At 72.4% G+C, this 56587-nt stretch carries 53 protein-coding genes (2 of these 53 cut by a window edge); 18 read left to right on the plus strand and 35 right to left on the minus strand.

Annotated elements, in window-relative coordinates; genetic code table 11:
- The 6 genes from N538_RS0103940 to N538_RS0103965 all read right to left on the minus strand — a co-directional run.
- A protein-coding gene (locus N538_RS0103940) for a sensor histidine kinase (RefSeq protein ID WP_028636216.1) crosses the window boundary here: on the minus strand, positions 1-444 show its 5' portion. It extends 1299 nt beyond the left edge of the window; the window shows 444 of its 1743 coding nt (coding positions 1-444); its start codon is at positions 442-444; its stop codon lies off the left edge, out of view.
- Positions 445-520: 76 nt separating this feature from the next.
- Entirely contained in the window at positions 521-1549 is a 1029-nt protein-coding gene (gene ilvC, locus N538_RS0103945) for a ketol-acid reductoisomerase (RefSeq protein WP_028636217.1), read from the minus strand.
- Positions 1550-1612: 63 nt separating this feature from the next.
- Entirely contained in the window at positions 1613-2167 is a 555-nt protein-coding gene (gene ilvN, locus N538_RS0103950; protein WP_028636218.1) for an acetolactate synthase small subunit, read from the minus strand.
- On the minus strand, positions 2164-3918 hold the full coding sequence (locus N538_RS0103955; RefSeq protein WP_028636219.1) for an acetolactate synthase large subunit: 1755 nt from the start codon (positions 3916-3918) through the stop codon (positions 2164-2166). Before N538_RS0103955 ends, ilvN begins: the two co-directional genes overlap by 4 nt.
- Before the next feature lie 221 nt (positions 3919-4139).
- Entirely contained in the window at positions 4140-4820 is a 681-nt protein-coding gene (locus N538_RS0103960; protein ID WP_036569314.1) for a 4a-hydroxytetrahydrobiopterin dehydratase, read from the minus strand.
- Positions 4817-5233 carry a VOC family protein gene (locus N538_RS0103965; RefSeq protein ID WP_028636221.1) on the minus strand — a complete coding sequence of 139 codons (417 nt, stop codon included), beginning with the start codon at positions 5231-5233 and terminating at the stop codon, positions 4817-4819. Before N538_RS0103965 ends, N538_RS0103960 begins: the two co-directional genes overlap by 4 nt.
- Positions 5234-5299: 66 nt before the next feature.
- Here N538_RS0103965 and N538_RS0103970 point away from each other — a divergent pair, with 66 nt between their 5' ends.
- Together N538_RS0103970 and N538_RS0103975 are read left to right on the plus strand one after the other, a co-directional pair.
- The gene (locus N538_RS0103970; protein ID WP_028636222.1) at positions 5300-5647 is read left to right on the plus strand and encodes a UBP-type zinc finger domain-containing protein; all 348 of its coding nucleotides are present in this window, start codon (positions 5300-5302) and stop codon (positions 5645-5647) included.
- Positions 5648-5730: 83 nt separating this feature from the next.
- Positions 5731-6309, plus strand: coding sequence for a type VI secretion system tube protein Hcp (locus tag N538_RS0103975; protein ID WP_028636223.1), 579 nt, complete (start codon positions 5731-5733; stop codon positions 6307-6309).
- Between the two features lie 36 nt (positions 6310-6345).
- Here N538_RS0103975 and N538_RS0103980 read toward each other — a convergent pair whose 3' ends face one another.
- Entirely contained in the window at positions 6346-8301 is a 1956-nt protein-coding gene (locus N538_RS0103980; protein ID WP_028636224.1) for an amino acid transporter, read from the minus strand.
- Positions 8302-8463: 162 nt separating this feature from the next.
- Between N538_RS0103980 and N538_RS0103985 the strand changes: the two genes are divergently transcribed.
- The 3 genes from N538_RS0103985 (at position 8464) to N538_RS0103995 (ending at position 10605) form a co-directional block, all read left to right on the plus strand.
- Positions 8464-8787, plus strand: a complete 324-nt coding sequence (locus N538_RS0103985) for a hypothetical protein (RefSeq protein ID WP_155991951.1) — start codon at positions 8464-8466, stop codon at positions 8785-8787.
- A 74-nt stretch (positions 8788-8861) separates the two neighbouring features.
- Complete coding sequence (locus N538_RS0103990) at positions 8862-9926, plus strand: sensor histidine kinase (protein ID WP_051548698.1); 1065 nt, start codon at positions 8862-8864, stop codon at positions 9924-9926.
- Between the two features lie 4 nt (positions 9927-9930).
- Entirely contained in the window at positions 9931-10605 is a 675-nt protein-coding gene (locus N538_RS0103995; protein ID WP_028636227.1) for a response regulator, read from the plus strand.
- 18 nt (positions 10606-10623) lie between these two features.
- Here N538_RS0103995 and N538_RS0104000 read toward each other — a convergent pair whose 3' ends face one another.
- The 3 genes from N538_RS0104000 to xylB are packed head-to-tail and all read right to left on the minus strand — an operon-like array spanning position 10624 to position 14237.
- Positions 10624-11649: a S66 family peptidase gene (locus N538_RS0104000; RefSeq protein ID WP_028636228.1), complete on the minus strand. Its 1026-nt coding sequence runs from the start codon at positions 11647-11649 to the stop codon at positions 10624-10626.
- Positions 11650-11652: 3 nt separating this feature from the next.
- Positions 11653-12843: a kynureninase gene (locus tag N538_RS23755; RefSeq protein ID WP_036569317.1), complete on the minus strand. Its 1191-nt coding sequence runs from the start codon at positions 12841-12843 to the stop codon at positions 11653-11655.
- Positions 12840-14237, minus strand: a complete 1398-nt coding sequence (gene xylB / locus N538_RS0104010) for a xylulokinase (protein ID WP_028636229.1) — start codon at positions 14235-14237, stop codon at positions 12840-12842. Before xylB ends, N538_RS23755 begins: the two co-directional genes overlap by 4 nt.
- 25 nt (positions 14238-14262) lie before the next feature.
- Between xylB and N538_RS0104015 the strand changes: the two genes are divergently transcribed.
- Positions 14263-15144 (plus strand): aldose-1-epimerase, encoded by an 882-nt coding sequence (locus tag N538_RS0104015; protein WP_036569319.1) that lies wholly within the window; start codon positions 14263-14265, stop codon positions 15142-15144.
- Here the strand turns inward: N538_RS0104015 and N538_RS23760 are convergent.
- Both N538_RS23760 and ilvD read right to left on the minus strand, forming a co-directional pair.
- A complete protein-coding gene (locus N538_RS23760) occupies positions 15131-16141 on the minus strand; it encodes a hypothetical protein (protein WP_051548701.1) in 1011 nt (336 codons plus the stop codon). The two genes, N538_RS0104015 and N538_RS23760, sit on opposite strands and share 14 nt — an antisense overlap.
- A gap of 16 nt (positions 16142-16157) precedes the next feature.
- Positions 16158-17840: a dihydroxy-acid dehydratase gene (gene ilvD, locus N538_RS0104025; protein ID WP_036569464.1), complete on the minus strand. Its 1683-nt coding sequence runs from the start codon at positions 17838-17840 to the stop codon at positions 16158-16160.
- A gap of 107 nt (positions 17841-17947) precedes the next feature.
- On the opposite strand from ilvD, the gene N538_RS0104030 reads away from it, so the two are divergent.
- The 4 genes from N538_RS0104030 (at position 17948) to N538_RS23770 (ending at position 24080) form a co-directional block, all read left to right on the plus strand.
- A complete protein-coding gene (locus N538_RS0104030) occupies positions 17948-18658 on the plus strand; it encodes an HAD family hydrolase (protein WP_028636232.1) in 711 nt (236 codons plus the stop codon).
- Positions 18655-21231 (plus strand): glycoside hydrolase family 65 protein, encoded by a 2577-nt coding sequence (locus tag N538_RS23765; protein WP_051548703.1) that lies wholly within the window; start codon positions 18655-18657, stop codon positions 21229-21231. Before N538_RS0104030 ends, N538_RS23765 begins: the two co-directional genes overlap by 4 nt.
- A gap of 70 nt (positions 21232-21301) precedes the next feature.
- Positions 21302-22972, plus strand: a complete 1671-nt coding sequence (locus N538_RS0104040) for an APC family permease (RefSeq protein WP_028636233.1) — start codon at positions 21302-21304, stop codon at positions 22970-22972.
- A 145-nt stretch (positions 22973-23117) separates the two neighbouring features.
- The gene (locus tag N538_RS23770) at positions 23118-24080 is read left to right on the plus strand and encodes an aldo/keto reductase (RefSeq protein ID WP_081790266.1); all 963 of its coding nucleotides are present in this window, start codon (positions 23118-23120) and stop codon (positions 24078-24080) included.
- Between the two features lie 221 nt (positions 24081-24301).
- On the opposite strand, the gene N538_RS0104050 is transcribed toward N538_RS23770, so the two are convergent.
- The 3 genes from N538_RS0104050 to N538_RS0104060 all read right to left on the minus strand — a co-directional run bounded on the left by N538_RS0104050 (position 24302) and on the right by N538_RS0104060 (position 28557).
- On the minus strand, positions 24302-25546 hold the full coding sequence (locus N538_RS0104050) for a ScyD/ScyE family protein (RefSeq protein WP_155991953.1): 1245 nt from the start codon (positions 25544-25546) through the stop codon (positions 24302-24304).
- A gap of 325 nt (positions 25547-25871) precedes the next feature.
- Positions 25872-27035, minus strand: a complete 1164-nt coding sequence (locus N538_RS27180) for an HNH endonuclease signature motif containing protein (protein ID WP_081790267.1) — start codon at positions 27033-27035, stop codon at positions 25872-25874.
- 433 nt (positions 27036-27468) lie between these two features.
- Positions 27469-28557 (minus strand): WD40/YVTN/BNR-like repeat-containing protein, encoded by a 1089-nt coding sequence (locus N538_RS0104060; RefSeq protein WP_028636235.1) that lies wholly within the window; start codon positions 28555-28557, stop codon positions 27469-27471.
- Positions 28558-28603: 46 nt separating this feature from the next.
- Between N538_RS0104060 and N538_RS0104065 the strand changes: the two genes are divergently transcribed.
- Positions 28604-29479 (plus strand): EamA family transporter, encoded by an 876-nt coding sequence (locus N538_RS0104065; RefSeq protein ID WP_028636236.1) that lies wholly within the window; start codon positions 28604-28606, stop codon positions 29477-29479.
- Positions 29480-29487: 8 nt separating this feature from the next.
- Here N538_RS0104065 and N538_RS0104070 read toward each other — a convergent pair whose 3' ends face one another.
- A complete protein-coding gene (locus N538_RS0104070) occupies positions 29488-30183 on the minus strand; it encodes a hypothetical protein (RefSeq protein WP_028636237.1) in 696 nt (231 codons plus the stop codon).
- A 142-nt stretch (positions 30184-30325) separates the two neighbouring features.
- On the opposite strand from N538_RS0104070, the gene N538_RS0104075 reads away from it, so the two are divergent.
- The 3 genes from N538_RS0104075 to N538_RS0104085 all read left to right on the plus strand — a co-directional run bounded on the left by N538_RS0104075 (position 30326) and on the right by N538_RS0104085 (position 32690).
- Entirely contained in the window at positions 30326-30520 is a 195-nt protein-coding gene (locus N538_RS0104075) for a hypothetical protein (RefSeq protein ID WP_155991954.1), read from the plus strand.
- A gap of 90 nt (positions 30521-30610) precedes the next feature.
- On the plus strand, positions 30611-31525 hold the full coding sequence (locus N538_RS0104080) for an alpha/beta fold hydrolase (protein WP_028636239.1): 915 nt from the start codon (positions 30611-30613) through the stop codon (positions 31523-31525).
- Between the two features lies 1 nt (position 31526).
- A complete protein-coding gene (locus N538_RS0104085; protein ID WP_028636240.1) occupies positions 31527-32690 on the plus strand; it encodes a PQQ-dependent sugar dehydrogenase in 1164 nt (387 codons plus the stop codon).
- Here N538_RS0104085 and N538_RS0104090 read toward each other — a convergent pair.
- The 8 genes from N538_RS0104090 to gatC all read right to left on the minus strand — a co-directional run bounded on the left by N538_RS0104090 (position 32677) and on the right by gatC (position 41718).
- Positions 32677-33480 (minus strand): ECF transporter S component, encoded by an 804-nt coding sequence (locus N538_RS0104090; protein WP_028636241.1) that lies wholly within the window; start codon positions 33478-33480, stop codon positions 32677-32679. The two genes, N538_RS0104085 and N538_RS0104090, sit on opposite strands and share 14 nt — an antisense overlap.
- Positions 33477-35051 carry an ABC transporter ATP-binding protein gene (locus N538_RS0104095; protein ID WP_028636242.1) on the minus strand — a complete coding sequence of 525 codons (1575 nt, stop codon included), beginning with the start codon at positions 35049-35051 and terminating at the stop codon, positions 33477-33479. The genes N538_RS0104090 and N538_RS0104095 overlap by 4 nt, the downstream gene beginning before the upstream one ends.
- Complete coding sequence (locus N538_RS0104100) at positions 35048-36148, minus strand: energy-coupling factor transporter transmembrane component T (RefSeq protein WP_028636243.1); 1101 nt, start codon at positions 36146-36148, stop codon at positions 35048-35050. Before N538_RS0104100 ends, N538_RS0104095 begins: the two co-directional genes overlap by 4 nt.
- Positions 36145-37023: a hypothetical protein gene (locus N538_RS0104105; protein WP_028636244.1), complete on the minus strand. Its 879-nt coding sequence runs from the start codon at positions 37021-37023 to the stop codon at positions 36145-36147. Before N538_RS0104105 ends, N538_RS0104100 begins: the two co-directional genes overlap by 4 nt.
- 8 nt (positions 37024-37031) lie before the next feature.
- A complete protein-coding gene (locus N538_RS0104110) occupies positions 37032-38066 on the minus strand; it encodes a prenyltransferase/squalene oxidase repeat-containing protein (RefSeq protein WP_028636245.1) in 1035 nt (344 codons plus the stop codon).
- 294 nt (positions 38067-38360) lie between these two features.
- Positions 38361-39854, minus strand: coding sequence for an Asp-tRNA(Asn)/Glu-tRNA(Gln) amidotransferase subunit GatB (gene gatB / locus N538_RS0104115; protein WP_028636246.1), 1494 nt, complete (start codon positions 39852-39854; stop codon positions 38361-38363).
- A gap of 2 nt (positions 39855-39856) precedes the next feature.
- The gene (gatA, locus tag N538_RS0104120) at positions 39857-41377 is read right to left on the minus strand and encodes an Asp-tRNA(Asn)/Glu-tRNA(Gln) amidotransferase subunit GatA (RefSeq protein WP_028636247.1); all 1521 of its coding nucleotides are present in this window, start codon (positions 41375-41377) and stop codon (positions 39857-39859) included.
- On the minus strand, positions 41374-41718 hold the full coding sequence (gene gatC, locus N538_RS0104125) for an Asp-tRNA(Asn)/Glu-tRNA(Gln) amidotransferase subunit GatC (protein ID WP_051548706.1): 345 nt from the start codon (positions 41716-41718) through the stop codon (positions 41374-41376). Before gatC ends, gatA begins: the two co-directional genes overlap by 4 nt.
- Positions 41719-41803: 85 nt before the next feature.
- Between gatC and N538_RS0104130 the strand changes: the two genes are divergently transcribed.
- Both N538_RS0104130 and N538_RS0104135 read left to right on the plus strand, forming a co-directional pair.
- Positions 41804-42325, plus strand: a complete 522-nt coding sequence (locus N538_RS0104130; RefSeq protein ID WP_028636249.1) for a SigE family RNA polymerase sigma factor — start codon at positions 41804-41806, stop codon at positions 42323-42325.
- Positions 42318-43439 (plus strand): hypothetical protein, encoded by a 1122-nt coding sequence (locus N538_RS0104135; protein ID WP_028636250.1) that lies wholly within the window; start codon positions 42318-42320, stop codon positions 43437-43439. The genes N538_RS0104130 and N538_RS0104135 overlap by 8 nt, the downstream gene beginning before the upstream one ends.
- A gap of 14 nt (positions 43440-43453) precedes the next feature.
- Here the strand turns inward: N538_RS0104135 and ligA are convergent, their stop codons facing one another.
- Positions 43454-45520, minus strand: coding sequence for an NAD-dependent DNA ligase LigA (gene ligA / locus N538_RS0104140; protein ID WP_028636251.1), 2067 nt, complete (start codon positions 45518-45520; stop codon positions 43454-43456).
- A gap of 203 nt (positions 45521-45723) precedes the next feature.
- On the opposite strand from ligA, the gene N538_RS0104145 reads away from it, so the two are divergent.
- Together N538_RS0104145 and N538_RS0104150 are read left to right on the plus strand one after the other, a co-directional pair.
- Positions 45724-46317, plus strand: a complete 594-nt coding sequence (locus N538_RS0104145; protein WP_028636252.1) for a TetR/AcrR family transcriptional regulator — start codon at positions 45724-45726, stop codon at positions 46315-46317.
- 22 nt (positions 46318-46339) lie between these two features.
- The gene (locus N538_RS0104150; protein ID WP_028636253.1) at positions 46340-47911 is read left to right on the plus strand and encodes an MFS transporter; all 1572 of its coding nucleotides are present in this window, start codon (positions 46340-46342) and stop codon (positions 47909-47911) included.
- Between the two features lie 62 nt (positions 47912-47973).
- Here N538_RS0104150 and N538_RS0104155 read toward each other — a convergent pair whose 3' ends face one another.
- The 10 genes from N538_RS0104155 to N538_RS0104200 all read right to left on the minus strand — a co-directional run.
- The gene (locus N538_RS0104155) at positions 47974-48510 is read right to left on the minus strand and encodes a type 1 glutamine amidotransferase domain-containing protein (RefSeq protein WP_028636254.1); all 537 of its coding nucleotides are present in this window, start codon (positions 48508-48510) and stop codon (positions 47974-47976) included.
- 53 nt (positions 48511-48563) lie between these two features.
- On the minus strand, positions 48564-49565 hold the full coding sequence (locus N538_RS0104160) for a methionine synthase (RefSeq protein WP_028636255.1): 1002 nt from the start codon (positions 49563-49565) through the stop codon (positions 48564-48566).
- The gene (gene mnmA / locus N538_RS0104165) at positions 49562-50641 is read right to left on the minus strand and encodes a tRNA 2-thiouridine(34) synthase MnmA (protein WP_028636256.1); all 1080 of its coding nucleotides are present in this window, start codon (positions 50639-50641) and stop codon (positions 49562-49564) included. The genes N538_RS0104160 and mnmA overlap by 4 nt, the downstream gene beginning before the upstream one ends.
- Positions 50638-51825: a cysteine desulfurase family protein gene (locus N538_RS0104170; RefSeq protein ID WP_028636257.1), complete on the minus strand. Its 1188-nt coding sequence runs from the start codon at positions 51823-51825 to the stop codon at positions 50638-50640. Before N538_RS0104170 ends, mnmA begins: the two co-directional genes overlap by 4 nt.
- 35 nt (positions 51826-51860) lie before the next feature.
- On the minus strand, positions 51861-52826 hold the full coding sequence (locus N538_RS0104175; protein WP_028636258.1) for an endonuclease/exonuclease/phosphatase family protein: 966 nt from the start codon (positions 52824-52826) through the stop codon (positions 51861-51863).
- Between the two features lie 39 nt (positions 52827-52865).
- Positions 52866-53981: a glutamate 5-kinase gene (proB, locus tag N538_RS0104180; RefSeq protein ID WP_028636259.1), complete on the minus strand. Its 1116-nt coding sequence runs from the start codon at positions 53979-53981 to the stop codon at positions 52866-52868.
- Complete coding sequence (gene obgE / locus N538_RS0104185; RefSeq protein WP_028636260.1) at positions 53978-55525, minus strand: GTPase ObgE; 1548 nt, start codon at positions 55523-55525, stop codon at positions 53978-53980. Before obgE ends, proB begins: the two co-directional genes overlap by 4 nt.
- Positions 55526-55618: 93 nt before the next feature.
- On the minus strand, positions 55619-55873 hold the full coding sequence (gene rpmA / locus N538_RS0104190) for a 50S ribosomal protein L27 (protein ID WP_028636261.1): 255 nt from the start codon (positions 55871-55873) through the stop codon (positions 55619-55621).
- Between the two features lie 40 nt (positions 55874-55913).
- Positions 55914-56222 (minus strand): 50S ribosomal protein L21, encoded by a 309-nt coding sequence (rplU, locus tag N538_RS0104195; RefSeq protein WP_028636262.1) that lies wholly within the window; start codon positions 56220-56222, stop codon positions 55914-55916.
- A gap of 136 nt (positions 56223-56358) precedes the next feature.
- Positions 56359-56587, minus strand: the final stretch of a protein-coding gene (locus N538_RS0104200; protein WP_028636263.1) for a helix-turn-helix domain-containing protein. 758 nt of this gene lie beyond the right edge of the window; only the last 229 of its 987 coding nucleotides appear in the window; the start codon falls outside the window, past its right edge; the stop codon is at positions 56359-56361.

Genomic DNA, 56587 nt, shown 5'->3' on the forward strand with positions numbered 1-56587 from the left:
GCGGTCGTCGGGGCGGCGGCCGGAGACCGGTCGGTCGACGGACAGGAGGCCGACGGGGCGGCCGCCGTCGTCGGTGAGGAGCGCCAGCAGCGCGTCCTCGATGTGCCACGCGTCCGGCGTGCCGGAGGACTCCTGCTCGATCAGGACCCAGTGACCCTCCAGCTCGCCGTGGGTCCCGGCCGGGATGAAGCGCAGCCGCGGCCCCCACTCGACGGCAGCCGGCAGGACGGAGTCGAGCACCGAGATCGGGTCGGACTCCTCGAGATACTCGCGGTACTGCTCGGGACCCGTGTAGGCGACGGTGACCAGGCGCTCGTCGAGGACCACCGAGAGGACCGCGACCTCGAAGCCGACCATCTCCGCCACGGACTCGACCATCAGCTGCAGGACGGCACGCGCGGACGAGTCCGACCAGCCCCCGTGATCGGTCGGTCCGGGCTCCACCTGCGCAACCTAGCGATTCCCGGACGCCCGCGCCCCGGAAACGCCGAGTCAGGTCCAGCACAGGTGGAGGCAGGCGTCAGCGGGTGGCGGTGCCCTCGGTGTAGTCCGAGTCGTGCGACTTCACCCAGGCCATCAGCTTGCGCAGCTCGCGCCCGGTCTGCTCGATCGGGTGCTGCTCGCCCTTCTTGCGCAGCTCGTTGAACTCCGGCGACCCGTTGTCCATGTCGGTGATGAAGCGCTCGGCGAACGAGCCGTTCCTGATGTCCGCGAGGACCGCCTCCATGTTCGCCTTCACCTCAGGGGTGATCACGCGCGGTCCGGAGACGTAGTCGCCGAACTCCGCGGTGTCCGAGACCGACCAGCGCTGCTTGGCGATGCCGCCCTCGTACATCAGGTCGACGATCAGCTTGAGCTCGTGGAGGCACTCGAAGTAGGCGACCTCGGGCTGGTAGCCGGCCTCGGTGAGGACCTCGAAGCCGTACATGACCAGCTGCGACGCGCCACCGCAGAGCACGGCCTGCTCACCGAACAGGTCGGTCTCGGTCTCCTCGGTGAAGGTGGTCCTGATGCCGCCGGCGCGGAGCCCGCCGATCGCCTTGGCGTAGGACAGCGCGAGGTCCCAGGCCTTGCCCGACTCGTCCTTCTCGACGGCGACGAGCACCGGGACGCCGCGACCGTCGACGTACTCACGCCGGACCAGGTGGCCGGGACCCTTCGGCGCGACCATGAACACGTCCACGCCGGCCGGCGGCGTGATGTAGCCGAAGCGGATGTTGAAGCCGTGGCCGAAGACCAGGGTGTCGCCCGGGGTGAGGGACGGCTCGATCTCCTCGGCGTACAGCTTCCGCTGGTGCTGGTCGGGCGCGAGGATCACGATGACGTCGGCCTCCTCGGCCGCCTCCGCGGGCGTCACGACCCGGAGGCCCTCCGCCTCCGCCTTCGCGCGGCTCTTCGATCCCGGCTGCAGGCCGACGCGGACGTCGACGCCCGAGTCGCGCAGCGACAGCGCGTGGGCGTGGCCCTGGCTGCCGTATCCGATGACCGCCACGTTCTTGCCCTGGATCAGGGACAGGTCGGCGTCGTCGTCGTAGAACATCTCAGCCACGGGGGCTTCTCCTTCTGGTTGGGACTTCAGTACGTCGTCAGCCCCGCTGCGGGCGGGACGGGCTCAGCTTGCCGCCGGCGGAGCCGGCACGGTGACCGGACGCAGGTTGCGCTCGGAGATGGAACGGGAGCCGCGGCCGATCGCGACCATGCCGGACTGCACGAGCTCGCGGATGCCGAAGGGCTCCAGCACGCGCAGCAGGTCTGCGAGCTTGTCGGCGTTGCCCACGGCCTGGATGGTCACGGCGTCGGGTGCGATGTCGACCACCTTGGCGCGGAACAGCTGCACGGCGTCGAGCACGCTGCCGCGAGTGTCGACGTCGGCCTTCACCTTGACCAGCAGCAGCTCACGGTTGACCGAGGCGGGGCCGTCGAGCTCGACGATCTTGATCACCTCGACCAGCTTGTTCAGCTGCTTGGTGACCTGCTCGAGCGGCGAGTCCTCGACGTTCACGACGATCGTCATCCGCGAGACCTCGGGGTGCTCCGTCGGACCCACGGCCAGGGAGTCGATGTTGAAGCCGCGGCGGCTGAACAGGCCCGCGATCCGGGCCAGCACGCCGGGCTTGTTCTCGACCAGCACCGAGAGCGTGTGCCGGGTGTTGATGGGCGTCGTCACGGGCGGAGCTCCAGGTCTGCGTCGTCGTCGAACTTCGGGGCCAGGTCGCGGGCGTACTTGATGTCGTCGTTGCTGGTGCCGGCGGCGACCATCGGCCACACCATCGCGTCGCGGTGCACGCGGAAGTCCACCACCACCGGGACGTCGTTGATCTCCATCGCCTTGGTGATGGTGGCGTCCACGTCCTCCGGGCTCTCACACGCGAGGCCCACGCAGCCGTAGGCGTCGGCGAGCTTGACGAAGTCCGGGATCCGCTTCGAGTGCAGGTCGGTGTTGGAGTACCGCTCGTTGTAGAACAGCGTCTGCCACTGGCGGACCATGCCGAGCGACTCGTTGTTGATGATCGCGACCTTGATCGGGATGTCGTTGATCGCGCAGGTGGCGAGCTCCTGGTTGGTCATCTGGAAGCAGCCGTCCCCGTCGATCGCCCACACCGTGGCGTCGGGGCGGCCGACCTTCGCGCCCATCGCCGCCGGGACGGCGTAGCCCATGGTGCCGAGGCCACCGGAGTTGATCCAGGTGTTCGGGTGCTCGTAGCCGACGAAGTGGGCCGCCCACATCTGGTGCTGGCCGACGCCCGCGGCGTACACCGCCTCGGGGCCGACGATCGCCCCGAGTCGCTCGAGGACGTACTGCGGTGCGAGCTCGCCCTTCGGCGCGTCGTACCCGAGCGGGTACTTCTTCTTCACCCCCGCCAGGAACTCCACCCACGCCTCGTAGTCGCCGGTGTGCCCGGCGTCCGCCTCGGCCTTGAGCGCCACGACGAGGTCGCTGATCACCTCGCGGCAGTCGCCGACGATCGGGACGTCGACGACGCGGTTCTTCCCGATCTCCGCGGGGTCGATGTCGGCATGGATGACACGGGCGTTCGGCGCGAACGTGTCGAGGTTGCCGGTCACGCGGTCGTCGAAGCGCGCGCCGAGGCTGATGATCAGGTCGCTGCGCTGCAGGCCCGCCACCGCGGCCACGGTGCCGTGCATGCCGGGCATGCCGAGGTGCTGCGGGTGGCTGTCGGGGAAGGCGCCGCGCGCCATCAGCGTGGTCACCACCGGCATGCCGGTCAGCTCCGCGAGCACCCTGAGCTCGCGCGCCGCGCCGGCGCGGATGCAGCCGCCGCCGACGTACAGGACCGGCCGACGGGACTCCAGGATGAGCTTCGCCGCCTCCCGGATCTGCTTCGAGTGCGGCCTGGTCACCGGGCGGTAGCCGGGCAGGTTCAGCTCGGTCGGCCAGTCGAAGGTCGTCGCCGCCTGGAGCGCGGACTTGGCCACGTCGACGAGCACCGGGCCGGGGCGTCCGGTCGAGGCGATGTAGAACGCCTCCGCGATGGTGCGCGGGATCTCGGCCGGGTCGGTGACCAGGAAGTTGTGCTTGGTGATCGGCATCGTGATGCCGCGGATGTCGGCCTCCTGGAACGCGTCCGTGCCGATCGACGCGGCGCCGACCTGGCCGGTCACCGCCACGATCGGGACCGAGTCCATGTGTGCGTCCGCGAGCGGCGTGACGAGGTTGGTGGCGCCGGGGCCGCTGGTTGCCATGCACACCCCGACCCGGCCCGTGGCGGCGGCGTACCCCTGCGCGGCGTGGCCCGCGCCCTGCTCGTGACGGACCAGGATGTGCCGGATCGAGGAGTCCATCAGCGGGTCGTACGCCGGGAGGATGGCGCCACCCGGGATCCCGAAGATGTCGGTGGTCCCGGCTGCTTCCAGCGACCTGATCAGGCTCTGCGCGCCCGTCATGTGCTCGCTCATCACTGTGTCCTGTCTCGTCCGTGCCTGCCCAACAAAAAACCCCTCGGCCCTGGTGGGCGGCGAGGGGTGACGTGCGCGCTGAGTCGGTGTCCGGTCAGCTCACACGTCGCGTGCGTACAAGAATGTCCTGGGGCATGACGCCACCGTAGCCGCCCGGGCCTCCCGCCCGCATCCGAGTGTGGCAGGCGTCCCACCATCCGGGACGGCGGTCTCAGTCCGTGTCAGTCGAACGAGCCGGGTTCGCGCCCGTCGGCCGTGCAGACGCAGACCTTGTTGCCGTGGACGTCCGCGAGCACCCAGAACGCCGGAGCGTGCTCGTCGGTGACCAGCGTGCCGCCGGCGGCGACGGCCGCCTCGACCCGCTCCTCGGCGACGTCGCGGGGCACCACGATGTCGAGGTGGAAGCGCTGCTGGACCTCACCCGTGGCATCCGGAGCCTCCTGGAACCACAGCGCGTTGTTGCGGCCGGCCGGGTCCTCGACCTGGTGGTAGGGCTCGTCGTCGTACCCGAGGACCGTCGCCCAGAACGGCTTGACCACGTCGCCATCCGGGACGTCGAGGGCGAGCTCGAGCGTCGAGACCTCCCGCGGCGCCGCCTCGACGCCGAGCTCGGCGGCGATGTCGGAGATCCGGCGGGCCAGGGCGATGTCGCGGCTGGTGACCCCGTGCACGTCGTGGCTGTGCAGGTCGACGTCGACCTGGGGGTAGGTGAGCACCACGTCGGGGTGGTGGTTCGCCTCCTCGGCAGCCTCGGTGATGCGCGTGACCAGCTCGAGCCCCTTCACGAAGCTGCCGGTCCGGAAGCGGGCGTGCAGCTTCATGAGGAAGAACCGCCAGTCGGCGAGGTCCTCGGCCTGCACCTGGGGGTAGCGGAGCACCTGCTTCGGGTCCGGCTGGGTCATGGCAGTACCACCTGTCCGATCGGTCCGGGGTTGAAGGCGACCTCCCAGCGGTACCCGTCCGGGTCGCCGAAGTAGCCGGTGTAGCCGCCCCACTCGCGATCGACCGCGGCGTGGACCGGCTCCGCGCCGGCCGCCCGTGCGGTCTCGAGCGCGGCGTCCACGTCCTCGCGGGTGGGGACGTTGTGCGCGAGGGTGAGCGGCGCGACGCCGTCCCCGCGGACGATCGTGCCGACCTCGGCCTCGAAGGCGGTGTCCTGCCAGAGCGAGAGGACGACGTGCTCGCCGACCTGGATCATCAGCACGTCGCCGGGGACGTCGAGCGACGCGCCCCAGCCGAGTCCGTCGACGTAGAACGCGCGGGTGGCGTCGAGGTCGCGGACGGCGAGCGTGACGAAGCTGATCCGTTGGTCCACGTCCTTCACCTTGGCACAGCCACGTGGGCCGGGCCCGGATCCACCCGGGGGACGTAGTCTCGGAGGATGACCCAGCGCGCCGGCATCGACCAGTCCGTCCCGCCGAGTGGCAGCGGGTGCGCGGAGTGCGAGGCCACCGGTGGCTGGTGGGTGCACCTGCGGCGCTGTGCGCAGTGCGGCCACGTCGGCTGCTGCGACACCTCGCCGATGCAGCACGCCACCGCGCACTTCCGCGAGACCGGCCACCCGGTGATCCGGAGCTTCGAGCCGGGCGAGGAGTGGTTCTGGGACTACACCACCGAGTCCGGGTTCGCCGGCCCCGGGCTGGCGCCGCCGGAGTGCCACCCCGAGGACCAGACGGTGCCCGGGCCCGCCGACCGGGTGCCCGGGGACTGGCGCGACAAGATCCACTAGGACTGACCGGCGGATGACAGCGGCGCCGGCCGGGCGGACACTGCGAGACGTCCGATGGTCGTCCGTCTCCCGAGGAGTCCGCCATGTCCGCTGTCGTCGTCCCACGCCGCCGCGTGCTCGTCCTGGTCCCGCTGCTGCTCGTCTCGCTGCTCACGTGGTGGGCCACCCGCGCCGACTCCGAGGCGAGTCCACCGGCCGCCCGTGCAGCGAGCACCGCGCAGGCGGGGAAGATCGCGTTCGCGTCGCTCCCCGGCGGCGTCCAGGCCACGCTCCCGGTCCTGTCCTTCCGGGCCGGGGGTGTCAACACGTCGGCGCCGGCCGGGAGCGGCGGTGGCACCGGCAAGTTCGTGCCCGACGACCCGACGGTGGTCGTCGACGCGAACGACGTCGACCCCCTGCTGCTGCGCGCGGTCACGACCGGCGTCCACATCGCGCAGGCCACCGTGACCCTCTACCGCCCGGGCACGACGAAGAAGCAGGAGGTCTGGCAGCTCGCGGACGTGACGATCAGCCAGCTGCGCACCGCGCAGTCGGGCTCGACGAAGCCGCCGCGGCTCACCCTCGGCCTGCACTACACGCGGGTCGCCGTGACCTCGTTCGCCGCCGGCGGCACCGCCGCCGGGACCTACTGCTTCGACCTGGCCACCAGCACGTCCTGCTGAGAGGCGGCTCCGGCCGCGATGGTCCCTGGATCGGCGTCAGCCGGCGTGGAGGTGGGGGCGCCTGGCCCGGTCGGGTTCGGCCCGGCGCAGCACCTCGCGGGTGATGGGGGCGACCTCACCGGCGCCGAACAGGAGGAACCGGACCAGGTGCCCGAACGGGTTGCCCTCCGTCCACTCGAAGTAGATGTGCGGCCGGACGCCGGTGCGGTCACGGATGTCGATCAGCAGCGCGGCGAGCGTGTTCGGCACGGAGGCGCCGGTGACGGTGAGCACCCGGTACTCGTCGTGCATGACCAGGCCGCGGACGTCGATCCGGCTCTCGAAGTCGGAGTAGTCGCCGACGGTCACCTCGACGAGGACGATGTCACCGGCGTTGGGGAGGTCGTGGTCGTCGACGATCTGCTGGATCTTCTCGCGGTACTCCTCGACGTCCCGGGCGTCGGGCTCGTTGGCGACCAACCGGATGGACCGGCGGGCGCAGTCACGGAGGAAGGAGTCAGCCCGTGCGTCGTAGGTGATGTCGGTGGCACGCAGCTCGAACGCTCGCGAGATCCGCGACAGCAGGGACACGAGCACGATGGCGCCGATGAAGCAGGCGGCGATCTTGACGCCGTCGGGGCGTTCGCGGACGTTGTCGAGCGTGGTGTAGGTGAGCACCAGCGCGATCAGGACGAACGCCACGGTCAGGCGGCGCTGGCCCGCCCTGCGCGCGGCGAGCGTGACCGCGACGGCCGCCGAGGTCATCAGGACCAGCACACCGGTGGCGTAGGCACCGCCCTGCGCGTTGACATCGGCATCGAAGACCCAGGTGATCGCGGCGGCGACACCGGTGAGGACGAGGACGAGCGGTCGCACCGCACCGGCCCACTCCGGCGACATGCCGTAGCGGGGCAGGTAGCGCGGGATCAGGTTGAGCATGCCCGCCATCGCCGAGGCGCCGGCGAACCAGAGGATCAGGATCGTCGATGCGTCGTAGACGGTCCCGAAGCCGTCGCCGAGGTAGCGGTGGGCGAGATAGGCCAACGCTCGTCCGTTGGCGGATCCGCCTTCCTGGAACTCCGCAGCGGGGATCAGCAGCGTGGTGACCAGGCTGGAGGCGATCAGGTAGACGCTCATGATGCAGGCCGCCACCGTGAGGAGCTTCCTGGTGTTGCGGATCCGACCGGCCGGATGTGCCGGGTCGTCCACCGCGCCGCCTTCGACGTGGCTCATCACCGCCACACCGGTCTCGAACCCGGACAGGCCCAGGGCCAGCTTGGGGAACAGTGTGAGAGAGACGGCCACCATGACCGCGAGGTTCCCGTGTTCGGCGGTGAGCGCGCCTGTCCAGTCGGTGACCCGGTGGCCCGCCGACACCACGTGGCCGGCCGCTACCCCGATCACGACGGCGTTGAGCACGAGGTAGGTCACGACGAGCGCGACCGCCACGCCGATGGCCTCGGTGAAGCCCTTGAGGAACACCGCGCCGAGCAGGGCCACGAGGCCGAGGGTGATCCACAGCTCCTGACCGTGCAGGACGCTCGGCACATGCGGGTTCTCCACGACGTGAGCGCTGGCGTCGGCGGCCGAGAGCGTGATCGTGATGACGAAGTCCGTGAGCGCGAAGCCGAGCAGCGCCAGCACGAAGAGCTTGCCGCGCCAGAAGGGCAGCAGCCGTTCGAGCATCGCGATCGACCCCTGGCCGTGCGGACTCTCGGCGGCCACCCGTCGGTAGACCGGCAGGGCTCCGAACAGGGTGAGCAGCACGAGGATGACCGTCGCCAGCGGGCTGAGGAGACCCGCAGCGAGGAACGCGATGCCGGGCTGGTAGCCGAGGGTCGAGAAGTAGTCGACACCGGTCAGGCACATCACCTTCCACCAGCGGTGCGGCTCCTCGCCGGAGTGCTCGACCGCATGTGGCCCGGCGTGCCGGGCGGCGACGTCGGGCCGGTAGAAGAGCCACCGGCGGAAGCGGACACCGGGCTGCTCGCGCAGCGGGAGATCGAGACTCACGCCGTCAATCCAACTCGCCGTCGACCGGGATCGGACGGGGCCTAACAGACCCCTAACACCGGGTCCTTCGCGCGTCAGGATCCCGCACGGATCGGGGACGACGTCGTCAGGATCCTGTCAGGACGACGACGTTCCCGGACGCCGTGGACTTGACTGCACGACATGGCTCAACGCGTCATGACCGACGAGGTCGGCGTCCGGTTCGGGATGAGCGGCGGGGTGCTGTTCGTCCTGGCGGCGCTCATCGTCGCGAGCGGACTGCGCGGAACGCTCGGCGTCGTCGTGCTGTTCCTGGCCACGACCGTGCTCGCGACGGCACTGGACACGCGGCACTCACTGCTGCTGGGCCTGGCCGGCTGGGCGTTCGCCACCGGCTTCGCCGTCAACACGGCGGGCGTGCTCACCCTGGCGCAGCTCGACCTGCTCCGCCTGGTCGTCTTCGTCGTCGCCGCCCTGGCCACCAGCCGACGCGGCACACTGGGGTGAACGCCGTCGAACCCATCCCGCCCGGGAGCACGGCCCGACGCCGGTCCACCGGCGCCGACAGGACCGGAGGTGCGATGGGTCGGAGCAGTCTCAGCCCGAGGCGACGCGCCTACGGCTACCTCTCGGCCGTCGCCGGGAGTGCACTCCTGGTCGCGGTGCTGGTCCCCGTGGGCAGCCACGTCGACATCGCGAGCGCGGCCATGCTGTTCCTGCTGCTGGTCGTCACCACCGCCATCGTCGGCGGTATCGGTCCGGCACTGCTCGCCGGCGCCCTCGGAGCGGCCCTCGTGAACTTCTTCTTCACCGAGCCGCTCCACACCTTCCGGATCCACGAGGCCGGCGATGTCGTGGCGCTGGTGGTCTTCGCGATGGTGGCCGTGATGGTCAGCTGGGTCGTCGACCTCGCCGCCCGCCGGGCAGCGGCGGTGCGAGAGGCTGCGGAGCTCGAGGCGGGGAACCGGTTGCGCACCGCTCTCCTGGCGGCGGTCGGCCATGACCTGCGGACGCCGCTGGCCACCGTGAAGGCCGTCGTCTCCGGGCTGCGCAGCCGTGAGGTGACCCTGACCGAGGAGGACCGCAGGGAGCTGCTCGAGACCGCCGACGACGCACTCGACCGACTGGCCGCGCTGGTCGACAACCTGCTCGACCTCAGCCGGCTCCAGGCGGGCGCGATGCCGGTCCGCACCCGGCCGATCCCGCTCGACGACGTCGTCGCGGCGGCGCTCGACGAGCTCGCGGTCGGGTCGGTGGCCGTCTCGATCGACCTGCCCGAGCAGCTTCCCGAGGTCGTGGCGGACCCGGGCCTGCTCGAGCGAGTGGTCGTCAACCTGGTGGCCAACGCCCAGCGCCATGCGCCCGGACCCGTGCTGCTGACCGCCGGGGCCGTCGGAGATCGCGTGGAGCTCCGCGTCGTCGACCGGGGTCCGGGTATCGCGGTTCCCGACCGCGACCGGGTGTTCGTGCCGTTCCAGCGGCTCGGGGACAGCGGCACCAGCGGCCTCGGTCTCGGGATGGCGCTCTCCCGCGGACTGGTCGAGGCCATGGCAGGAAGCCTGACGCTCGCGGAGACGCCCGGCGGCGGGCTGACGCTGGTCATCTCCCTTCCCGCCGCGCCGGCCGTCGTCGCAGAGCGCGGGTGACGCCGTGAGTCGCGTCCTGGTCGTCGACGACGAGCCGCAGATCGTCCGGGCCCTCGCCATCAACCTCCGCGCCCGCGGCTACGAGGTGTCCACCGCCGGCGACGGCGGCGAGGCACTGCTGGTCGCGGCCTCCCACCCGCCCGACGTCGTCATCCTCGACCTGGGACTGCCCGACCTCGACGGGGTCGACGTCATCGCCGGCATCCGCGGCTGGTCGAGCGTGCCGATCCTGGTGCTCTCCGGTCGCAGCGACAGTGTCGACAAGGTCGACGCCCTCGACGCGGGTGCGGACGACTACGTGACCAAGCCGTTCGGGATGGACGAGCTGATGGCGCGGCTGCGGTCCTTGCTCCGCCGCACCACCCCTGCTGAGTCGCAGCCCGTCGTGGAGTTCGGCGACGTGCGGGTGGACCTCGCCGCCACGCGCGTCTCCGTCGGCGGCACCGAGGTCCGGCTCACCCCCACCGAGTGGCACCTGCTCGAGGTCCTCGTGCGCCATCCCGGCAAGCTCCTCAGTCACCGGCAGCTCCTCGCCGAGGTCTGGGGCCCCGGCTACGAGACCGCTCAGGGCAACCTGCGGCTGTACGTCGCCCAGCTCCGCCGCAAGCTCGAGCCCGATCCCTCCCGGCCTCGTTTCCTCCGCACCGAGCCCGGCATGGGCTACCGATTCCAGCCCTGACCGGACGTCCGTCGACGATCAGGCCAGTGTCTGCGTGATCTCGTGCCGGTCGCCGTCGCCGTCGACGACGACGCGGGCGAGCGCGCCGTTCACCAGCGGGAGGTACGGCGCGACGTGCCCGCACTCGACGTCGAGCACGACCGGGATGCCGAGGTCGCCGAGGGCGTCGGCGACCGCCTCGGCCTGGGTGAGGTCCGGCATGTCCGGCGCGTTCGTGCGCCCGATGAGCACGGCCCGGGCGTGGTCGAACCAGCCCGCGTAGCGCAGCGAGTGGAGGGTGCGGGCGATCGTGTAGGCGTTGTCCTCGCAGGCCTCGAGGTAGACGACCAGCCCCTCCGGGCTCGCCTCGCCGAACGCCGCGACGTCGCCGTACGGCGTGGCCGCGATCGGGCCGACCGTCTCGATGCAGCCGCCGATCAGCCGGCCGGAGACGTCGACCGACGACCCGGACAGCACCCGCCAGGTGCCGGGCGAGTCGAGCGTCAACCGCGAGACGTCGGGGTGCGCGACGTAGTCGTCCCAGCCGGTCGAGCGGTACCGGCCCGGGCTCCGCTGCACGAAGGGACCGGGCTGCGAGGCCAGCGTGGTCCAGTGCAGCAGGCCGTCCGGCGGGGAGTACGGCGTGTCCATCAGGTTGCTGCCGTGCAGCGTGGTCCAGCCGAGCCGCAGCGTGATCGGCACCATCAGCGTGGTCAGGTCGCTGTAGCCGACGAACCAGGTCGGCTCGGCACCGGCGAGCGCGGACCAGTCCAGCTGGTCGAGCAGGTCGATCGCCAGCTCCCCGCCCCACGGCGGGACCACGGCCCGGATCGAGGGATCGACCAGCATCTCGGTGAGCTCGGCGGCGCGCTGCTCCTTCGGCGCGGACACCACGCCGGACGTGCCGAGGCACAAGCCACGCACCACGTCGTACCCGCGAGCCTCCAGCGATGAGACGGCGACCTCCAACCTGGCCCGCATCGGCTCCTGCACGCCGCTCGACGGCGCGGTGACGCCGATCCGGTCACCGGGCTCCAGCGGTCGCGGACTCCGGGTCGGGGGCATGCCTCAGGCTGTCAGGTCCGCCAGCACCCCGCGAACCATTTCCAGGCCGCGGTCGACCTCCTCGAACGACGTCGACAACGGCGACAGCCCGATCCGCAGGCCTCCCGGGTCGCGGTAGTCCGGGATCACGTCGCGCTCCCACAGCGCGGCGGTCACCTCGCGCATCAGCGGGTGGTTCAGCGTCACGTGCCCACCCCGCCGGGCCGGGTCGCGGGGCGAGGCCACCTCCACCCCCGCGGCAGCGAGCGTCCCGTCGGCGACCGAGATCGCGTGCTCGGTCAGCGCGACCGACTTCTCCCGGACGGCGGGCATCCCGACCTCGTCGATCAGCGCGAGCATGTCCTGCACCGCGAGCATCCCGACGATCGGGGGCGTCCCGGAGAGGAACCGCCGGATCCCGCTCGCCGGCGCGTACGCCGGGCCCATGAGGAACGGGTCGACCGCGCCCATCCAGCCCTGGATCGGCTGGACCAGGTCGTCGAGGTGCCGCGTGGCCACGTAGCAGAACGCCGGCGCGCCGGGCCCGCCGTTCAGGTACTTGTACGTGCACCCCACCGCGAGGTCCACGCCCCAGTCGTCGAGCGACAGCGGCACCGACCCCACGGAGTGGCAGAGGTCCCAGAGCACGAGGGCGCCGGCGTCGTGGGCGATCCGGGTCAGCTCCGGGACGTCCGCGAGCCAGGCGGATCGGTACGCGACGTGCGACAGCACCACGAGCGCGGTGTCCGGTCCGACGGCGTCCGAGAGCAGGTCCGCCGTCACGCCGGCGCTGGTGTCGACGTCGATCCAGCGCAGCGTCAGGCCACACTCGGCGGCGATCCCGGCCGCGACGTAGCGGTCGGTCGGGAAGTTGTCGCGGTCGATCACGATCTCGGTGCGCCCCGGGCGGGCCGCGACCGCGGCCCGCATCAGCTTGTAGAGCAGGACCGTGGTCGAGTCGCCGATCGCGGCCTGGCCCGGGCCGGCCCCGAGCACGACGCGGCCGAGCTCGTCGCCGATCGTGCGCGGCAGGTCGAACCAGCGCTCGTCCCAGCCGCGGATCAGCCGACCGCCCCACTCCTCCTCGACGAACGCCGCGAGGCGGGGTCCGGTGACCTTCAGGGGCCGCCCGAGCGAGTTGCCGTCGAAGTAGACCAGCGAGGACGAGGCGCCGACGAAGCGGTCGCGGTACGACGCGAGCGGGTCCCGGATCACGGGCGCACCGCCGTCAGGTCACGCACGGAGGCGTACCGGGCGCGCACGAACGGCGTCGCCTCCACCTCCGTCTCGACGACGTCGGCGAGCTGCCACGCCGGCGGCTCGGCCGCGCCGGACAGCACCCACGCGGCCTGGCGGGCGGCGCCGCGGGCGACGTACTCCCCCGGCTGCGGCACGGTCACCGGCAGCCCGAGCACCGCGGACGCGATCTCCCGGACCGCCTGAGACCGGGCGGCGCCGCCGACCAGCACCACGCGCTCGACCGGCGTGCCGAGCGCGCGCACGGCGTCGACCGCGTCGGCGAGGCCGCAGAGCATCCCCTCCACGGCGGCGCGCGCGAGGTACGGCGGGTTCGCGGTCTCGAGGCGCAGCCCGTGGATCGCCCCGGTGGCGTCGGGCTTGTTCGGCGTGCGCTCGCCCTCGAGGTACGGCACCAGGGCCATGCCGCCGGCACCGGCCGGCGCGGAGAGCGCCAGGTCAGAGAGCCCGGCGTGGTCGGTGCCGACCATCCGGGCCGCCGCGTCGAGCACGCGGGCGGCGTTCATGGTGGCGACCAGCGGCAGGAACCGGCCGGTCGCGTCGGCGAAGCCGGCCACCGCGCCGGTGACGTCGCCCACCGGCTTCTCGGCCACGGCGCACGCGACGCCGGAGGTGCCGATCGAGACGATGACGTCGCCGCTGACCGCGCCGAGCCCCAGCGCGGCGGCCGCGTTGTCGCCGGTGCCGGGGCCGAGCGGCTGACCCGCGGGCGTGTGGCCGGCGACCTCCGCCGGGCCGAGCACCCGGGGGACGACCGCGTCGTGGCCCAGGCCCATGGTGAGCAGGTCGCGGCGGTACTCCCCCGTGAGCGGTGACCAGTAGCCGGTACCGCTCGCGTCCCCGCGGTCGGTGGCCAAGGCGTCGAGGCCTGACGCGCCGGCGAGCTTCCACGTCAACCAGTCGTGCGGCAGGCAGACCGCCGCGACCCGCGCGGCGTTCTCGGGCTCGTGGTCACGCAGCCAGCGCAGCTTGGTGACCGTGAACGACGCCACCGGCACCAGCCCGACCGCGTCCACCCAGGGCCCGGGCCCGCCGAGCTCCTCGATCAGGTCGAGCGCGGCTCGGGCGGAGCGGGTGTCGTTCCAGAGCAGTGCCGGCCGGACCACCTCGCCGTGCTCGTCGAGGCAGACCATGCCGTGCTGCTGGCCGCCGACCGCGATCGCCGCGACGTCGTCGAGCCCCCCGGCCGCCTCGATCGCCTGCTGGAGCGCCGACCACCAGTGGTCGGGGTGCACCTCGGTGCCCTCGGGGTGCGGGGCGGTCCCGATGCGCACCTGCTCCCCCGTATCGGCGTCGCAGACGACGACCTTGCAGGACTGGGTGGAGGAGTCGATCCCGGCGACGAGAGGCATGCGGCGATTCTGGCAGGCTTCCCCCATGCGCGAGCCCGCCGGCCACACCCTCGTCCTCGATCACGGTCCGTACCGGGCCGAGGTCGTCACCGTGGGCGCGGGCCTCCGCACCTTCACGTACGGCGGGCGCGACCTGGTCGCCGGCTACCGGCCCGGTGAGATCTGCCCCGACTACCGGGGCTGGGTGCTCCAGCCCTGGCCGAACCGGGTGGGTCACGGCCGCTACGACTTCGGAGGGTCCACCCACCAGCTCCCCCTCACCGAGCCGGAGAACGGCAACGCCCTGCACGGCCTGGCCGGTTGGGTCGACTGGCGGGTCGCGCACCACGACGACACGAGCGCGACGCTCCGGCACGAGCTGGTGCCGCAGGCGGGCTACCCGTTCGCGCTCGACCTCGAGGCGGCGTACCGGCTGGACGGCCACGGCCTGCACGTGGCGATCGCGGCCACGAACGCCGGCTCGGCGCCCGCGCCGTACGGCGCCGGGCACCATCCGTACTTCACGCTCGACCGTCCCGCCGACGACCTCGAGCTCGTGCTCCCGGCGACCACGTGGTGCGCGATGGACGAGCGCGGCCTGCCCTCGCCGGCGCAGCCGGTGGAGGGCTCGGCGTACGACTTCCGCGAGTCCCGCCCGATCGGCGACCTGGTCGTGGACCATCCCTTCGGCGGTCTCACGGGCGACACCGCGACGCTGCGCCACGGGGACCGGGCCATCAGCGTGACGCTCGGCGAGGGCTGCGCGTGGCTGCACGTCTTCACCTGCGACACCCACGACCCGGCGCGGCGGGCGGTGGCGATCGAGCCGATGAGCTGCCCGCCGGACGCGTTCCGCACCGGCACCGACCTGGTCGTGCTCGAGCCGGGCGCCACGCACCGGCTGGCGTTCACGATCACTGGAAGCTGACGAGCCGCACCGTCGGCCGGAGCGCGTGCACGGCGGGCGCGCCCATCCGATCGACGTCCTCGTCGTAGAAGAGCTTGAACCCCATCGTGAACTGCCGTGGCCGGCCGACCGCGTGGTACGTCGCGAGCTTCTGCCGGCGGGTGCCGAAGCCGTCGACGTGCTGGACCATCGCCAGGCCCCTGCGGCGGACGACGTCCTCGATGTGCTCGACCATGTCGACCCGGAACTGGTGCAGCACGAACAGCTTCTGGGGAAGGCCCTCCTCCCGGGTGAGGTGCGAGAGCCACTTCGAGGTCCGGTTCACCTCCGGTGCGCCGACCTGCCCGACCGTGCGGGCGGGGACCTGGTGCGGCGCCATCCGCCACTCCGGGTCGAGCGCGAGGCCGACCCACGGGTCCCGCAGGGCCCAGCCCCAGCGCTTCGCGACCTCGAGGAACCCGCTCCGGCCGGGCTGCAGGTCGAGCAGCAGCAGGGCATGGTTGCGGTGGGCCGCGCGGAGATAGGTCTCGACCACCGCTCGCGGGATGTCGTGGCTGTAGGAACCGTCCGCGCCGGCGCTGCCGTCGGCGATGGTGACGATCAGCTCGTACACGTGACGCAGCGGGCGGCCCGTCCCCGCGAACGGCGCCGCGGCGTGGTGCAGCCGCGCGTCCATGGTGTCGGGATCGCTCTCGCCCAGCACTCCCATCGCCGCGGTCTGGCCGGTGCCGTAGTAGGCGACGAGGAAGTGGTTGCCGCCGAACACCCTGGTGCCCCCGTCGGGCAGCGGGACCGGGCGGCCGCCGGGCCGCGGGTCGGGCTCCGGGTCGGGCTGCGCCGCCCCTGCCGAGGGGGCGGACCCCCGAACGGCGTCCTCGAGCTGCACGACCTCGACCGGACGCGCCGAGCCGGCGCCGCCGTCGGATCCGTCGACGCCCCAGGCGACGACGATCAGCGCGACGATCGCCAGGAGCACGAGGAACAGCACCGGGCCGCGGTTGTCCGGCTGCTGGGTCATCTGGACGACGACACCGTCAGCTGGTGATCGCGCCGTGCGCCGCGGACTGCACGATCTTGGCGTACTTGCCGAGCACGCCGCGGGTGTACTTCGGGGGCAGCGGCTCCCAGCCGACCTGCCGCTCCGCCCACTCGTCCTCGGCGCCCATCTCGACCTCGAGCAGCCGGTTGGCGACGTCGAGGGTGATCGTGTCGCCGTCGCGGACGAACGCGATCGGGCCGCCGTCCACGGCCTCGGGCGCGATGTGTCCGACGCAGAGGCCCGTCGTACCACCGGAGAAGCGGCCGTCGGTGATCAGCAGGACGTCCTTGCCGAGCCCGGCGCCCTTGATCGCACCGGTGATCGCGAGCATCTCACGCATGCCCGGACCGCCCTTGGGGCCCTCGTAGCGGATCACCACGACGTCGCGGGGCCGGATCTCGCCGCGCTCGAGCGCGTCCATCGCCGCCCGCTCGCCGTCGAAGACCCTCGCGGTGCCGGTGAACACCGACTCGTCGAAGCCCGCGGTCTTCACGACCGCGCCCTCCGGGGCCAGCGAGCCCTTGAGGATCGTCAGCCCGCCCGTCTTGTGGATCGGCCGGTCCAGCCTGCGGATCACGTCGTCGTCCAGGTCCGGCGGCGCCAGGTCGGCGAGGTTCTCCCCCATCGTCCGCCCGGTCACCGTCAGGCAGTCGCCGTGCATGAGACCGGCGTCGAGGAGCGCCTTCATCACGACCGGGATGCCGCCGATCTTGTCGACGTCGTTCATCACGTAGCGGCCGAACGGCTTGAGGTCCGCGAGGTGCGGCACCTTGTCGCCGATCCGGTTGAAGTCGTCGATCGTCAGGTCGACGTCGGCCTCGCGGGCCATCGCCAGCAGGTGCAGGACGGCGTTGGTCGAGCCGCCGAGAGCCATGACGACCGTGATGGCGTTCTCGAACGCCTCCTTGGTCATGATCTGACGGGCCGTGATGCCGTGCCGGAGCAGGTTGACCACGGCCTCGCCGGAGCGGTGCGCGAAGCCGTCGCGACGGCGGTCCACGGCGGGCGGGGCGGCCGAGCCCGGCAGCGACATGCCGATCGCCTCGGCGACCGCGGCCATCGTGTTCGCGGTGTACATGCCGCCGCAGGCGCCCTCGCCCGGGCAGATCGCCCGCTCGATCCGGTCGACCTCCTCGCGGCTGATCTTGCCGGCCAGGCAGGCGCCGACCGCCTCGAAGGCGTCGATGATCGTCACGTCGTTGCCGTCGACCTGGCCGGGCATGATCGAGCCGGCGTACAGGAAGACGCTCGCGAGGTCGAGCCGCGCCGCCGCCATCATCATGCCGGGCAGCGACTTGTCACAGCCGGCCAGCAGGACCGAGCCGTCGAGCCGCTCGGCCATCATCACGGTCTCGACCGAGTCCGCGATCACCTCGCGGGAGACCAGCGAGAAGTGCATGCCCTCGTGGCCCATCGCGATGCCGTCGGACACCGAGATGGTGCCGAACTCCAGCGGGTAGCCGCCGGCCGCGTGCACGCCGTTCTTGACCGCCTTCGCCAGGCGGTCCAGCGACAGGTTGCAGGGGGTGATCTCGTTCCAGCTGGACGCGACCCCGATCTGCGGCTTCGCGAAGTCCTCGTCGCCCATGCCCACCGCGCGCAGCATGCCGCGGGCCGCGGCCCGCTCCAGGCCGTCGGTGACGTCGCGGGAGCGGGGCTTGATGTCGGGGCTGGTCATGGCCACGAGGGTATCGGCGCGGCCTCCGCCCCCGGACCGGAAGGTCACGATGTGACCGCCTGGTCGCGACGCCGGAGCATCGCGAACACTAGCCTCGTACCGTGACCGTGACCTGGCAGGAGCACGACGCCGTCCTGTTCGACCTCGACGGCGTCATCACGCCGACGGCGGAGGTGCACATGCGCGCCTGGTCGGACATGTTCAGCGAGTTCCTCGCCTCGTGGGACGGCGAGGGCGACACCGCGGCGTACACGGATGTCGACTACTTCGCCCACGTCGACGGGAAGCCCCGGTACGACGGCGTCCGCGACTTCCTGACCTCGCGCGGCATCCCGGCGCCGCAGGACCTCGTCCGCGAGCTCGGCGACCGGAAGAACGACGCGTTCAACGTGGTGCTCGCGCGTGACGGCGTGCAGCCCTACCCGGGATCGGTCCGGCTGCTCGACCACCTGGGGCGGCTCGGCACGCCCCTCGGCGTCGTGTCGTCCTCCGCGAACGCGCCGGCGGTGCTTGAGGCCGCGGGCCTGCTCGCCCGCTTCCGCACGGTCATGAGCGGCGCGGTGGCGACCGAGCTGGGCCTGCCCGGCAAGCCCGCACCCGACACCTTCCTGCACGCCGCCGCCGAGCTCGGGGCGACGCCGCAGCGGTCGGTCGTGCTCGAGGACGCCGTCTCCGGGGTCCGCGCCGGGCGGGCCGGCGACTTCGGACGCGTGGTCGGTGTCGACCGGGGCGCGGGCGAGAAGGCGCTGCGTGAGGCCGGCGCGGACGTCGTGGTCGCCGACCTCGCCGACCTCGTCCCGGCCGGGGACGCCGCATGAGCCGGCGCACGGTCGGCCCGAACCCGATGGACCGCGGCCGGTTCCCGATCGAGCCGTGGGCGCTGGTGGAGACCAGCTACAGCCTCGACGACATGGGCGTCGCCGAGACGCTGTTCGCCGTCGGTAACGGCTACCTCGGCATGCGCGGGAACCCCGAGGAGGGACGGCCGGCGTACGCCCACGGCACGTTCGTCAACGGCTTCCACGAGACCTGGCCGATCCGGCACGCCGAGACGGCGTTCGGCTTCGCGCGCACCGGCCAGACCATCGTGAACGCGCCCGACACCAAGGTGCTCAAGATCTACGTCGACGACGAGCCGCTGACGTTCGGCACCGCCGACCTCGAGCACTACGAACGGCGGCTCGACTTCCGCGACGGCGTGCTGCGGCGGAACCTGATCTGGCGCACGCCGTCGGGCAAGCGGGTGCGGATCGACTCCACCCGGATGGTGTCGATGACCCAGCGCCACCTCGCCGTGATGACGCTCGAGGTCGAGGTGCTCACCGGCGACGCACCGGTCGTCATCTCCTCCCAGATCCTCAACCGCCAGGACGGCATGGACGAGTACCGCATGCCCCAGCATGCGGCGACGACCGCCGATCCCCGCAAGACCATGATGTTCGCCGAGCGGGTCCTGCAGCCGCGGATGAGCCACGCGACCAACGACCGGCTGCTGCTGGGCTACCAGTGCGCCCACTCCGGCATGACGCTCGCCGTCGCGGCCGACCACGTGCTCGAGACCCAGGACGAGCACGAGATCGTCGCGCGGTCCGACGCCGACCAGGCGAAGCTGGTGTTCCGCGTCGACGCGACCCGCGGCGCCACCACCCGCCTGACGAAGACCGTCACCTACCACACGTCCAGGGCCGTCCCCGCCCGTGAGCTCGCAGACCGCTGTGAGCGCACCCTGGACCGCGCGAAGCGGCACGGCGTCCAGAACTACGTCGAGGACCAGCGCGCCTGGTACGCCGACTTCTGGGCGGGAGCCGACATCGAGGTCGGCGGCGACACCACCGGGCACCGCGCGGTGCAGCAGGCCGTGCGCTTCAACCTGTTCAGCCTGGCCCAGGCGACCGGCCGGATCGACGGGCTCGGCGTGCCGGCGAAGGGCGTGACCGGCTCGGGCTACGAGGGTCACTTCTTCTGGGACACCGAGATCTACGTCATCCCGTTCCTCAGCTACACCAACCCGGAGGTGGCGCGGAACGCCCTGCACTTCCGCTCGCTGATGCTGCCCGCTGCGCGCGAGCGCGCCCGCGAGCTGGCGGGGAGCGGCGCCATGTACCCCTGGCGCACCATCAACGGCGAGGAGGCCTCGGCGTACTACGCGGCCGGCTCGGCCCAGGTGCACATCGACGCGGACGTGGCGTACGCGCTCATGAAGTACGTCGGTGCGACCGGCGACGAAGGGTTCCTCATCCGTGAGGGGATCGACATCCTCGTCGAGACCGCGCGGATGTGGGCGGACCTCGGCTTCTGGCGCAGCAACGGCGACCCGTCGTTCCACATCCACGGCGTCACCGGGCCGGACGAGTACACGACCGTCGTCAACAACAACCTGTTCACCAACGTGATGGCGCGCTTCAACCTCGACCAGGCCGCCGCCGCCATCACCCGGATCCGCGACGCCCATCCCGAGGAGTACGTCCGGATCGCCGCCCGCCTGCGCCTCGACCCCGCCGAGGTCGAGGAGTGGCAGCGCTGCGCGGACGGCATGACGATCCCGTACGACGAGGGCCTCGGCATCCATCCCCAGGACGACTACTTCCTCGATCGGGAGGTCTGGGACCTCTCCAAGACCCCCGACGACCTGTTCCCGCTGCTGCTGCACTACCACCCGCTCGTGATCTACCGCTTCCAGGTGCTCAAGCAGGCGGACGTCGTGCTCGCGCTCTTCCTCCAGGGCGAGCGGTTCACGCCCGAGGAGAAGCGCGCCGACTTCGAGTACTACGACCCGATCACCACCGGCGACTCCACCCTGTCGGCGGTCGTGCAGTCCGTGGTCGCCGCCGAGGTCGGCTACCACGACGCGGCCCTCGACTACTTCCACCAGTCGCTCTACGTCGACCTCGCGGACCTGCACGGGAACACCGTCGACGGTCTGCACATCGCCTCGTGCGGCGGCGTCTGGAGCGCGCTGGCGTACGGGTTCGGCGGGATGCGCGACTACCACGGCCGGTTGAGCTTCGACCCACGGCTGCCGGTCGCCTGGGACAGCCTGCGGTTCCGGATCTGCTGGCAGGGCTCCCGCCTCCTCGTCGAGCTCGACGAGGACCGGATCCGGTTCACCGCCATCGCCGGCGACGACGCCGTACCGGTCTCCGTCCGCGGCACCGAGTACGTCGTGACCCCCGGCGCTCCGGTCGAGGTCGTCCTGTCCGACCAGGGCGAGCGGATCGACGGCCTGCTCGGGGAGCGCCCGGTCGTCGGCGGCCGGCGCGCGGACGGCAGCACCATCACCGCCGGGGTGCCCGAGCCCATCCATCCGCCGGAGGAGCTCGAGGCGACCGGCGAGATCCCGATCGCCGCGATGGACGCGCCGCCGCTCGGGACGCACATCTCGCAGTCGTAGCGGGTTTGGCCGCCGGTCGCGCCGGGCACCCCCACGGGGTTTGAAGTGTCGCGACACGGAGGAGACCTCGATGGCCACCGCCACACCCACCCGAGAGGCCACGGAGCCCAACCTCAAACGGCACGTCGGCGTCGTCGGCCTGTTGTTCGCCAGCGTCGGGTCGATCATCGGCTCCGGCTGGCTCTTCGGTGCGCTCAACGCCTCCCAGCAGGCCGGTCCGGCCGCGATCATCTCGTGGGCCCTCGGCGGCTTCATGATCCTGCTGATCGCGCTGGTGTACGCCGAGCTGGGCACGATGTTCCCGGTGTCCGGCGGGGTGGTCCGCTTCCCGCACCTGGCCTTCGGCTCGTTCGCGAGCTACAGCGCCGGCTGGATCACGTGGGTCGCCGTCGCGACCACCGCCCCGATCGAGGTCGAGGCGGCGCTGCAGTACGCGACCAAGTACGCGCCGTTCACGCGCGAGCACACGGTCAACGGCGAGATCGTGCACACGCTGACGGCCCTCGGCTACGGCGCCGCCGTGGTGCTCATGGCGACCTTCGTGGTCATCAACTACTTCGGCATCCGCTGGTTCGCGCGGATCAACAACGCGCTGGTGTGGTGGAAGCTGGGCATCATCCTGCTGGTCATCGCGGCCTTCCTGATCTCCGCGTTCCACGGCGAGAACTTCACCAGCCACGGCTTCAAGCCGTCGGGATGGCACGGAGTCTTCACGGCGATCGCCACGTCCGGGATCGTCTTCTCCTACCTCGGGTTCCGACAGGGCATCGAGCTGGCCGGCGAGACCGACAACCCACGGCGCAACGTCCCGCTCGCGGTCGTCGGGTCGGTGCTGCTCACGGGCCTCATCTACATCGCCCTGCAGGTGGCGTTCATCGGCGCCCTGCCGACGCAGGTCCTGAGCGACTCGGGCAGCTGGGCGAAGCTGACCTTCGAGAACGACTTCGGCCCGCTCGCCGCGCTCGCGTCCCTGCTCGGCCTGTCCTGGCTGGCCGTGCTGCTCTACGTCGACGCCATCGTCTCGCCCGGAGACACCGGCCTGATCTACACGACCGTCACGTCGCGGATCTCGTACGCCATGGCGCGCAACGGCAACGCGCCGAAGGCGCTCGCGCGCACGACCGACCGCGGTGTCCCGCTGATCTCGCTCGTGGTCGCCTTCGTGGTGGGGCTCATCGTGTTCCTGCCGTTCCCGAGCTGGCAGCAGCTGGTCGGCTTCATCACCTCGGCGACCGTGATGTCGTTCGCCTCCGGGCCCCTCGTGCTCGTCGCCCTGCGCAAGCGGATGCCGGAGCTCGAGCGTCCGTTCCGGGTGCCGGGCGGGCACCTCATCCCGTTCCTGGCGTTCTGGTCCTCGAACCTGATCATCTACTGGTCGGGCTGGGACATCGTCTGGAAGCTCGCGGTGGCCATCGCCATCGGGTTCCTGCTGCTCCCGATCTACCACGTGCTGGGCCACGACACCCCGAAGCTCGACCTGCGCTCCGGCGCGAGCTGGGTGCTCCCGTGGCTGGCCGGCCTGCTGGTCATCTCCTGGCTCGGAAGCTACCCGGAGCCGGCCGCCGGCAACCAGAACGTGCTCAGCTTCGGCACGGCGATCCCGGCGCTGTTCGCCCTCTCGGTCCTCGTCTACGTGATCGCGTACCTGGTGCCGCTCCGGCGCGAGGAGATCGAGGAGCACATCGAGGCCTCACGCAGGGAGGCCGAGTACGAGGAGAAGGAGCTCGGAGCGGCGCCCTGACGGGTGTCAACGGGTGACCCTCTCGGAGCTGGGCGTGCAGGCCCAGCTACCGGATCCGCCGGCATGGGACGGCAACTCCCAGGTTCAGCTGATGTCGGGGCCGGCTGCTTGGATTGCTCATCCGTGAGCCGATCAAGGAGACCTCGTGACCCGACCCGGAGCCACCACCCAGCCCGTCGACCGTGCACCCGAGCGCCGCTGGGGTGACGACCTCGCAGTTGCGGTGGGTCTCGGGGGCAACACGTTCGGCCGCACGACCGACGCCGCTGGATCCCATCGGATCCTCGACGCCTTCGCCGACGCCGGAGGTGCACTGGTGGACACGGCCGACACGTACTCCGACGGAGCATCGGAGGTCATCCTCGGAGATTGGATGCGAGACCGGCGGAATCGCGACCAGATGATCGTGTCGACGAAGTGCGGCAACCACCCGGCTTTCGAGGGTCTGTCCGCGAGCACCGTGGCCGCGGCGGTCGACGAGTCGCTGCGTCGGCTGGGCACCGACTACATCGACCTCTACTTCGCGCACTACCAGGACGACCGAACGCCGATCCAGGAGAGTGCGGAGGCGTTCGACGCCCTGGTCCGGGCGGGCAAGATCCGGGCCGTCGGACTGTCCAACTTCACCGCAGACGCCGTCCGTCAGTGGATCGAGACGACGTGCACGAACGGCTTCGTCGCACCGGTCGCGCTCCAACCGCACTTCAGCCTGGTCCACCGACGGCCGTACGAGACGGGGCTCGCGTCCCTGGCGGCCGAGGCCGGTCTTGCCGTGCTGCCCTACCGTGCTCTCGGCGGTGGCTTCCTCTCGGGCAAGTACCGCACCGAGGCTGACACCGAGGACCGAGCCAGAGGAGCCGGCGTACGACCTCTGCTCACGCCACAGGGGCTCCGCCTGCTCGACACCATCGAAGCGATCGCCCACGAACACCACGTCCGTGCCGCCACCATCGCTCTGGCCTGGCTGATGCACCAACCGACCGTGACGGCGCCTTTGGCCTCCGCCACCTCCAGCGCGCAGCTCGACGACCTCCTGGCAGCGCCGGCCATCACGCTCGACGACGCGCAGATCACTCTTCTCGAAGCCGCCGCCGCCGAGCTCGCATAGCCGGCGGCGTCCTGTGCGGCCCGCGCTGTGAAGTCAGTGGGCGGTGCTCCGCTCAGCCGACGTGCGGACCATGGGGTCCGGCTCGACGCGGTCACCGAGCGACGCCGTCAGGACGTCAGATCCTGGACGGGATGCGACCGGAGGACGCGGCGACGGTCGCCGCTGCCCTCCGGTCGTTCGACCTGGCGGCCGGCCAGTCGGATCTCGCCGACCGACCTGCCTCAGTGGCGGAAGCTGATCCGCGACACGCCACCGGCGGAGTCAGGTGCCGACGATCCGGTCGTCACGTACATCGCTCCGTCCGGGCCCTGGGCGATCATCCCGGGCAGCGGCAACTTCCCGGCGCCCAGGTGCTTCTGGAACTCCGGGTGCCGCCACGGGATGACGACGACATCACCCGGCGGGTTGGCCGTCGTACCACCGGCGAACATCTCCGCCGCCCAGAAGTTGCCGTGCCGGTCGAAGGTGCACCCGGTGATCGTCGTCAGGCCGGACGCCCAGACGGTGGGCGCGGTCGGGAAGTCGGCGTTCGGGTCGACCCGCCAGACGCGGGAGAAGCCGCCGGTGCCCGGGGGCACGAACAGGTTGGACACCAGGTCCAGCGTGCCGACGTACAGGTAGCCGTCCGGCCCCTGTGCCATGCAGGTGGGCGTCGAGTCGCGCATCGCCCCGAAGTCCTCGTTGGGAATGTACGCGACCACCCGGGCGGTCCCGTCCCGCATGATCTCGCTGATCGTGTTCGCGCCCGCGTCCGCGACGAAGGTGCGGATCCCGCCGCGGTGGCCCTTGGTGATCAGCAGGCCGAACGGGTTGGAGTCCGGGAAGTCGTCCGGGAACAGGTCGGAGTGGTCAGTCGTCCACTGGTACATCTGCGAGCCGACGTCCGAGATCGACTTGGCCCTGCCGTTGACGCCGTCGAGCCGGTACAGGTGGCCGGCCTGGGGCGCGTTCACCATACCGTTGCTGGCGGCGAGGATGCCCGGCGTCGACTCGCTCATGATCATCTGCACCTGGCAGCCGTGGTGGTGGCCGTCGCCGTGGTCGCGTCCGTGGCGGTCGTCGTCGTCCTTCATACATCCGTTCCCCATCGCGCTGAGCCCTTCGGGACCCAGGACGTCGGGCGGCTGAGACGGGTCCTCGGACGCGTAGAACGAGTCGAAGCGGGTGGTCCACGCCGGAGTGTCGGAGCCCCAGCGGTACTTGCTCACCTTGCCGGTGTGGGTCAGGCCGGCCGTGCCGGAGCCCGCGATGCCAGACTCCGCGACGTACATGTCGCCCCGGCTGTCGAACGCGATCCCGCGCGGTGCGGCCAGACCGCTGAGCACCGGCTTGATGGAGATGTGGTGATCGTGGTGGTGATGCTGTTGCTGACCCAGCACTCCGGCGTTCGCCGACGAGCCGAGAAGGAGCGCGGCGGCGCTCACGGCTCCTATCGCGATACGGATGCTCGAGCGACGCATGGTCATGCGGTTCCTCCGTCGTCAGGCGCCGACTGCCCCGCACAGACCACGCGATTGCTCCTCACGCTAGAAGCGGGCCCGGCCCGCCGCTTCCCCCACATTGACCAATTCGTTCAGCTTTCGGGGTCGAGGTCGACCCCGGCGACCACGCGGGTGGCGTCGTCGAACACCTGCGCGCTGACGGAGCAGGCCCTTGCCGTGCGTGCCGACTGCGAGCGAAGTGGGGTCAGGGTGCGCGGATCTGCGGCGTTCCGCGTGGTTCGTGACGCGGGTGGTCAGGCTGCGCGCGACCGGGCGCCGTCTGTGGTGGAGGTTCGTCGGGCCGGTCGGCCTAGGTTCGTCGGTGGAACCTGGTGTGGTGTTTCGGGCAGAGGAGCCTGCCGTGCTCGACGTCGGTGGGTCCGCCTCGGCTCCAGGGGATGTCGTGATGGACGTGGCACATCGCGGGTGGCCAATCGCAGCCCGGTTCGGTGCAGCCCTTGTCCCGGATGCCGATCGCGGTCCGCTGGGCCTTGGTGTGGAACCGGCGGGTCCGGCCCAGGTCGAGGACCTCGGAGGTGCCGCCGAGGACGGCGGGGATGATCCCGGCCTCGCACGCGAGCCGGCGGGCGGTGGACGCGGAGATCCTCTCCCCGGTGTCCAGCAGCGCGGCCTGCTCGAGCCGCCCCTCCAGGGCCTCGAGGGTCATGGTCACGACGATGGTGGCCGAGACCCCGCCGGTCTGCGGGAGCTGGTCGGCCGGGTAGCGCTCGATGAGCTCGCAGAACGCCCGGCCCCGGCGTTCGGGTCCGGGGCGCAGCGGGACGCCGGGTTCCTGGGGTTCCTGCCGTTTCGGGGCGGCGATCGCGAGCAGCATCTTCTTCAGCGCGGCACCGTGGAGGGACGGGACCGTGAACTTCCCGTGGCACTTGCCGTGCCCGTCATCGACCATCGTGAACGTGGTGGCCAGTAGCGCGTCGCGTTCCTCGCGGGCGAGCTGGCGGGCCTCGTAGGCGTCGGCCAGGTCGGGGGCGACCACGTCCATCAGTCGCTTGCCCAGGATCCGCAGGGTCGGGGCGGTGTGCTCGCGCCCGGCGGCGATCAGGTGCCGCTCGGCCCGGTCCACCAGGGCGGTGTCGAGGTCGCCGGGGAGCTGGTCCAGCGCGGTGACGATCACCCGCGCCTGCTCGACCACCAGGTCACCGGCGGCGAGCGCGTCGCGGACCTGGCCGCGGGTGACCAGGGCCTGGCCGAGCTTCACCTGGCCGAGCACCGCGGGCTTGGTCTGCCGGGTCCGGTGCGCCCACGCGTCGACCTGTTCGTCGTCGGCGTGCTCGGCCACCCGGGCCTCGAGCTCGGCCACCTGCGCCTTCAGCCGGGTGAGCGCGATCAGCGTCGTCGTGGTCTCCGCGGCGTCCATGGACCACACCGACGCATCGGTCACCGAGCCGGCCAGGTCACGCATCTGCGCAACCGTCACCGACACCCGGTGCCGAGGTGTGGCCATCGCTGTCATGGCTCTACTCAAGCACCGGCCACCGACACCGAGAGGCCCAGAACCCCATGTTCCACAGGGTCCTGGGTAACGAACAGGTCACGATTCCGAGCGCGTTTCCACAGCCGGTGCGACCCCCGGGACCCGCAGGCCGGGAACCGGCGACGACCACCAACCCACGTCCCCGTAGCTGCCATGTCGGTCGAAACCACCCACGGCCCGCGACTCGCGGCCATCGGACGCGCAAGCCGGGAGCCCGCGACGACCACCAACCAGCCGTTCCCGTAGCTGCCATGTCGGTCGCAACCACCCACGGCCAGAAAGCCACGGACACAGGACCCGCAAGCCGGGAACCGTTGCCCACCCGCCGCGACGAGACCGAACCGGTCACGATCGCGCGGCTTCGAGCTCGTCCGGCCGACAAGCTCGTTCCGGGCAGCAGCGACACACCCGGTCAGAGCGCGGCCGCCCGGACGCACATGACGTCCGGCAGGTCGGCGACGACCTGGTGCCAGGTCTCGCCCTCGTCGGGCGAGCCCCAGACCGCGCCGTTGCGGGCGCCGAAGTACAGCCCGCTGCGCTCGTGGTCGTCGGCGCACATCGCGTCGCGCATCACCGCGACGTAGAAGGCGTCCGGCAACCCGTCGGCGAGCTCCTCCCACGTCTCGCCGGCGTCGCGCGAGCGCCAGACCCGGGCCTTCGCGTCCGGCGGGTAGCGCTTGTCCCCGCCGTTGATCGGGAAGACGTAGACGGTGTCGGGCTGGTGGGGGTGCACCACGATCGGGAACCCGAACTCCGCCGGCAGGCCCTCCGCGATCGAGGCCCAGCTCGCGCCGTGGTCGTCGGAGCGGTAGACGCCTCCGTGGTTCTGCAGGTACAGGCGCTCCGGGCGGGCGGGGTGCCGGGTGACCTTGTGCACGCACTGGCCGAACTCGGGGAACTGCTGGCCCTCCGGCAGGAACTCCGCCCGGATGCCGTGGTTGCGCGGCGCCCAGCTCTGCCCGCCGTCGCTGGTCTGGTAGACACCGCCGGTGCTGAGGGCTGCGGTCACGCTGAGCGGGTCCTGCGGGTGCGGCAGCACCGTGTGGAAGGCCTGGCCACCGAACCCGGCGTTCCACTCCGGGCGGTGCGGGTGGTCCCAGAGCGCGCGCTCGAGGGTGAAGGTCTCGCCGCGGTCGGTCGAGCGGAAGACCGCGGCCGGCTCGGTGCCGGCGTACACGACGCCGTCCTCGCAGCCCGGCGCCAGCTGCCAGACCCGCTCGACCTTCGCGCCGGTGTCGTCGGGGAACCGGACCGCACCGTTCGGGGTGCCCTCCCAGGACCCGCCGAGGTCGTCGGAGCGCCACACCTGCGGGCCGAGCCAGCTCGACGAGGCACCGGCCAGCAGCCGCGGCGTACCGCCACGGGTGTCGACCAGGCAGGAGTACACCTCCTCCATGTCGAAGTGCGGGCCGGTGAACTCCCAGTCCTCGCGCGCCTCGTCCGACGTGCCGATCCACAGACCCTTGCGGGTCCCGACCATCAGCAGGGTCCGGTCTGCCATCTCGTCCTCCACTCTCGTGGCTCTACTGTGCCGCTAGGTTGACCCGGTGGCCACCCGGAACTCATCGCTCCGCCTGGTCTCGCCGGTCTGGCTGGTGCTGATCGGGATCCTGTCGGTGCAGTTCGGTGCCTCGGTCGCGAAGTCGATCTTCGACGAGGCCGCGCCCACCACGATCGTCTGGCTCCGGCTGGCGACCAGCGCGCTCGTGCTGGTGGCGGTGGCCCGGCCGGCGCTGCGGGGCCGGACCCGCCAGGACTGGTACGTCGCCCTCACGTTCGGCGGCTCGCTCGGCCTCATGAACTGGTCGTTCTACCAGGCGTTCGCCCGGATCCCCCTCGGCGTCGCGGTGACGCTGGAGTTCATGGGCCCGCTCACGCTCGCCGTGGTCGGGTCGCGCCGTCGTCGCGACCTGCTCTGGGTCGCGCTCGCCGGTCTCGGCGTCGCGCTGCTCGGCCTCTCAGGCGGCCGCGGGTCCCTGACCGTGGCCGGCGTGCTGTTCGCGCTGGTGGCCGCCGCGTGCTGGGCGGCGTACATCCTGCTGAGTGCCCAGACCGGGCGCCGCTGGCCCGGCTTCGACGGGCTCGCGGTCGCCTCCGTGGTGGCCGCGCTCCTGCTCCTGCCCGCCGCGGTCGGCGTGGGCGGGTCCGACCTCGTCGACCCGCGCATCCTCGCGCTCGGCGCGGTGGTGGGCCTGCTCTCGTCGGTCATCCCCTACAGCTGCGAGCTGGTCGCGCTCCGCAGCCTCGCCCCTGCGGCGTTCTCCATCCTGATGAGCCTCGAGCCCGCGGCGGCCGCCCTCGCGGGCATAGTCGTCCTCGGCGAGTTCCTCACTGCTCCGCAGTGGGTCGCGATGGCGTGCGTGGTCGTCGCCTCGGTCGGCGCGACGCGCTCCTCACGGGCGGTGGCGCCCGCGCCGGACTGAGCGGCCGGCTACTTCCCCTTGCGGATGGTCACGTAGTCGAAGTCGCCCCGGAAGTAGTCGCAGTCGACGCGCGAGGAGAAGCTGCAGTTCGGCTTCCCCCCGATCGCGAGCGGCTGGTCGTTCTCCACCGAGCCGAGGGGGCCGCGCTGGACGGCGACGTACCGCTTTCCCTCGTGCCGCAGGACGAGACGGGTGGCCCGTGCCGTGCTGGTGCAGCGGATCGTCCACCAGCGCCCGTCGGTGACGTCGAGGTCACGCCGGCCGGTCGCACGTCCGCGACCGGACGCGTCGTGGAAGCCGCAACGAGGGTGCCGGCCATCGAACAGCGCGAGCTTGAAGTATCCACCCGGCTGGCCGTGCTGGCCCTTCTGCACCAGGTTCGGTTCGGAACCGCCGGTGGTCCGGATCCGGATCTCGATCTCGTACCGGGCGTTCTGGGGGTCGAGGTCGTCGGCGTCGTCCACGACCAGGATGCGCTGGTGGTCCGAGCGCCAGCGGCTGCTGCTCCCCGGGAAGTGGAAGACACCCCCGCCCGGGATGATCTTCCGGCCGATCGGGGCATCGTGGTTCCCGGTCGTGTCGTGCATGACCTGCGCGTTCCGGCTCTCGTCCATCGGCCAGTCCGCCACCGTCTCCGCCGCGGCCCGCGCCGAGCCGGACAGCACGACGACCGCGGCCACGAGCAGCATCGCCCGCTTGCGCATCCCCCACTCCTCACCCGTCCCCCACACCTGCAACGCGCGTGTGGAGCCAGTGTTACGGACCGATCGCGGCTCCGCAGCGAGTTCACGCAACCGTCACACGACGTTGACCGGCTGGAATCGCCCGGCTCCTAGGGTGGTGCCCATGTTCGGGACGCAGCTCGTGGATGCGGTACGCCGGTGGCCGGTCGAGTCCCAGCTCCGTGCCAGACGCAACGCCATGGTCGCCTCCACCGCTCTCGCACAACGGCGTGCCGAGCTCGACGACGTCGAGGAGTTCCTGGCCGCCCTCGGCAGGACGACGGCGCAGGAGGAAGCAGCCCGGGCTGCGCACGGCTGACCTCGCCGGGCGGAACCACCTCCCTGGCCGCCCGGTGAGGTCAGCCACACCTCCACGATCCCGGGCGCGGCGCGGGGCAGAATCAGGTCCATGTCCGCCTCACCCACCCGCACCGAGGTCACGCCACGCCTCGCGTTCCACGACGTGCTCTCCGACGACGGGACCCGGCTGCGCGCCTGGACCAACGACCCGGACGGGCTGATGGACGGGCCGACCGTGCTGCTCTGCAACGGGCTGGGCACGAGTGCCTGGGCCTGGCCGGCCTTCCTCGACCCCGACTGCGGCGTCCGCGTGGTCTCGTGGAACCACCGTGGCACCGGGGGCTCCGCGCGGCCCGACGACGTCGAGCGGGTCGGCATCGAGGAGTTCGCCGAGGACGGGCTCTCGGTCATGGACCACTTCGGCATCGACCGGGCCGTGATCGTCGGCTGGTCGATGGGTGTCAACACCGCGTTCGAGATCGCCGCCCGGCACCCCGAGCGGGTCACCGGGCTGTTCGCGGTCGCCGGTGTCCCCGGTGACACGTTCGCCACGATGCTCGGCCCGCTGCGCGTGCCCGGCGTCGCCAGCAAGGCGATCGCCGTCAACCTCGCGCGTGCCCTCAAGTACGGCGGCCGCCTGGTCACGCCCCTCACCACCAGGCTGCCCGTGGGCCGCCGCACGATCGACGTGGTCAGCCACAGCGGCTTCATGCTGCCCGTCGCCGACCCCGAGCTCGCCCGCAGGGCGGTCGCGGCGTTCCTCCAGACCCCGGTCGAGTGGTACTCCCACGTCGCCCTCCACACCTCCCGTCACCCCCGGGTCCGACTCAGCCGGATCGACGCACCGGCGGTGTTCGTCGCGGGCACCTGGGACCTCCTCGCCGGCGCGCGCTCGATGGCGTCGGCCGCCGCGAAGATGCGGGACGCGACGTACGTCGAGCTCGGCGGCACGCACTTCCTCCAGATGGAGCACCCCGACCGCGTCCACGGCCTGCTCCGGGAGTTCCTGCGTAGAGTCGGCTGACATGGGACGGTCCGCCGCGCTCGTCACCTCCGCCGTCCTCACGGCGGCACTGCTCTCCTCGTGCAGCGACGACGAGCCGCCGGACGCGGCCCCCGGCGACACCGTGACCGCCACCCCCCAGTCGCCGACCGGCACGACCAGCCCGTCCAGGCCGGCGGGCGACAACACGCCGTCGGTGGACGACTCGCCTCCGACAGTCGTCGACACGGTCGCGATCGGGCTGGCCGTGCCGTGGGGCATCGGCTTCCTGCCCGACGGCGACGCCGTCGTCACCGAGCGCGACACCCGGCGGGTGCTGGTGATCGACGGGTCGACGTACGACGTCCACCAGGTCGGCCTGATCAGCGCGGCCGTGCCGCTGGGCGACCAGGGCGGCGAGGCCGGGCTGCTCGGGGTCGCCGTGTCTCCGGACTTCGAGCAGGACCACCTCCTGTACTTCTACCTGAGCACGGCCGTGGACAACCGGATCGTGAAGGCCACCCTCGAGCACGGCCGGCTCGGCCCGACCACGGTGATCCTGGACGGCATCCCGAACGGCTTCATCCACGATGGCGGCCGGCTCGCGTTCGGCCCCGACGGCTACCTCTACGCCTCCACCGGCGAGACCGGAGACGCCGAGCTCGCCCAGGACAAGGGCACGCTCGCCGGCAAGATCCTGCGGATGACCACCGACGGGAAGCCGGCCCCCGGCAACCCGTTCCCCGGCTCGCAGATCTGGTCCTACGGGCACCGGAACGTGCAGGGCCTGGCGTTCGACGACGACGACCGCCTCTGGGCCTCGGAGTTCGGCCAGGACACCTACGACGAGCTGAACCTGATCGAGAAGGGCCACGACTACGGCTGGCCGATGGTCGAGGGCCGCGGCTCGGGCAAGGGACTCACCAATCCGCAGGTCGTCTGGCCGACCGACGTCGCGTCGCCCTCCGGGCTGGCCTACCTCGACGGGCACCTGTGGCTCGCGTCGCTGCGCGGCGAGCGGCTCTGGCGCGTCGACCTGCACGGCGACCACGCCGTCCACCCGGTCGACTACTTCGTCGGGAAGTACGGCCGGATGCGCACCGTGGTGGTGACGCCGGACGGCAGGCTGTGGGTCACGACCAGCAACCGCGACGGCCGCGGCGACCCGCAACCGGGTGACGACCGGATCCTGCTCATCGACCCGTGAGCACCCGGCCGGTCACGGTCGCGCGCCGCGACGCCCGCCGCAGCGTCGTGAGGATCGCCGGACCCAGCACCACGATCGCCACGGCGTTGGTGATCGCGCGGGCGGTGTCCCAGCTGCCCGTCGAGGTGAGCAGGGTGTAGACGAGGAACGTGTGCAGGTTCTCCAGCACCGGCGCGCCGGCGACGTAGGCCAGCGACCCCTCGTGCCCCTCGACGGCGATCCCTGCGATGAACGGCCATCCCGAGAGGTTCATGAACAAGCCGTAGAGGTAGGCGGACACCACGCCGTACGCCGCCAGCATCGCGATCTCGCCGCGACCGGCGACCCGGCGTGGGAGCAGGCCGGCGCCCATGCCGACCCAGGCGGCGCAGAGCATCTGGTACGGCAGCCACGGGCCGACGCCCGCGGTCATCAGCGCGGACGCGAACAGCGACGTGCAGCCCAGCACGAACCCGAAGCCGGGGCCGAACACGCGTCCGGCGAGGATCAGCAGGAAGAACGTCAGCTCCACGCCGGCGGTGCCCGGCGAGACGCCGCGCAGGATCGCGTTGGCCGCGCTGAGCACGCCGAGGATCGCGAGCACCCGCGGGTCGAGCCCACCCTCGTTCAGCTCGGCGAGCACGACGGCGAGCACCACCGGCAGCAGGCCGAGGAACAGGAACGGCGGGTCGACCCGGGTCGCGTCGTGGACGCGGAGCAGCAGCGGCCAGCAGAGCATGGCCAACCCGGCCGCCGAGGCGACCGCGAGCACGACCAGGGATCGCGGCGAGATCCGGACCGCCGGTGTCATGACGCGTCCAGCTGGGCTGCGACCTCGTCCACCCGCAGCCACGGCGGGCCGAGGACCTTCATGACCTGGGGCGCGAACGACGGCGACTCGGCGACCACGCGGCGCACCGGGCCGGACGAGACCACGTCGCCGTCGGCGAGGACGACGACGTCGTCGGCCACCTGCGCGACGAACTCCACGTCGTGGGTGGCCACCAGCACGTCGTGGCCGTCGGCGGCGAGTCCGCGGAGCACGCCCGCGAGGACGTGCTTCGCGGCGTAGTCGAGCCCGCGGGTCGGCTCGTCGAGCAGCAGCACCCGAGGCCGGGTGGTGAGCACCAGGGCGAGCACGAGCGCCAGCCGCTGTCCCTCCGAGAGGTCACGCGGGTGGTGGTCGTCGGGGATGCCCGGCACCAGCCGGTCCAGCAGCGCCCGGCACGCGCCGGAGCCACCGTCGGCGGCGGCGCACTCCTCCGCGACGGTCTCGAGGTACAGCAGGTCGGCGGCGTTCTGCGGCACCAGCCCGACCAGCGCGCGGCGGCCCGCGGCGTCCAGGTCCTTCGGGTCCACGCCGCCGGCGGACACCCGGCCCGCCGAGCGACGGCCGCTGCCCTGCAGCGCCCAGATCAGCGAGGACTTCCCGGCGCCGTTGCGGCCCATCAGCGCGGTCACCCGGCCGGCGCCGAGGGTCAGGTCGACCTGCCGCAGGGCGACCGTCCGCCCGTGCACGACCGACAGGCCGCTGACCGACACGCCCACCTCGACCGCCTCGTCGACCGTGACCGGCGGCTGCAACCGCTCCACGAGCCCGCGCGCCCGGCGGCGGGCGTCGCGCACGCTGAGCGGCAACGGGTCCCAGCCGGCCGCGCGCCCCAGCTCCACGATCGGGGGGACGACGGGCGAGTCGACCAGCAGCTCCCCCGGCTCGCCCACGTGCACGCGGCCGTCGCCGGTGAGCAGGCACATCCGGTCGGCGAACGGCACGACCCGCTCGAGCCGGTGCTCGGCGAGCAGCACGGAGACGCCGAGGTCGTGCACGAGCCGGGTCAGGGTCGCCAGCACCTCCTCGGCAGCGGTGGGGTCGAGCGCGGAGGTGGGCTCGTCGAGCACCAGCAGCCGCGGGTGCATCGTGAGCACGGACCCGATCGCCACCCGCTGCTGCTGCCCGCCCGAGAGCGTGCGCAGGTCCCGAGCGCGCAGCTCGGCGATGCCGAGCAGGTCGAGCGTCTCCTCGACCCGGCGGCGCATGGTCTCGGAGGGCAGCCCGAGCTGCTCCATGCCGTACGCCAGCTCCTCCTCGACGGTGTCGGTGACGAAGCCGGCGGCCGGGTTCTGCCCGACGTACCCGATCGCGTGGGCGCGCTCGCGCGGCGGAGCGTGCACGATGCTGACGCCGTCGAGCAGCACGTCGCCGTCCAGGGTGCCGCCGCTGAACCGCGGCACCAGGCCGGTCACCACCCCCAGCAGCGTCGACTTGCCGACGCCCGTCGGACCGGACACCAGGACCAGCTCGCCCTCGTCCACGGCCAGGTCGACGCCCTCGAGGACCGGCAGCTCGTCGTAGCGGAACGTGATGCCGCGCAGCTCGATCATGCGACCGCCGCCTCCAGCGTCGCGGCGGCCAGCCGCGGCGGCGGCGAGCAGAGCGGGCCGAGGAGGCCGACGACCGCGAGCAGCAGCGCGGCGCCGCTGACGGGCGGGAAAGCGTCCAGTGCCGGGTAGGCGACGGCCGACTGGTGCGCGTTGAGCCACCAGCCCAGCGCGCCGACCAGCACGCCGCTGGCGACCACGGCGAGCTCGGGCCAGCGCCACGAGTCCGGCCGGTACCGGCTCCGCTCGACCCGGCGTCCCGCGCTGAGCAGGCCGGCGGCGGCTGCTGCCACGCCCAGGCCGAGCATCGGCAGCGCGAGGAACCGCGGGGCGGTCGTGTCCAGCACGGCGTAGGTGCCGACGCAGATGCCACCGAGGCCGGTCAGCATCAGCGCTCCGGTCGTACGGCGCTGCGCACGGGTCGCCCCGCTCGCGCGACCGTAGCCCCGGGTGTCCATGCCTGCGGCCAGGGCGAGCGAGCGCTCCAGCGCGTCCTCGAGCACCGGCACGAGGAACCGGCGCAGCCGCCGGACCCGACCGGTCTCGCCCGCCCGCAGCGCCTGCGCGGCACGCACCCGGCGGGCGCTGTCGGCGAACTGCGGCAGCACCGTCACCGCGACGACGAGGGCGGTGCCGATCTCGTAGAGCGCGGGCGGGACCGAGCGGAGCAGCCGCTTGGGGTTGGCCACCGAGTTCGCGGCCCCGATGCAGATGACGATCGTGGCGAGCCGGAGCCCGTCGTACAGGGCGAACACCAGCGCCTCCGCGTACAGCGGACCGAGGAGGGTGATCCCTGCGACCCAGTCCGGCAGCGGGACCGCCGGCAGCCGGAGCAGCACCCGCCCGCCGGTCCAGCCGCCGAACACGATCCAGAACGCCAGCCGGACGCCGACGATCACGACGCCGAGCCAGACGTAGAGGCGGAACGACCGGCCCCACGGCTGGTCGGACCGGCGCAGCGACACCACGGTGGCCGCGACCCCCACCAGCATCAGCAGGATCAGCGGGTTCGTGGTGAACGACGCAGCGACCGCGAGCCCGAGCGCCCAGGCCCACCAGGCCACGGGATGCAGGTCGCGGGGCAGCCGGTCCACGCTCACGCGGCTCCCCGGCGGCGTACGACGGCGACCGCGCCCGCGGCACCGAACAGCAGCACGATCACGACGGGCGCCACCCAGCCCGGCAGCCCGCCGCCGCCGGGATCCGCCGGGTCGGCGGAGGCGGGGAGGAGCGAGGGTGAGTCGCTCGCGGTGGGCGAGTCACCGGCGGTCGTGGCGGACGACCCCGAGGGCTGCGGCTCCCGGGAGTGCGGACCGTCGCCGGCCTTCGTCCGCGAGGACGTCGCCGACGGCGACCCGGACGGGCCCGCGGTGGCGGCCGACGAGGTGGCCGACGAGGTGGCCGGCGAGGTGGCCGACGGCGGTGCGCTCGAGGGGCCGGTGTGGCCCGGTGCGGCGGTGTGCGTCGGCGCGCGCGTGGGCGTGGGGCTGGCGCTGGGGTGCGGCGCCGGGCTCGCACCCGGCGCCGCGCTGTCGCTGCTGCCCTGCCAGGAGAACGCGACGTACCCGCCGTCGGGGACGTGCTGGCCGCCGGCGCCACTGGTCGCGTAGGTCCAGCGTCCCGACCTGCCGTCGGACCAGTACAGGGCCCAGTACGCGTCCGCGGGCGGCGTGTTCACGCACGGGTTGTCGGCGGGCTTGCCCGACACCCGGCACACGAAGCTCGGCTGGCGCTGCACGTAGGTGAGCGGGAAGCCGGCGGCCGGGAACAGCTGGGCCGCGGTCTCCCCGCCACCGTCGGCGACGCACGCCGTCTGCACGCCGCCGTCGAGCTGGTGGAAGTCGACGACGACGGTCACGCCGTCGGCGGTCGGGCAGCCGGCGGCTGATGCAGGGGCGCCCGGGAACGCCACCGCGACGGCCGCGACGAGGACTGCCGCGACCGGTGCCACCGGGTGGAGGAGCCGGTGGACCACCCTGGACCTCAGCACCCCGGGAGCTGCAGGGACGGTGCTGCCTGGCTGGTCGCACGGCGCCACTGGTCGAGGGTGTCGTCCGAGATCCCCGCCCGGTAGGCCTTGCGGTCGTAGGCGATGGCGCCGTTCTTCTTCTGCAGCCCGGCGACCCAGTCGGTGGCGTTGTCGGCGGCGCGGCACTTCCCGCCGCGGGCGAGCGCCCGGGCGGCCAGGCCGGTGCTGTTCGTGTTCGCCGCCGAGGTCGTGGGACCGCCGCCGAAGCTGCCGTTGTCCTTCTGGTGGCGCACCAGCCAGCGCAGCGCGTCCGCGATCGCGCTCTTCACCACACGCGAGGGGTGATGCACCGACTGCAGCTGGGCCACCGCGACCGCGGTCGCGTCGGTGTCCGGCGCGCGGTCGGAACGGGCCGCGCCGTCGCAGGTCTGGTCGGCCGCGGCCTTGTCGGCGAAGTACAGCCGGAAGAAGCCGGCGTCGCACTGCTGATCGAGGAGGAAGGTCGTGGCCGTGGCCGCCGCGGAGGAACCGGCGCGGCTCAGGGCCGCGACCGCGTACGCCTGGCCCAGGGTGTTCGCGTAGTCGGTGCCGTCGGTCTGGTCCTGCAGCCGGCCCGTGGTTCCGTCGGCGGTGCTGATCCGCCCCTCGAGCCGGTCGACGAGGTCCACCCCGCCGAACGCGGTCGGGTCGGCTCCGGCGACCTGCGCGAAGACGACCGCCTTGGCGACCGACCCGGCGTAGATGTCGCTGCTGCCGAAGTCGACGCCGGTGGTCCAGCTGTCGACGTGGTGGGCCAAGGCCCGCTTGACCTTCTTCACCGCCGGCCGGTGGCCGCCGATCTCGGTGAGCGCCATCGCGGTGTCCGCGGTGAGGCCGTAGTCGTCGAAGTCGTAGACGTCGTTGTGGATGAGGCCCCCGGTGAGCTGGCCCTCGAGCCAGTCGCCGGAGCGGCCGCCAGCGGCCGACGCGGCGGGCGTGGTGCCGACGGCGGTGCCGAGGGCGAGCGCGCCGACGACGAGTGCCGGGACGAGACGGGTCCTGCGATTCATGGTGTTCCTTCCCGCTGCAGTAGCGGGAGGCACCGGACCCTGCCCGGAAGCGACCCGCTGCGTTCCGCGACAGCGTGGGTGAAGACGCGTCGCAACAGGCGCTCCGGCTCGCCCCCGGCAACGGCCGGGTGCCTACGGTTGCGGGTCAGCGCCGGACTTCGACCGGCTTCCCCCGCTGCGGGCGTGATGGATTCAGTTGTGCGGGCGCAGCATATCCCGTCGCCGGGCCGCCCCAGAGACGTGCCCGCAGTACGGCGAGAGTCGGCGCGTCCTGCCCGCCGTACGACTCGGGGGCTACTGGAGCTTCTCGAGGACCAGCTCGCGGACCCGGCCTGCGTCGGCCTGCCCGCTCATCTCCTTCATGACCGCACCGATGAGGGCACCGGCGGCCGCGACCTTGCCGTCGCGGATCTTTGCGGCGACGTCGGGGTTGGCCGCGATCGCGTTGTCGACCGCGGTCGAGAGCGCACCGTCGTCCGAGACGATCGCCAGCCCGCGGCCGGCGACGATCTCGTCCGGGCTGCCCTCGCCGGCGAGCAGGCCGTCGAACACCTGGCGGGCCAGCTTGTCGTTGAGGGTGCCGTCGTCGACCAGCGCCTGGACCCGGGCGACGTCCGCGGCGGTGACCGCGAGCGCGGTGACCTCGATGCCGTCCTCGTTCGCGCGCCGTGCCAGCTCGCCGAGCCACCACTTGCGGGCGGCCTGGGGCGGCGTGCCGGCGGCGATGGTCTGCTCGATGACGTCGAGCGCGCCCGCACCGACGGTGTCCCTCATGTCCAGGTCGGAGAAGCCCCACTCGGCCTGCAGCCGGGCCCGGCGGGCGGTCGGGTTCTCGGGCAGCGTCTCCCGCAGCTCATCGACCCACGCCCTGGACGGCGCCACGGGCACCAGGTCGGGCTCGGGGAAGTACCGGTAGTCCTCCGCGTCGGACTTCTCACGGCCACTGGTCGTCACCCCGGTGTCCTCGTGCCAGTGCCGGGTCTCCTGCAGGATCTTCGTCCCGCGGTCGAGGACCGCCGCGTGACGGGACATCTCGTGGCGCACGGCCCGCTCGACCGAGCGCAGGGAGTTCACGTTCTTCGTCTCGGTGCGGGTGCCGAGGACGCCCGAGCCCTTGGGCGAGAGCGACAGGTTCACGTCGGCGCGGATCGAGCCCTGGTCCATCCGGGCGTCGGAGACGCCGAGCGCCACGATCAGGTCGCGCAGCTGGGCGACGTAGGCCCGGGCGACGTCGGGCGCCTTCGCGCCGGCGCCGAGGATCGGCTTGGTGACGATCTCGATGAGCGGGATGCCGGCGCGGTTGTAGTCGACCAGCGAGTGGTCGGCGCCGTGGATGCGGCCGGTGGCGCCGCCCACGTGCAGCGACTTGCCGGTGTCCTCCTCCATGTGCGCGCGCTCGATCTCGACGCGGAAGGTCTCGCCGTCCACCTCCACGTCCATGAAGCCCTCGAAACAGATCGGCTCGTCGTACTGGGAGGTCTGGAAGTTCTTCGGCATGTCCGGGTAGAAGTAGTTCTTCCGCGCGAACCGGCACCACTGCGCGATCTCGCAGTTCAGCGCCAGCCCGATCCGGATCGCCGACTCGACCGCCTTGACGTTCACGACCGGCATCGCGCCGGGCAGCCCCAGGCAGGTCGGGCAGACCTGGGTGTTCGGCTCGGCGCCGAACTCGGTCGGGCAGCCGCAGAACATCTTGGACGCGGTGTTCAGCTCGACGTGGACCTCGAGGCCGAGCGCCGGGTCGTACGACGCGAGGACGTCGTCGAAGGCAACCAGGGTGTCGGTCATGGTCATGCCCCTTCCAGAGCGGGAGCCTTGTCGAGCAGCGGACCGCCCCACTGGTCGGCCAGCGCCGCCTCGAGGGCCGCGCCGACCCGGTAGCAGCGGTCGTCGGCGAGCGCCGGGGCCAGGATCTGGAACCCGGCCGGCAGGCCGTCCTCGTCGGCGAGCCCGCTGGGCACCGAGATGCCCGGCACGCCGGCGAGGTTCGCCGGGATCGTCGCGAGGTCGTTGAGGTACATCGCGAGCGGGTCGTCGAGCTTCTCGCCGAGCTTGAACGCCGTGGTGGGCGCGGTCGGCGAGACCAGCACGTCGGCCTTCTCGAAGGCTGCGTCGAAGTCGCGCGCGATGAGGGTGCGTACCTTCTGGGCCTGGCCGTAGTAGGCGTCGTAGTAGCCGCTGGAGAGCGCGTAGGTGCCGAGGATGATGCGCCGCTTGACCTCGTCGCCGAAGCCGGCGTCGCGGGTGGCGCGCATGACCTCCTCGGCGCTCGCGTCCGGCCTTCCCTCGGGCCACACGCGCAGGCCGTAGCGCATCGCGTCGAACTTCGCGAGGTTGCTGGACGCCTCCGCCGGCAGGATCAGGTAGTAGGCCGCCAGGGCGTGCACGAACGTCGGGCAGGACACCTCGACCACCTCGGCCCCGGCCTTGATCAGCAGGTCGACCGACTCCTGGAAGCGGGTGATCACGCCCGGCTGCCAGCCGTCGCCGGCGAGCTCCTGGATGACGCCGACCCGCACGCCTGCGAGGTCACCGCCGGCGCCGAGACGGGCGGCCTCGACCAGGGCGGGGAGCGGCTGGTCGATGCTCGTGGAGTCCTTCGGGTCGTGGCCGCCGATGATCTCGTGCAGCAGCGCCGAGTCGAGGACGGTGCGGGTGACCGGGCCGGCCTGGTCGAGCGAGTTGGCCAGCGCCACGAGGCCGTAGCGGGACACCCCGCCGTACGTGGGCTTGACCCCGACCGTGCCGGTGACCGCACCGGGCTGGCGGATCGAGCCGCCGGTGTCGGTCCCGATCGCGAGCGGTGCCTCGAAGGCCGCGACCGCGGCCGCCGAGCCACCGCCCGAGCCGCCGGGGATCCGGTCCAGGTCCCACGGGTTGTGGGTCGGGCCGTACGCCGAGTGCTCGGTCGAGCTGCCCATCGCGAACTCGTCCATGTTGGTCTTGCCCAGGATCGGCAGCCCTGCGTCGCGGAGCTTGCGCACCACGGTCGCGTCGTACGGCGGGATCCAGCCCTCGAGGATCCTCGAGCCGCACGTGGTCGGCAGGCCCTCCGTGGCGAGCACGTCCTTGACCGCGATCGGCACGCCGTCCAGCGAGGACAGCAGGGTGCCCGCGGCGCGCCGGGCGTCGGAGGCCTCGGCCTGAGCGATCGCGCCGGGGGCGTCGACGTGGAGGAAGGCGTGCACGGCTCCGTCGACCGACGAGATCCGGTCCAGGTGGGCCCGGGTGATCTCGACCGAGGTCGTCTCGCCGGCGGCGAGCGCGTCGGCCAGCTCCGCGGCGGTCCTGCGGGTCCAGTCGGCGCTCACGCCTCCTCCCCGAGGATCCGCGGCACGGAGAAGCGCTGCTGCTCGACCTCCGGGGCGCCGGCGAGCGCCTGCTCCGGGGTGAGGCCGGGCGTCACGACGTCCTCGCGGAACACGTTCGTCAGCGGCAGCGCGTGCGAGGTCGGCGGGATGTCGTCGCCCGCCACACCGCTGATGGAGGCGACCGACTCGAGGATCACGCTCAGCTGCGGCGCCAGGTGGTCGAGCTCCTCGTCGGAGAGGTCGATCCGGGCGAGGTTCGCCAGGTGCGCGACCTCGTCCCGGGTGATCTCGACACGCGCGCTCGTTCCGCGCGCGCCACTCGATCCAGGGATTTCAGGCATGGGGTCAATCCTAGGAGAGAGTGGACCGACCCAACCGATCGGGCCGCCGCGGCGTCTTGTGCTGTGACCCGCTCGAGGAGGATCGATGGCGAGAACCAGCGTGACCGACGACGAGTTCACCGAGTTCGTCCATGCCGCGTGGCCGAGTCTCTACCGCACGGCGTACCTCATGCTCGGCGAGCACCAGCTCGCCGAGGACCTGGTGCAGACGGCGCTGGCGAAGACCTACGCGTCCTGGCACAAGGTGCGCGAGCCGGCCGCTGCGCCTGCGTACGCCCGCGTGGTGCTGGCGAACACCGCGGCGTCGTGGTTCCGGCGGCGCTCGTGGCGCAACGAGCCCCCCACCGAGGTGCTGCCGGAGCGGGTCGGCGAGCACGACCCGAGCACCCGTCCCGCGGTCCTGGACGCCCTGCGGGCCCTGGCCCCGCGGCAGCGCGCCGTCGTGGTGCTGCGCTACTACGACGACCTCGGCGTCCGCGACGTCGCCCAGGCCCTCGGCATCAGCGAGGGCACCGTGAAGAGCCAGACGTCCGAGGCACTCGCCCGCCTCCGCACCCTGCTGGGCGATGCCGTCGTACCGATGACCGAAGGAGCCCGTCATGACTGAGCGCCTCAGCACGCTCCTCCACACCGAGGCCGAGCGCCTCGAGGTGCCCGCCCCGCCGGCCGCCGAGGTCATCAGCCGCGGCCACGGCCTGCGTCGCCGCCGGCGGCTGGCGACCGGGGTCGCCTGCGTCGCCGCCGTGGCCGTCGTGACCGTCGGCACCGGGTACGCCGTCTCCCGGATCGGCGAGGACGGCGGAGGCCGGGCCGTCCAGCCGGCCGGCCCCAGCACCGGCCACGGGGCGGTCTTCACGATCGGCACCACCGTCTACTGGGACGGCGGGACCGAGCACACCCGGATCGACGACAAGGCGATCAAGTCGACCTACTACACCTCCGCCGGGCTGCTGGTCCGGCACGGCAACAACAACGCCAGTGACGGCGGTGGACCGCAGCGGTTCTCGCTGGTCACCGAGGACGGCACCGTGCACCCGGTCTCGGTCGTGACCGAGGAGGTCGTGCCGGGTGTCGACCCGACGCAGCCGTACCTCGCCTACGCGGAGGTCGTCGACGGCCAGGTGCAGGTCGTCGTCCACGACGTCGCGACCGACGAGGAGGTCGCCCGCTGGCCGGTGGCGGACGCGGAGAGCTGGGGCGGTTGGACCGCGCCTCCGGTCGCCCTGAACGGGGACACCGTCTACGTCGGCACGGACGACGTGATGCGGACCGTCGACTGGCGCACCGGCGAGGTCGGCACGACCGACAACCTGCCGCCCGGCTACCCCGACGTGAAGGGCGGCCGCGCCGTCGCGCGGTCCGGCGGCCAGGCCACCGTCATCGACGCCGCGAGCGGCAAGGTCCTCCTCAGCGTCGACGCGGGCCGGTTCGGCTACCTGTTCCTCTCCCCCGACGGCCGCTTCGCGACCATGGACTCGGCGGACGGGAAGTCCGTCGACGTGTACGACGTCGACGCCGGCACCCACATCGCGCTGGACGGCCACTCCTACGGCTACGGCTGGTCACCGGACGGCGACCTGTTCCGCGTGCAGGGCGATCACGTGATCACCTGCTCGACGAGCACCGCGGAGTGCACCACCGGCACCACGACGATCCCGCAGGAGGGCGGCGGCGTCGCACCCAAGGACCTGCGCTACGGGAACCAGACCTTCGAGAGCTGAGGGCAACCGTCCCGTCAACCCAGGGCGTCGGGGCCGCCGTCGAGGAGCGCCTGGAAGCCGGCTTCGTCGAGGACGGGCACGCCGAGCTGCTCGGCCTTGTCGGCCTTGGAGCCGGCGTTCTCGCCCACCACGACGTAGTCGGTCTTCTTCGAGACCGACCCGGCGGCCTTGCCGCCCCGCGACAGGATCGCCTCCTTGGCCGAGTCGCGGCTGAAGCCGACCAGCGAGCCGGTCACCACGACGGTCAGCCCCTCGAGGGTGCGCGGCATCGAGGCGTCCCGCTCGTCCTCCATCGATACCCCGGCCCGGGACCACTTCTCGACGATCTGTGCGTGCCAGTCGACACCGAACCACTCGATCACCGCCTCGGCGATCGTCGGGCCGACCCCCTCGGCGGCGGCCAGCTCCTCCTCGGTCGCCGCGCGGATCCGCTCCATCGAGCCGAACTCGGCCGCCAGCGCCCGCGCGGCGGTCGGCCCGACGTGCCGGATCGAGAGTGCGACCAGGACGCGCCAGAGCGGCACCTGCTTCGCCTTCGCGAGGTTGTCCAGCAGCCGCTGGCCGTTCGCGCTGAGCTGCGGTCCCTCCTCGCCCTTCTTCGGCGCGCGGGTGAACAGCGGCGCCTGCAGCAGCATCGCCGCGTCGAGGCCGAAGACGTCGCCCTCGTTCTCGATGACCTCGGCGTCCAGCAGCGCGGCGGCGGCCTCGTAGCCGAGCCCCTCGATGTCGAAGGCGCCGCGACCGGCGACGTGGAAGACCCGCTCGCGCACCTGGGCGGGGCAGAACCGGTGGTTGGGGCAGCGCCGGTCCTTGTCGCCCTCCTTCTGCTCCGCCAGGGCCGTGCCGCACGCGGGACACTCCGTCGGACCGACCCACGGGGCGAGCCCCTCGGGCCGCAGCGCGAGCACCGGCCCCAGGATCTCCGGGATCACGTCACCGGCCTTGCGCAGGATGACCGTGTCGCCCGGGCGGACGTCCTTGCGCTCGACCTCGTAGTAGTTGTGCAACGTGGCGTTCTCGACCGTCGACCCGGCCACCTTGGTCGGCTCCATCACGCCGTACGGCGTGACACGGCCGGTGCGGCCGACGTTCACCCGGATCTCGAGGAGCTTGGCGTTGACCTCCTCGGGCGGGTACTTGAACGCGATCGCCCAGCGCGGCGCCCGGCTGGTGGACCCGAGCCGGCGCTGGAGCGCGACGTCGTCCACCTTCACCACGACCCCGTCGATCTCGTAGGGCACGATCGTGTGCCGGTGCTCGCCCGCGTTCTCGATGTAGCCCTCGACGTCCTTGAGCGTGGGCAGCACTCGGACCTGCTCGGAGACCGGGAGCCCCCAGGCGGCGAGCGCCTCGTAGGCGTGCGACTGCGCCTCCGGCTCGAAGCCCTCCCGGGCACCGATGCCGTGGCAGACCATGCCGAGCGCCCGGGAGGCGGTGACGCGCGGGTCCTTCTGCCGCAGCGACCCGGCGGCGGAGTTGCGCGGGTTCGCGAACGGCGCCTTGCCGGCCTCGAGCAGCGAGTCGTTGAGACGCTCGAACGCCTCGACGGGCAGGAACACCTCGCCGCGCACCTCGATCAGGGCGGGGACGGGGAACTCGTCGGTGCCGGTGAGCCGGTGCGGGATCGCCTCGATGGTCTTGACGTTCGGCGTGACGTCCTCGCCCGTGGTCCCGTCACCGCGGGTGAGGGCCCGGACCAGCCGGCCCCCCTCGTAGAGCAGGTTGATCGCCAGGCCGTCCACCTTGAGCTCGCACAGCAGCGCCGGCGACTCGATGCCGTCCCGGCCGAGCCGGGCGTACCACGCCTCCAGTTCCTCGAAGGAGAAGGCGTTGTCGAGGCTCTCCATCCGCCGCAGGTGGTCGACCGCCGTGAACTCGGTCGACACCGCGCCGCCCACCTTCTGCGTCGGCGAGTCCGGGGTGCGGAGCTCGGGCAGCTCCTCCTCGAGCGCCTCGAGCCGCCGCATCAGGCGGTCGAACTCGGCGTCGTCGAGGGTGGGGCTGTCCAGCACGTAGTAGCGCCAGCGGGCGTCCTCGACCTGCTCGGCGATCAGGCGGTGCTCCTCGCGGGGGTCGGTCACGGGGACATTGTGCCGGTGCCCGCCGACGGCCCCCAACACCCGTCGCGCCACGCTCCGGTCCAGACCACCTCCCCGCGGGGCGGGAAGAAATCGCGAGAAAGTCGGTTGGGCCGGAATGGGGGCCGGGGCTACGGTGTTCTCGATGAAACGAAACCGTTTCGTTTCATCCGCGTGAACAGCCGACGACAGCCGAGGAAACCCGAATGACCCCCACCGAGCGACCCCGCATCGAGGGCGACCGCGAGCTGGAGATCCTCGCCGCCACCCTGGAGGTCCTGGGCGACGTCGGCTACGACCGGCTGACCATGGACGCCGTCGCCGCCCGCGCGAAGGCCTCCAAGGCCACGCTGTACCGCCGCTGGACCAACAAGGTCAGCCTGGTGATCGACGCCCTGCACCACAGCAAGGGACCGGCCGAGGTCCCGGACACCGGCTCGCTGCGCGGTGACCTGATGGGCGTCTTCTGCGGGATGGGCGGGCTCGTCGATCCCCAGACCGTGGCGACCTTCGCCAGCGTCATCACGGCGATCGCCCGCGACGCGGACTTCGCCGCCGCCTTCCGCGCCGAGGTGGTCGGCCCCAAGATCGCGATCTCCCAGCAGATCTGGCAGCGCGCCCGCGACCGGGGCGAGCTCCGCGACGACCTCGACCTGACCCTGCTCGAGCCGGCGCTCGCCGGCATCGTGCTGCATCGCGTCTTCATCATGGGCGAGCAGCCGACACCCGACCTGATCACCCGCGTGATCGACCAGATCATCCTGCCGGCCGCCACCCGCGAGTCGGCTCCGACCCACTGACCCTCGAGAGAAGGACACCCCGATGACCGACGTGGCCAGTGCCGAGAGCACGAGCTCCGGCAGCAAGCAGCACCTCGGGTGGGCACTCGTGCTCATCTCGGTGGCGCAGCTGATGGTGGTGCTGGACGGCACCATCGTGAACATCGCGCTCCCGTTCATCCAGCACGACCTCGACATCGAGACCGCCAACCTGCGCTGGGTGGTCACCGGCTACGCGCTCGCGTTCGGCAGCCTGCTGCTGCTCGGCGGCCGCCTCGGTGACCTCTACGGCCGGCGCCGGGTCTTCATGACCGGCCTGGTGATCTTCGGCGTGGCCTCGCTCCTCGGTGGCCTCGCGACCAACGAGGGCCTGCTGCTCACGGCCCGGGCGTTCCAGGGCTTCGGCGCGGCGCTGGCCTCGCCGGCCGCGCTCGCGCTGATCGCGACGACGTTCCCCGCCGGTCCCGCGCGCAGCCGCGCGTTCGCCGTGTACGCCGCCATGTCCGGCGTCGGTGCGGCCGTCGGCCTGCTGCTCGGCGGCTGGCTGACCGGCCTCGACAGCGTCTTCGGGCTCGACGTCGAGGGCTGGCGGCTCACGCTGCTGATCAACACCCCGATCGGCATCGTCACCGCCCTGCTCGCCCCGCGCTTCCTCAACGAGTCCGAGTCGCACCCCGGCGAGCTCGACCTGCCCGGCGCGGTCACCGGAACCCTCGGCGTCCTGGGCCTCGTCTACGGCATCAGCCGGGCCGGGACGGACGGCTGGGGCGACACGTGGACCCTGGCCAGCATCGGCGCGGGCCTGCTGCTGCTCGCGACGTTCCTCCTCATCGAGCGTCGCGTCGAGCACCCGCTCCTCCCGGTCCGGGTCTTCGCGAACCGCACCCGGGCCGCGAGCTTCGTGGCGATGTTCTTCGCCCCGGCGGCGATGTTCGCGATGTTCTTCTACCTGAGCCAGTACATCCAGACCGTGATGGGCTACTCCCCGATCCAGGCCGGCGTCGCCTTCCTGCCGTTCTGCTTCGGCCTGGTGGCGGCCGCAGGCATCTCGTCGAACCTCATCAACCGGATCGACCCCCGCTTCCTGGCGGGCGTCGGCACGCTGATGGCGGCGGTCGCGCTGTACGGCTTCTCCCTGATCCCGCACGACACCTCGGCGCTGCCGATCCACGACATCCAGGCGAGCTACTGGGCCGACATCCTGCCGTACATCGTGCTGATGTCGTTCGGCATGGGCATGACGTTCGTGCCCCTGACGCTCACCGCCGTCCACCACCTGCGTGACCAGGACACCGGCATCGGCTCCGGCGTCCTGAACACGATGCAGCAGGTCGGTGGCGCGCTCGGCCTGTCGCTGCTCGCCACGGTGGCCACCCAGACCATCGACGACCTGGTCGGCGGGCTCGGCGCCGCGGCGGCGAAGGCCAGCGCGCAGGTCGCGCCGGCGCAGCAGGTGATCGCCCAGCACCAGATCTTCACCGCAGGCGCGACCGATGCGTTCCTGCTCGGATCCGGCCTGATGCTGATCGCCTCGCTGGTCACCTGGGCGTTCCTGAACGTCAAGCACCAGGAGCTCGCGACCGACGGTCCTGAGGCGCCCGTCCACGTGGGCTGAGCCGCTCCCCCGACGCACCGCCCCGCCCGACCGTCTCGGGCGGGGCGGTGCCGCGTCCGGGGTCAGGAGAGTGCGTCCTCCAGTGCCTTGACGAACGCCGGGATGTCGTCGGGGCTGCGGCTGGTGATGAGGTTCCCGTCGACGACGACCTCCTCGTCGGTCCATGTGGCGCCGGCGTTCCGGATGTCGTCGGCGAGGGTGTGGAAGCTGGTGAGGCTGCGCCCGCGGGCGAGCCCGGCGGAGACCAGCAGCCACGGACCGTGGCAGATCACGGCCAGCGGCCGCTTGTCCTCCATCACCCTCCGCACGATGTCCTGGGCCTTCGGGTCGACGCGGAGCCGGTCGGCGTTCACGGTCCCGCCCGGCACGACGAGGGCCTGGATCGCGCTCGGGTCGAGGTCGTCGAACGAGCCGTCGACGTCGACCTTCTGCGTCGGCTCGGTGTCGCCCTGCACCGCCTGGATCGGGTCGCCGGTGTCGGAGTAGATCTTCACGGTCGCGCCGGCCTCGCGGAGCTGGTCCCGAGGCTGGACCAGCTCGGGCTCCTCGAAGAAGTCGGTCGCGATGATGGCCACGGTCTTGCCGCTCAGGTCGCTCATGCGGCACCGGTACCCGTCTCGGGGACGGGGATTCCACCGAGGCGGGGACGGGGTCAGGCCGTCAGGTTCCCGGCTGCCGACCGGACCAGGGCGAGCGCCCGGCGCACCCACGCCGGCGACGCGCCGGCCAGCCCGCAGGCGGGCGTCAGGACGAGCTGTTCGCCCACTTCACCGGGGTCGAGACCGAGCATGTCCAGCCAGCGCAGCACCGACTCGGTGAGCCCGGCGTCGGTCGGTTCGTCGGCGGGGTCGATCCCCGGGACCACGCCGAGCGCGACGGTCTCGCCCGCCTCGAGGGCCTCGCCGAGCACGTCGTGGTCGGCGGCCGACAACACGGTCAGGTCGACCGAGAGGGCCCGAGCGCCGGCGCCGCGCAGCAGGTCCAGCGGCGTCCCGGGCGCGCAGGTGTGCACCCACGGCTCGGCCCCCTCGCCGGCGACCGCGTCGAGCACCCACGCCAGCGCCTGCGACGCCTCGGGCGCGTCGACCTTGCGGTGCCGGCCGAACCCGGAGGCGGTCGGCACCCGGGCGTCGAGCACCGCGGCCAGCGCAGGCTCGTCCACCTGCACCACGAGCCGGTCCACGCCCGGCAGCCGCCGGCGTACGTCGGACACGTGCCCGCGCACGCCCTCGGCGAGCGCCTGGGCCAGGTCGCGGCGGGCGCCGTGGTCGGCGAGGATCTTGTCGCCGCGCGGCCTCTCGACCGTCGCCGCGAGCGTCCACGGCCCCGGGACCTGGATCTTGAACGGGCCCGTCCAGCCCTCCGCACGCTCCTCCACGGCATCCAGGTCCTGCGCGAGCAGGCTGCGGGCGCGACGGTGGTCGACGCCGGCGCCGCCGCCGGTGAGCCGCCACCCGGCCGGCTGGAGGTCGGCGCCGAGCTCGGCGACGACCGCCAGCCCGCGGCCGGTGAGGCCGGCGACCGCACCACGGTCGGGCAGCTCGGGCAGGTGCGGCAGGCCGTGCTGGTCCTGGGCGAGCTCGCCGAGGACGATCGCGATCGCCTGATGGAAGTCCTCTCCCGGGTAGGAGCCGACGCCGGTCGCGGCCGTCATGCGGTCGCGGCGATCGTCGCGGAGCCGACGACGCGGGTGCCGTCGTACAGGACGGCGGCCTGGCCGGGAGCGATGCCGTACGCCGGCTCGAGGAGCTCGATGTCCACGGTGTCACCCACGGTCGTCCGGGCCGGCAGCTCGACGCCGTGGGCGCGCAGCTGGACGGTGCCGGACAGCTGCCGCGGGACGGTCCCGCACCAGCGCGGGCGGATGCCGGTCAGCCGGTGCACCGCGAGCCGCTCACGCGGTCCGACGGTGACCGTGCCGGACACCGGCTCGATGTCGAGCACGAACCGCGGCCTGCCGTCCGGCGCCGGCCGGCCGAGCCGGAGCCCGCGCCGCTGGCCGATCGTGAACGCGAAGGTGCCCTCGTGGGAGCCGACCACAGCGCCGGCCTCGTCCACGATGTCGCCGCCCTGGTTGGGCGCCCGGTCGCCGAGCTTCTCGCGGAGCCAGCCCGCGTTGTCGCCGTCCGCGACGAAGCAGATGTCGTGGCTGTCCGGCTTGTCGGCGACCAGCAGGCCGCGCTCGGCCGCCTCGGCCCGGACGTCGGCCTTCGTGGAGCCGCCGAGCGGGAACAGCGAGTGCGCGAGCTGGTCCTGGTCGAGGACGCCGAGCACGTAGGACTGGTCCTTGCCGTGGTCGACCGCGCGGTGCATCTCGATCAGCCCGTCGGGGCCGGTCCGCAGCCGGGCGTAGTGGCCGGTGGCCACCGCGTCGAACCCCAGGGCCAGCGCCCGGCCGAGGACGGCCGCGAACTTGATCTTCTCGTTGCAGCGCAGGCAGGGGTTCGGGGTGCGTCCGGCGGCGTACTCGTCCATGAAGTCCTCGACGACGTCCTCGTGGAACCGGTCGCTGAGGTCCCACACGTAGAACGGGATGCCGATCACATCGGCCGCGCGCCGGGCGTCGTTCGCGTCCTCGATCGTGCAGCAGCCACGGGCGCCGGTGCGGTAGGACTGCGGGTTGCGCGAGAGCGCGAGGTGGATGCCGGTGACGTCGTGGCCGGCCTCGGCGGCACGTGCCGCGGCGACGGCCGAGTCGACGCCGCCGGACATGGCAGCGACGACCCTCATCGCCTGGCTGCCCGGGCTCGTTCGACGACGGGGACGATGGCCTCGACGACCGCGTCCACGTCGGCGGCGGTCGTGGTGTGACCGAGGGTGAACCGCAGCGAGTGCCGCGCCTGGTCCTCGTCGCAGCCCATCGCGAGCAGCACGTGCGACGGCTGCGGTACGCCGGCCGAGCAGGCCGACCCCGTCGAGCACTCGATCCCGCGCGCGTCGAGCAGCATCAGCAGCGAGTCGCCCTCGCAGCCTGGGAACCCCAGGTGGGCGTTGCCGGGCAGCCGCTCGGTCGGGTGCCCGTGGACGTGCGCGTCCGGGACCGCCTCGATCACCCGGCGGACCAGGTCGTCGCGGAGCGCGCCGATCCGGGCCGCGTGCTCGCCCTGCTGCTTGACCGCGAGCTCGACCGCGGCCGCGAACCCGGCGATCGCCGGGGTGTCCAGGGTGCCGCTGCGGATGTCGCGCTCCTGGCCGCCGCCGTGCACGAGCGGGCTCACCTCGACCTCGCGGCCGACGACGAGCGCGCCCACGCCGTACGGCCCGCCCAGCTTGTGCCCGGTGAGGGTCAGGGCGTCGACGCCGGAGGCCGCGAAGTCGACGGGCACGTGGCCGACGGCCTGCACCGCGTCGGTGTGGACGGGGATGCCGTGCTCGGCGGCGATCGCGACGACCTCGTCGATCGGCTGGATGGTGCCGACCTCGTTGTTCGCCCACATCACCGAGACCATCGCGACCGACGCCGGATCGCGCTCGACCGAGGCCCGCAGCGCATCGACGTCGAGCCGGCCGCGCTGGTCGACCGGCAGCAGCTCGACCCCGGCGCCCTCGGCGGCGGCGAGCCAGTGCAGCGTGTCGAGGACCGCGTGGTGCTCGACGGCGGTGCTGAGGACGCGGGTGCGCCGGGGGTCGCCGGCGCGCCGTGCCCAGTAGATGCCCTTGACCGCGAGGTTGTCGGCCTCGGTCCCGCCGGAGGTGAAGACGACCTCGCCGGGCCGGCAGTTCAGCGCCTGGGCGATGGTCTCCCGGGACTCCTCGACGATCCGCCGGGCGTGCCGGCCGGAGGCGTGCAGCGCGCTGGCGTTGCCGACCTCGAGCAGGTGGGCGCTCATCGCCTCGACAGCCGCGGGGACCATCGGTGTGGTCGCGGCGTGGTCGAGGTAGACGGTCCTGCGGGGATCGGGCTCTGTGTTCATCGCACCGACCAGCGTACGGCCCGCGCCGCGGGCGTTCACCTCCGTGCCACCTCCGCGACGACGGCGCGGTGGTCGCTGCCCGGGATCGGGTCCGTGTGCATGCGGATCGCCGCCATCCGGGGACCGACCAGCACGTGGTCGATCTGCGCCATCGGGTGGCCGAGCCAGGGCACCAGGGTGAACCGGTCGTTCGCCGGCCAGGTGGGCTGCCAGCCCTCGTTGGCGAGCTCGCCCACGTCGCGGTAGCCGGCGTCGGCCAGCGCCCGCATCGGGCCGTGGTCGGCGGTCGCGTTGAGGTCCCCGACGACGAGGTCGGGGCGCTGCCCGCGCACGGCGTCGAGCAGGGCCGCGTGGTCGTCGGCCCAGACGTCGGGAAGGGTCGGCGCCTGGGGATGGGTGGCGATCACCGTGAGGTCCCCCAGCGAGAAGATCCAGCCGTCGTGCCAGGTGTCGAGACGCTCGGCCGGCCCGGGCTCGGTGCGCGAGAAGACCATCGTCCCGTCGCTCTCGGTCCCGGGCTCGCCCACGCGGTACGGCAGCAGGTCGGCGATGCCGGAGCGGTCCAGGTCGGCCAGGTCGGCGGCGGTGATCTCCTCGACGACCAGCAGGTCGACGTCCTCCTCGCCGGCCATCCGGACCAGCTCGATGGGGTCGCCGTCGTCCTGCGCGATGTTCGCGTTCATCACGACGAGCGGCTCGGCGCCGGCCGCCGGGGGTGGGTTCGCACCGGTCACCTGCGGTGCGAACCACCAGCAGTGCAGGACCAGCCCGGCGAGCGCCACCGCCGCCGCGGCCCAGGTCGCCCGGGTCCGCACGAACAGCAGGCGTACGCCGAGCACCAGCGCCGCCCCGCCGTACAGGATGATCGCGAGCGGGGCGAAGCCCTCGAGCAGGAGCCAGAACGACGCGTGCGGCTCGACGAGCCGGTCGACGGTCAGGACGAGCGCCGGCCCGAGCAGCAGGGCGACGACGACCCCGAGGACGAGACGACGCACCGGCACGGAGGCGAACCTACCGGTGTCGCTGCTCGAGCGGTCGAGTCAGAGCAGCACCAGGTCGTCGCGGTGGACGACCTCACGCTCGTACTCCGCGCCGAGCTCGCGCTTCAGGTCGTGCGAGGTGCGGCCGAGCAGCGCCGGGATCTCCTCGGCGTCGAAGTTCACCAGCCCCCGGGCGACCGGTGTGCCGTCGGGCCCGGCGAGGTCGACCGGCTCGCCGGCGTGGAACGTGCCCTCGACGCCGGTGATCCCGGCCGCGAGCAGCGAGGCGCGCCTCTCCACCACGGCCCTGACCGCGCCGGCGTCGAGCACCAGCGTGCCCTTCGGCTCGGTCGCGTGCGCCAGCCACAGCAGCCGCGTGGGCCGGCGGCGGCCGGTGGTGTGGAAGAGCGTCCCGACCGGCTCCCCCGCCAGCGCCGCGCCCGCGCGGTCGGCCGCGGTGAGCACGACGGGGATGCCGGCGCCGGTCGCGATCCGGGCGGCGTCGACCTTGGTCTGCATGCCGCCCGAGCCGAGGCCGGCCGCACCCGTCTTCCCGATGCGTACGTCGGTCAGGTCGTCGACCGACACGACGTCGGGCAGCAGCGAGCTGCCCGGCCTCGACGGGTTGGCGTCGTACAGGCCGTCGACGTCGGAGAGCAGCACCAGCAGGTCGGCGTGCACCAGGTGCGCGACCAGGGCGGCGAGCCGGTCGTTGTCGCCGAACCGGATCTCGCTGGTCGCGACGGTGTCGTTCTCGTTGACGATCGGGAGCACGCCCAGGTCGAGCAGCTTCGCGAACGTCTGGTAGGCGTTGCGGTAGTGGGAGCGCCGGGTGACGTCGTCCACGGTGAGCAGCACCTGGCCGACGATCACGCCGTGCCGGGCGAGCTCCTCGGTGTAGCGGTGCACGAGCAGTCCCTGTCCGACCGAGGCGGCGGCCTGCTGGGCCGGGAGTGCCTTGGGCCGCGTGGTGAGTCCGAGCGGCGCGAGTCCGGCGGCGATCGCGCCCGAGGAGACCAGCACCACCTCCTTGCCGGAGGCGCGCAGCCTCGCCAGCACGTCGACGAGGTCGCGGACCCGGGCGGGGTCGATGCCGCCGGCAGCGGTCGTCAGGGACGAGGACCCGACCTTGACGACGACCCGCTTCGCCCCGGTCACCTCGCTGCGCGTGCTCATCCGTCCGCGTCGTCCCCCGGGTCCTGCTCGGCCCAGTCGGGGTCGTCGGCGCTGCCGATCTCGTACGACGTGGGTCCCGCGGTCACCGGCCGGTCGAGCCGGCGGGCGACGTCGGCCCGGGTCTCACCCTCGGCGCGGTCGTCCATGGCCTCGTCGATGGCGCGGCGGCGACGGGCTGCGGGACGCGAGTCGTCGAAGCGCTGGTCCTCGCCACGGCGGCTGAGGATCTCCGCTCCGGCGTCGATGCCGGGCTTGAAGTCGAAGACCACGGCGTTGTCGGGATGGCCGATGAGGACGGCGTCGCCCTCCTCCGCGCCCATCTGCACCAGGCGGGTCTCGACGCCGAGTCGGTTGAGCCGGTCCGCGAGGAAGCCGACCGCCTCGTCGTTGCTGAAGTCGGTCTGCCGGATCCAGCGCTCGGGCTTCTCGCCCCGCACCTGCCAGCCGTTCGCGGTCCGGGTCACGGTGAACTCGTCCTTGCCGTCCGCCGAGGGCGGGCGCAGCACGATCCGGGTCGCCTCGACGGCGGGCTTCGCGGCCCGCGCGGACCGGACGATCCCGGCCATCGCGAAGGTGAGCTCGCGCATCCCCTCGCCGGAGGCCGCGGAGACCTCGAAGACGTCCAGCCCACGGGCCCGCAGCTCGTCGACCACGAACGACGCGATGTCGCGCCCGTCGGGGACGTCGATCTTGTTCAGCGCCACGAGTCGCGGCCGGTCCTCCAGGCCGCCGTACCGCGCCAGCTCGTTCTCGATCACGTCGAGGTCGTCGACCGGGTTCCGACCGGGCTCGATGCTCGCGGTGTCGATGACGTGGACCAGCGCCGCGCAGCGCTCGATGTGGCGCAGGAAGTCGTGGCCGAGGCCGCGACCGTCGCTCGCGCCCTCGATCAGGCCGGGCACGTCGGCGACGGTGAACGTCGTGTCGCCCGCGGTGACGACCCCGAGGTTCGGGACCAGCGTGGTGAACGGGTAGTCGGCGATCTTGGGCCGCGCCCGCGAGATCGCGGCGATCAGGCTGGACTTGCCGGCGCTCGGGAAGCCGACCAGGCCGATGTCGGCGACCACCTTGAGCTCGAGCACGATCTCGAGCTCGTCGCCGGGCTCACCGAGCAGCGCGAAGCCGGGCGCCTTGCGCTTGGAGCTGGCCAGCGCCGCGTTGCCGAGGCCGCCCCGGCCGCCCTGGGCGACCACGAGCTCAGTGCCCGGTCCGACCATGTCGGCCAGGACGTTGCCCTCCGGGTCGGTGACCACGGTGCCGTCGGGGACGGGCAGCACGAGGTCCGCGCCGTGCCCGCCGTTCTTGTGGTCACCGGCGCCGTGGCCCCCCGACTCCGCGCTGCGCTTGGGGCTGTGGTGGTAGGCCAGCAGCGTGGTGACGTCGGGGTCGACCCGGAGGATCACCGAGCCGCCGGGGCCGCCGTTGCCGCCGTCGGGTCCGCCGAGCGGCTTGAACTTCTCACGGTGCACTGACGCCACACCGTGCCCGCCGCGGCCGGCGCTGACGTGCAGCGACACCCGGTCGACGAAGGTGGGGACGGCCATGATGCCTACTCTCTCGGTTTCTCGAAATGCAGGAACGGGCGTCCCGGATGCGGGACGCCCGTTCTGCGATGAAGCGTGGGTGCGAGCGTCAGGTCACTCGCCCGGGACGATGTTCACGACGCGGCGACCGCGCCGCGTGCCGAACTCGACGGCACCCGCGACGAGCGCGAACAGGGTGTCGTCACCGCCGCGGCCGACGCCGCTGCCCGGGTGGAAGTGGGTGCCGCGCTGGCGGACGATGATCTCGCCGGCGTTGACGACCTGGCCGCCGTACCGCTTGACGCCGAGCCGCTGGGAGTTGGAGTCGCGGCCGTTCTTGGTGGACGCCGCGCCCTTCTTGTGTGCCATCTGTTCAGTCCTTCGGAGTCGTCAGAATCGTCGTGGGCGATCAGGCGTTGATCGCGGTGACCTTGACCTGGGTGTACTTCTGGCGGTGCCCCTGGCGCTTCTTGTAGCCGGTCTTGTTCTTGTACTTCTGGATGATGATCTTGGGGCCCTTGGTGGCGCCGAGGACCTCGGCGGTGACGGAGGCCTTGCCGAGTTTCGTGGCGTCGGAGGTGACCGTCTCGCCGTCCACGACGAGGACCACCGGCAGGGTCACCGAGTCGCCCACCTCGGTCGCGATCTTGTCGATCTCGATGACGTCGCCGACGGCAACCTTCTGCTGGGTGGCGCCTGCGCGCACGATCGCGTACACCGCGGTCTCCTTCGTCGATTCCGAGCCTGATCAGGTTCTGGGGCGCAACGCTCGGGCGGCGCCGCACAGACTGGGCGCACTCCAGAGCGCGCACCGAGGGTCAATACTACGGATCCACGCCTGATCGGGCAAAACGTCACCGCCCGGCCGCGACCAGCCCGTCCCCGAGCGAGGTCCTCCAGTAGAGCACCTCCCGCCCCGATCGCCGGCGCGGCACCGCCCCGGCGTCCAGGAGCACCCGGAGATGGTTGCCGACCGCGCCCAGGGGCAGCCCGGTCAGCGCCGCCAGCTGGGTGGTCGAGTGCGGCTCGTCGAGCAGCACCAGCACCCGGGCCCGGTTGGTGCCGACCAGCCGCGCCAGGCCG

It is taken from the genome of Nocardioides sp. URHA0032, assembly GCF_000620645.1.
In the GTDB taxonomy this organism is placed as follows: Bacteria; Actinomycetota; Actinomycetes; order Propionibacteriales; family Nocardioidaceae; genus Nocardioides.

Coding starts and splice junctions, on each gene's coding strand:
- N538_RS0104145 (WP_028636252.1), top strand. CDS start 45,724: ATGACCCCCACCGAGCGACCCCGCATCGAGGGCGACCGCGAGCTGGAG.
- N538_RS0104170 (WP_028636257.1), bottom strand. CDS start 51,825: ATGAACACAGAGCCCGATCCCCGCAGGACCGTCTACCTCGACCACGCC.
- N538_RS0103985 (WP_155991951.1), top strand. CDS start 8,464: ATGGCTCAACGCGTCATGACCGACGAGGTCGGCGTCCGGTTCGGGATG.
- N538_RS27180 (WP_081790267.1), bottom strand. CDS start 27,035: ATGACAGCGATGGCCACACCTCGGCACCGGGTGTCGGTGACGGTTGCG.
- N538_RS0103955 (WP_028636219.1), bottom strand. CDS start 3,918: ATGAGCGAGCACATGACGGGCGCGCAGAGCCTGATCAGGTCGCTGGAA.
- N538_RS0104015 (WP_036569319.1), top strand. CDS start 14,263: ATGCGCGAGCCCGCCGGCCACACCCTCGTCCTCGATCACGGTCCGTAC.
- N538_RS0104150 (WP_028636253.1), top strand. CDS start 46,340: ATGACCGACGTGGCCAGTGCCGAGAGCACGAGCTCCGGCAGCAAGCAG.
- xylB (WP_028636229.1), bottom strand. CDS start 14,237: ATGCCTCTCGTCGCCGGGATCGACTCCTCCACCCAGTCCTGCAAGGTC.
- N538_RS0104135 (WP_028636250.1), top strand. CDS start 42,318: ATGACTGAGCGCCTCAGCACGCTCCTCCACACCGAGGCCGAGCGCCTC.
- N538_RS0104085 (WP_028636240.1), top strand. CDS start 31,527: ATGGGACGGTCCGCCGCGCTCGTCACCTCCGCCGTCCTCACGGCGGCA.
- mnmA (WP_028636256.1), bottom strand. CDS start 50,641: ATGAGGGTCGTCGCTGCCATGTCCGGCGGCGTCGACTCGGCCGTCGCC.
- N538_RS0104070 (WP_028636237.1), bottom strand. CDS start 30,183: ATGCGCAAGCGGGCGATGCTGCTCGTGGCCGCGGTCGTCGTGCTGTCC.
- N538_RS0104040 (WP_028636233.1), top strand. CDS start 21,302: ATGGCCACCGCCACACCCACCCGAGAGGCCACGGAGCCCAACCTCAAA.
- N538_RS0104110 (WP_028636245.1), bottom strand. CDS start 38,066: ATGAATCGCAGGACCCGTCTCGTCCCGGCACTCGTCGTCGGCGCGCTC.
- N538_RS0104130 (WP_028636249.1), top strand. CDS start 41,804: ATGGCGAGAACCAGCGTGACCGACGACGAGTTCACCGAGTTCGTCCAT.
- N538_RS23760 (WP_051548701.1), bottom strand. CDS start 16,141: ATGACCCAGCAGCCGGACAACCGCGGCCCGGTGCTGTTCCTCGTGCTC.
- N538_RS0104050 (WP_155991953.1), bottom strand. CDS start 25,546: ATGACCATGCGTCGCTCGAGCATCCGTATCGCGATAGGAGCCGTGAGC.
- N538_RS0103975 (WP_028636223.1), top strand. CDS start 5,731: ATGTCCGCTGTCGTCGTCCCACGCCGCCGCGTGCTCGTCCTGGTCCCG.
- obgE (WP_028636260.1), bottom strand. CDS start 55,525: ATGGCCGTCCCCACCTTCGTCGACCGGGTGTCGCTGCACGTCAGCGCC.
- N538_RS0104000 (WP_028636228.1), bottom strand. CDS start 11,649: ATGCCCCCGACCCGGAGTCCGCGACCGCTGGAGCCCGGTGACCGGATC.
- N538_RS0103990 (WP_051548698.1), top strand. CDS start 8,862: ATGGGTCGGAGCAGTCTCAGCCCGAGGCGACGCGCCTACGGCTACCTC.
- rpmA (WP_028636261.1), bottom strand. CDS start 55,873: ATGGCACACAAGAAGGGCGCGGCGTCCACCAAGAACGGCCGCGACTCC.
- N538_RS0104160 (WP_028636255.1), bottom strand. CDS start 49,565: ATGACGGCCGCGACCGGCGTCGGCTCCTACCCGGGAGAGGACTTCCAT.
- proB (WP_028636259.1), bottom strand. CDS start 53,981: ATGAGCACGCGCAGCGAGGTGACCGGGGCGAAGCGGGTCGTCGTCAAG.
- N538_RS0103960 (WP_036569314.1), bottom strand. CDS start 4,820: ATGACCCAGCCGGACCCGAAGCAGGTGCTCCGCTACCCCCAGGTGCAG.
- N538_RS0104075 (WP_155991954.1), top strand. CDS start 30,326: ATGTTCGGGACGCAGCTCGTGGATGCGGTACGCCGGTGGCCGGTCGAG.
- N538_RS0104095 (WP_028636242.1), bottom strand. CDS start 35,051: ATGATCGAGCTGCGCGGCATCACGTTCCGCTACGACGAGCTGCCGGTC.
- ilvD (WP_036569464.1), bottom strand. CDS start 17,840: ATGACCAGCCCCGACATCAAGCCCCGCTCCCGCGACGTCACCGACGGC.
- N538_RS0104155 (WP_028636254.1), bottom strand. CDS start 48,510: ATGAGCGACCTGAGCGGCAAGACCGTGGCCATCATCGCGACCGACTTC.
- N538_RS23765 (WP_051548703.1), top strand. CDS start 18,655: ATGAGCCGGCGCACGGTCGGCCCGAACCCGATGGACCGCGGCCGGTTC.
- N538_RS0104060 (WP_028636235.1), bottom strand. CDS start 28,557: ATGGCAGACCGGACCCTGCTGATGGTCGGGACCCGCAAGGGTCTGTGG.
- N538_RS0104090 (WP_028636241.1), bottom strand. CDS start 33,480: ATGACACCGGCGGTCCGGATCTCGCCGCGATCCCTGGTCGTGCTCGCG.
- N538_RS0104080 (WP_028636239.1), top strand. CDS start 30,611: ATGTCCGCCTCACCCACCCGCACCGAGGTCACGCCACGCCTCGCGTTC.
- gatB (WP_028636246.1), bottom strand. CDS start 39,854: ATGACCGACACCCTGGTTGCCTTCGACGACGTCCTCGCGTCGTACGAC.
- N538_RS0103970 (WP_028636222.1), top strand. CDS start 5,300: ATGACCCAGCGCGCCGGCATCGACCAGTCCGTCCCGCCGAGTGGCAGC.
- gatC (WP_051548706.1), bottom strand. CDS start 41,718: ATGCCTGAAATCCCTGGATCGAGTGGCGCGCGCGGAACGAGCGCGCGT.